Annotated in this window: 50 protein-coding genes and 2 riboswitches (1 of these 52 running past the window's edge); of the genes, 46 read left to right on the forward strand and 4 right to left on the reverse strand. The window is 39.1% G+C overall.

Translation table 11 applies throughout. From position 1 onward, the window contains the following. Positions 1–99 precede the first annotated feature (99 nt). The 28 genes from J2S74_RS19475 to J2S74_RS19610 all read left to right on the forward strand — a co-directional run bounded on the left by J2S74_RS19475 (position 100) and on the right by J2S74_RS19610 (position 29,993). Complete coding sequence (locus J2S74_RS19475) at positions 100–1,224, forward strand: glycosyltransferase (RefSeq protein ID WP_307328914.1); 1,125 nt, start codon at positions 100–102, stop codon at positions 1,222–1,224. Between the two features lie 3 nt (positions 1,225–1,227). Next, positions 1,228–1,374 (forward strand): YwzD family small protein, encoded by a 147-nt coding sequence (locus tag J2S74_RS19480; protein WP_307328916.1) that lies wholly within the window; start codon positions 1,228–1,230, stop codon positions 1,372–1,374. Between the two features lie 43 nt (positions 1,375–1,417). After that, entirely contained in the window at positions 1,418–2,032 is a 615-nt protein-coding gene (locus J2S74_RS19485) for a sugar transferase (RefSeq protein ID WP_307328919.1), read from the forward strand. After that, positions 2,029–2,682, forward strand: a complete 654-nt coding sequence (locus tag J2S74_RS19490; RefSeq protein WP_307328921.1) for an acetyltransferase — start codon at positions 2,029–2,031, stop codon at positions 2,680–2,682. Before J2S74_RS19485 ends, J2S74_RS19490 begins: the two co-directional genes overlap by 4 nt. Then, complete coding sequence (locus tag J2S74_RS19495) at positions 2,666–3,829, forward strand: DegT/DnrJ/EryC1/StrS family aminotransferase (RefSeq protein ID WP_307328926.1); 1,164 nt, start codon at positions 2,666–2,668, stop codon at positions 3,827–3,829. The genes J2S74_RS19490 and J2S74_RS19495 overlap by 17 nt, the downstream gene beginning before the upstream one ends. A gap of 16 nt (positions 3,830–3,845) precedes the next feature. Further along, entirely contained in the window at positions 3,846–4,589 is a 744-nt protein-coding gene (locus J2S74_RS19500) for a glycosyltransferase family 32 protein (RefSeq protein ID WP_307328930.1), read from the forward strand. A 10-nt stretch (positions 4,590–4,599) separates the two neighbouring features. Then, entirely contained in the window at positions 4,600–5,838 is a 1,239-nt protein-coding gene (locus tag J2S74_RS19505; RefSeq protein WP_307328933.1) for a glycosyltransferase, read from the forward strand. Between the two features lie 2 nt (positions 5,839–5,840). Next, positions 5,841–6,896, forward strand: a complete 1,056-nt coding sequence (locus J2S74_RS19510; protein ID WP_307328936.1) for a glycosyltransferase — start codon at positions 5,841–5,843, stop codon at positions 6,894–6,896. Further along, a complete protein-coding gene (locus J2S74_RS19515; protein WP_307328939.1) occupies positions 6,893–8,065 on the forward strand; it encodes a polysaccharide pyruvyl transferase family protein in 1,173 nt (390 codons plus the stop codon). The genes J2S74_RS19510 and J2S74_RS19515 overlap by 4 nt, the downstream gene beginning before the upstream one ends. A 2-nt stretch (positions 8,066–8,067) precedes the next feature. Further along, positions 8,068–9,258, forward strand: a complete 1,191-nt coding sequence (locus J2S74_RS19520; protein WP_307328942.1) for a glycosyltransferase — start codon at positions 8,068–8,070, stop codon at positions 9,256–9,258. Between the two features lie 9 nt (positions 9,259–9,267). Continuing rightward, positions 9,268–10,455, forward strand: coding sequence for a glycosyltransferase (locus tag J2S74_RS19525; RefSeq protein ID WP_307328945.1), 1,188 nt, complete (start codon positions 9,268–9,270; stop codon positions 10,453–10,455). A gap of 14 nt (positions 10,456–10,469) precedes the next feature. Continuing rightward, positions 10,470–11,702 (forward strand): glycoside hydrolase family 88 protein, encoded by a 1,233-nt coding sequence (locus J2S74_RS19530; protein WP_307328948.1) that lies wholly within the window; start codon positions 10,470–10,472, stop codon positions 11,700–11,702. Between the two features lie 11 nt (positions 11,703–11,713). Further along, positions 11,714–13,495 carry an ABC transporter ATP-binding protein gene (locus J2S74_RS19535; RefSeq protein WP_307328950.1) on the forward strand — a complete coding sequence of 594 codons (1,782 nt, stop codon included), beginning with the start codon at positions 11,714–11,716 and terminating at the stop codon, positions 13,493–13,495. A 272-nt stretch (positions 13,496–13,767) separates the two neighbouring features. Beyond that, positions 13,768–14,409 (forward strand): ParB N-terminal domain-containing protein, encoded by a 642-nt coding sequence (locus tag J2S74_RS19540; protein WP_307328953.1) that lies wholly within the window; start codon positions 13,768–13,770, stop codon positions 14,407–14,409. A 45-nt stretch (positions 14,410–14,454) separates the two neighbouring features. Beyond that, positions 14,455–15,639 carry a glycosyltransferase family 4 protein gene (locus J2S74_RS19545; RefSeq protein WP_307328955.1) on the forward strand — a complete coding sequence of 395 codons (1,185 nt, stop codon included), beginning with the start codon at positions 14,455–14,457 and terminating at the stop codon, positions 15,637–15,639. Continuing rightward, positions 15,632–16,450, forward strand: a complete 819-nt coding sequence (locus tag J2S74_RS19550) for a glycosyltransferase (protein ID WP_307328958.1) — start codon at positions 15,632–15,634, stop codon at positions 16,448–16,450. Before J2S74_RS19545 ends, J2S74_RS19550 begins: the two co-directional genes overlap by 8 nt. A gap of 168 nt (positions 16,451–16,618) precedes the next feature. Next, entirely contained in the window at positions 16,619–18,559 is a 1,941-nt protein-coding gene (locus J2S74_RS19555) for an asparagine synthase-related protein (RefSeq protein WP_307328961.1), read from the forward strand. Between the two features lie 14 nt (positions 18,560–18,573). Then, a complete protein-coding gene (locus tag J2S74_RS19560) occupies positions 18,574–18,729 on the forward strand; it encodes a paeninodin family lasso peptide (RefSeq protein ID WP_307328964.1) in 156 nt (51 codons plus the stop codon). Between the two features lie 334 nt (positions 18,730–19,063). After that, complete coding sequence (locus J2S74_RS19565) at positions 19,064–21,010, forward strand: asparagine synthase-related protein (protein WP_307328966.1); 1,947 nt, start codon at positions 19,064–19,066, stop codon at positions 21,008–21,010. Positions 21,011–21,032: 22 nt separating this feature from the next. Beyond that, positions 21,033–21,185, forward strand: coding sequence for a paeninodin family lasso peptide (locus J2S74_RS19570; protein WP_307328969.1), 153 nt, complete (start codon positions 21,033–21,035; stop codon positions 21,183–21,185). 82 nt (positions 21,186–21,267) lie between these two features. Continuing rightward, positions 21,268–22,203 (forward strand): HPr kinase/phosphorylase, encoded by a 936-nt coding sequence (locus tag J2S74_RS19575; RefSeq protein ID WP_307328972.1) that lies wholly within the window; start codon positions 21,268–21,270, stop codon positions 22,201–22,203. After that, complete coding sequence (locus J2S74_RS19580) at positions 22,200–22,508, forward strand: lasso peptide biosynthesis PqqD family chaperone (RefSeq protein WP_307328974.1); 309 nt, start codon at positions 22,200–22,202, stop codon at positions 22,506–22,508. Before J2S74_RS19575 ends, J2S74_RS19580 begins: the two co-directional genes overlap by 4 nt. Before the next feature lie 18 nt (positions 22,509–22,526). Then, the gene (locus tag J2S74_RS19585; RefSeq protein ID WP_370876040.1) at positions 22,527–23,018 is read left to right on the forward strand and encodes a lasso peptide biosynthesis B2 protein; all 492 of its coding nucleotides are present in this window, start codon (positions 22,527–22,529) and stop codon (positions 23,016–23,018) included. Further along, positions 22,996–24,180 (forward strand): nucleotidyltransferase domain-containing protein, encoded by a 1,185-nt coding sequence (locus J2S74_RS19590; RefSeq protein WP_307329191.1) that lies wholly within the window; start codon positions 22,996–22,998, stop codon positions 24,178–24,180. The genes J2S74_RS19585 and J2S74_RS19590 overlap by 23 nt, the downstream gene beginning before the upstream one ends. 13 nt (positions 24,181–24,193) lie before the next feature. Beyond that, a complete protein-coding gene (locus J2S74_RS19595) occupies positions 24,194–25,987 on the forward strand; it encodes an ABC transporter ATP-binding protein (RefSeq protein ID WP_370876041.1) in 1,794 nt (597 codons plus the stop codon). Between the two features lie 61 nt (positions 25,988–26,048). Further along, positions 26,049–27,053, forward strand: a complete 1,005-nt coding sequence (locus J2S74_RS19600) for a metallophosphoesterase (RefSeq protein WP_307328980.1) — start codon at positions 26,049–26,051, stop codon at positions 27,051–27,053. Positions 27,054–27,471: 418 nt separating this feature from the next. Continuing rightward, complete coding sequence (locus J2S74_RS19605; protein ID WP_307328982.1) at positions 27,472–27,741, forward strand: YciI family protein; 270 nt, start codon at positions 27,472–27,474, stop codon at positions 27,739–27,741. Positions 27,742–28,226: 485 nt separating this feature from the next. Further along, positions 28,227–29,993, forward strand: a complete 1,767-nt coding sequence (locus J2S74_RS19610) for a putative bifunctional diguanylate cyclase/phosphodiesterase (protein WP_307328985.1) — start codon at positions 28,227–28,229, stop codon at positions 29,991–29,993. A gap of 266 nt (positions 29,994–30,259) precedes the next feature. Here J2S74_RS19610 and J2S74_RS19615 read toward each other — a convergent pair whose 3' ends face one another. Further along, positions 30,260–31,522, reverse strand: coding sequence for an MFS transporter (locus J2S74_RS19615; protein ID WP_307328988.1), 1,263 nt, complete (start codon positions 31,520–31,522; stop codon positions 30,260–30,262). A 397-nt stretch (positions 31,523–31,919) separates the two neighbouring features. Further along, positions 31,920–32,177: a DUF1292 domain-containing protein gene (locus J2S74_RS19620; protein WP_307328991.1), complete on the reverse strand. Its 258-nt coding sequence runs from the start codon at positions 32,175–32,177 to the stop codon at positions 31,920–31,922. Between the two features lie 271 nt (positions 32,178–32,448). Between J2S74_RS19620 and J2S74_RS19625 the strand changes: the two genes are divergently transcribed. The 18 genes from J2S74_RS19625 to metH all read left to right on the forward strand — a co-directional run bounded on the left by J2S74_RS19625 (position 32,449) and on the right by metH (position 54,653). Next, positions 32,449–33,423, forward strand: a complete 975-nt coding sequence (locus J2S74_RS19625) for an AEC family transporter (protein ID WP_307328993.1) — start codon at positions 32,449–32,451, stop codon at positions 33,421–33,423. Between the two features lie 388 nt (positions 33,424–33,811). After that, the gene (locus J2S74_RS19630) at positions 33,812–34,006 is read left to right on the forward strand and encodes a hypothetical protein (protein WP_307328995.1); all 195 of its coding nucleotides are present in this window, start codon (positions 33,812–33,814) and stop codon (positions 34,004–34,006) included. Between the two features lie 131 nt (positions 34,007–34,137). Beyond that, positions 34,138–34,734 (forward strand): hypothetical protein, encoded by a 597-nt coding sequence (locus J2S74_RS19635; RefSeq protein ID WP_307328998.1) that lies wholly within the window; start codon positions 34,138–34,140, stop codon positions 34,732–34,734. 700 nt (positions 34,735–35,434) lie between these two features. Continuing rightward, positions 35,435–35,540: riboswitch (SAM riboswitch) on the forward strand. A gap of 148 nt (positions 35,541–35,688) precedes the next feature. Next, positions 35,689–36,771, forward strand: coding sequence for a sulfate permease (gene cysP / locus J2S74_RS19640; protein WP_307329001.1), 1,083 nt, complete (start codon positions 35,689–35,691; stop codon positions 36,769–36,771). 3 nt (positions 36,772–36,774) lie between these two features. Further along, a complete protein-coding gene (locus J2S74_RS19645) occupies positions 36,775–37,500 on the forward strand; it encodes a phosphoadenylyl-sulfate reductase (RefSeq protein ID WP_307329004.1) in 726 nt (241 codons plus the stop codon). A 153-nt stretch (positions 37,501–37,653) separates the two neighbouring features. After that, positions 37,654–38,793 carry a sulfate adenylyltransferase gene (sat, locus tag J2S74_RS19650; protein ID WP_307329007.1) on the forward strand — a complete coding sequence of 380 codons (1,140 nt, stop codon included), beginning with the start codon at positions 37,654–37,656 and terminating at the stop codon, positions 38,791–38,793. Beyond that, positions 38,790–39,395 carry an adenylyl-sulfate kinase gene (gene cysC, locus J2S74_RS19655; protein ID WP_307329010.1) on the forward strand — a complete coding sequence of 202 codons (606 nt, stop codon included), beginning with the start codon at positions 38,790–38,792 and terminating at the stop codon, positions 39,393–39,395. Before sat ends, cysC begins: the two co-directional genes overlap by 4 nt. Before the next feature lie 277 nt (positions 39,396–39,672). Then, positions 39,673–41,304 carry a nitrite/sulfite reductase gene (locus J2S74_RS19660; RefSeq protein WP_307329013.1) on the forward strand — a complete coding sequence of 544 codons (1,632 nt, stop codon included), beginning with the start codon at positions 39,673–39,675 and terminating at the stop codon, positions 41,302–41,304. A 28-nt stretch (positions 41,305–41,332) separates the two neighbouring features. After that, positions 41,333–41,551 carry a DUF3906 family protein gene (locus J2S74_RS19665; protein ID WP_307329015.1) on the forward strand — a complete coding sequence of 73 codons (219 nt, stop codon included), beginning with the start codon at positions 41,333–41,335 and terminating at the stop codon, positions 41,549–41,551. 1 nt (position 41,552) lies between these two features. After that, positions 41,553–42,608 carry an anthranilate phosphoribosyltransferase gene (locus tag J2S74_RS19670; RefSeq protein WP_307329018.1) on the forward strand — a complete coding sequence of 352 codons (1,056 nt, stop codon included), beginning with the start codon at positions 41,553–41,555 and terminating at the stop codon, positions 42,606–42,608. After that, complete coding sequence (cobA, locus tag J2S74_RS19675) at positions 42,605–43,408, forward strand: uroporphyrinogen-III C-methyltransferase (protein ID WP_307329019.1); 804 nt, start codon at positions 42,605–42,607, stop codon at positions 43,406–43,408. The genes J2S74_RS19670 and cobA overlap by 4 nt, the downstream gene beginning before the upstream one ends. A gap of 13 nt (positions 43,409–43,421) precedes the next feature. Then, positions 43,422–44,204, forward strand: a complete 783-nt coding sequence (locus J2S74_RS19680) for a sirohydrochlorin chelatase (RefSeq protein WP_307329022.1) — start codon at positions 43,422–43,424, stop codon at positions 44,202–44,204. Further along, on the forward strand, positions 44,201–44,860 hold the full coding sequence (locus J2S74_RS19685) for a precorrin-2 dehydrogenase/sirohydrochlorin ferrochelatase family protein (protein WP_307329026.1): 660 nt from the start codon (positions 44,201–44,203) through the stop codon (positions 44,858–44,860). The genes J2S74_RS19680 and J2S74_RS19685 overlap by 4 nt, the downstream gene beginning before the upstream one ends. Before the next feature lie 265 nt (positions 44,861–45,125). Beyond that, positions 45,126–46,091 (forward strand): cysteine synthase A, encoded by a 966-nt coding sequence (gene cysK / locus J2S74_RS19690; RefSeq protein ID WP_307329029.1) that lies wholly within the window; start codon positions 45,126–45,128, stop codon positions 46,089–46,091. A 459-nt stretch (positions 46,092–46,550) separates the two neighbouring features. Then, positions 46,551–46,677: riboswitch (SAM riboswitch) on the forward strand. A gap of 269 nt (positions 46,678–46,946) precedes the next feature. Beyond that, entirely contained in the window at positions 46,947–48,053 is a 1,107-nt protein-coding gene (locus J2S74_RS19695) for a methionine biosynthesis PLP-dependent protein (protein ID WP_370876042.1), read from the forward strand. Further along, the gene (metC, locus tag J2S74_RS19700) at positions 48,046–49,245 is read left to right on the forward strand and encodes a cystathionine beta-lyase (protein ID WP_307329035.1); all 1,200 of its coding nucleotides are present in this window, start codon (positions 48,046–48,048) and stop codon (positions 49,243–49,245) included. The genes J2S74_RS19695 and metC overlap by 8 nt, the downstream gene beginning before the upstream one ends. A 1-nt stretch (position 49,246) precedes the next feature. After that, positions 49,247–51,169 (forward strand): bifunctional homocysteine S-methyltransferase/methylenetetrahydrofolate reductase, encoded by a 1,923-nt coding sequence (locus J2S74_RS19705; RefSeq protein WP_307329038.1) that lies wholly within the window; start codon positions 49,247–49,249, stop codon positions 51,167–51,169. Then, on the forward strand, positions 51,150–54,653 hold the full coding sequence (metH, locus tag J2S74_RS19710; RefSeq protein WP_307329040.1) for a methionine synthase: 3,504 nt from the start codon (positions 51,150–51,152) through the stop codon (positions 54,651–54,653). The genes J2S74_RS19705 and metH overlap by 20 nt, the downstream gene beginning before the upstream one ends. 740 nt (positions 54,654–55,393) lie before the next feature. Here the strand turns inward: metH and J2S74_RS19715 are convergent. Continuing rightward, positions 55,394–56,194, reverse strand: coding sequence for an arginase family protein (locus tag J2S74_RS19715; RefSeq protein ID WP_307329043.1), 801 nt, complete (start codon positions 56,192–56,194; stop codon positions 55,394–55,396). 642 nt (positions 56,195–56,836) lie between these two features. After that, positions 56,837–57,671, reverse strand: the 3' portion of a protein-coding gene (locus J2S74_RS19720) for a hypothetical protein (protein WP_307329047.1). The gene runs 50 nt beyond the window's last position; only the last 835 of its 885 coding nucleotides appear in the window; the start codon falls outside the window, past its right edge; it ends in the stop codon at positions 56,837–56,839.

Below are 57,671 nucleotides of genomic sequence, written 5' to 3' on the forward strand. Positions count from 1 at the left end.
CCATTATCAGAGGTGCGTCTACTATATAGGTGTTTATGAAATTTTGAGAATACGTGAGTATTCAGGAGATATTTTAACTTTATAGAGGGAGGTGGATATATGTCAAAAAAAATAAGGGTATTACATGTATTAGGTGGTCTTTGGTGTGGGGGGACTGAGACTTTTGTAATGAATATGTTCCGTTCTATAGATAGAGAAAAAGTGGAATTTGATTTTCTAGTACATGAAAAATCAAGAACTTTTTATGACGATGAAGTTGAATCACTTGGAGGTAGAATTTTTCGTGTACCTGATAGAATTGAAGTTGGTACACTTAAATACATTATCAACCTTCTTCGCATCCTAAAACATCAAAAGCCGGATGTGATTCATGCACATGCAATGTTTAATTCTGGTGTGATTATGTTGGTAGCTTATATTTCACGGATAAAAAAAAGAATCTGTCATGCCCATAGTACTAATGATCAATTTGGCAATAGTATTTCGAGAATGTTATTTCGATTAGTAATGAGATTGAGCCTTCGTTTATTTGCTACTAACTATGCAGCATGTAGTAACTTTGCAGCAGAATATTTATTTGGATCGAGGTTAACGAAAAAAAATAGAATTGATATTATTAATAATGGTGTAGACTTACATAAATATTTTAGTATTACACAGCAAGAAACTAATGATGTTCGTAAAGAGTTAATGATTTCAGAAGACAATTATGTAATAGGTATTGTTTCTAGATTAGTTGAAGTAAAAAATCCATTGTTTATTATAAAACTATTTAAAAAAATACATCAAAATGATAATAAAACTATAGTAGTTATAGTAGGTGACGGTCCACTCAAAGTAAATATTGAAAAGGAACTGGAGCATAACGGACTTAAAAAGTTTGTAAGAATAACAGGAAATAGAAAAGATATACCACAGTTGTTAAGTTTATTTGATGTATTTGTTATGCCTTCTCAATTTGAGGGTGTACCCATAGCTGCAATTGAAGCGCAAGCAAAAGGACTTCCTTGTATATTGTCTAAAGGAGTTCCAAATACAGCTGACATGGGGCTTGGGTTAACTCGGCATATAGCTTTAAATGATGAAAAGGGATGGGTGGATGCTATTAATTCAAAACCACCCAAAATAAGAGACATAAAAAATATTAAAAAAGCTTTTAAAACAAAGGGATTTGATAATGGAAGTGCATCATACCGATTATTACAAATCTATGGAGGAAGTTAATGTATGAATGATTTTGAAAAAATAACTCAAGAAAAATTACAAGAAATTCTATTAAGCACTTATAACAAAGTAGAGGAAACAAAGAATATAAATATTATAGAAGTAGTAGAAAGTATAAAGGAAGAAATACTATCAATCATAGATAAATAAAAGGTTAACAAAATAGATTCCCCCAACTAGTGAGGTGGTGAAGTTGAAACGTAGTTTTGACTTAATAGTTTCTTTATCTTTACTAATTTTATTATTACCAATTATTGTTGTGATTGCTACAATTGTTTGGGTAAAACTAGGGTCTCCAATATTATTTAAACAACAACGACCTGGGTTATATGGTTCCCCTTTTTACTTCTATAAATTTAGAACTATGACTAATGAATTTTCAAAAAATGGATCACTATTATCTGATAATGAACGGCTAACTCCATTTGGAGTATTTTTAAGAAAATACAGTTTAGATGAATTGCCCCAACTATTTAATGTGATCAAGGGGGATATCAGTTTAGTTGGTCCAAGACCACTATTAATGGAGTATCTTCCATTGTATTCAGAGGAACAAATGACACGGCACAATGTCAGCCCTGGAATAACAGGTTGGGCACAAGTGAATGGTCGTAATGCTATTTCGTGGGAAGAAAAGTTTGAGTTAGACGTTTGGTATGTTAGAAATCATTCTTTCCTGTTAGATATGAAAATCTTGTTTTTAACCGTTTATAAAGTTATAAAATCCGATGGAATTAACCAGCCAGGAAATGTGACCATGGAGAGATTCAAAGGCCTAAAGTCAAATATAAGTGGTGATCAAAAATGAAGATTGTCATAATTGGTAAAGGTGGTCATAGTAAAGTTATCTCAGATATTGTCCAGTCCGATCCTCAGATAGAAATTATTGGATATTTGGATGACAAATATAATGATTTCTTTAGTAAAGGGGATTTATACTACGGGCCAATTAACTCGGCAAAAAGGCTAATCCATATTATGCCAGATGTCAAGTTTATTATAGCCATCGGAAATAATCTAGTTAGAGAACAGATTGCCAAAATACTCAATCTTAATAATTGTGGTTATGCTTCTCTCGTTCATAAAAATGCTATGATAAGTTCTAGTGCCCAGATAGGTCAAGGAACAGTTGTCATGGCAAACGCTGTAATTAATGCCGATAGTAAAATTGGTAATCATTCTATAATTAACACATCAGCTGTGGTGGAACATGATAACGTAATCGGAGATTTCGTTCACATATCTCCTAATGTAACGTTAACTGGAGGTGTTCACATCAAAGACGGGGCTCATGTGGGGGCAGGCGCCACTATTATACCTGGAATTGAAGTAGGAGAAAGGTCTATTATAGGAGCAGGTGCTACTGTTATTCACCATATTCCACCTCATTGCACAGCAGTTGGTATACCGGCATTAGTTAAAAAGAAAGTAGGTGAGCTTATTGCTAACAACGACTAATAAAAGTAGAATTTTTCTTTCACCACCACATATGAGTGGAAAGGAATTAAAGTATATTAAAGGTGCTTTTGAATCGAATTGGATTGCCCCTTTGGGACCAAATGTGGATGCCTTTGAAAAAGAAATAGCAGATTACTTAGGAGTCAATGATGCTGTAGCAGTAAGTTCAGGAACTGCAGCAATTCATCTGGCTCTTTCTTTATTAGGTGTAGAAAAAGGGGATACGGTCTTCTGTTCTAGTTTAACCTTTGTTGCTAGTGCAAATCCTATTTTATACCAAGGTGCAGAGCCAGTTTTCATTGATTCTGAACCAGATACGTGGAACATGTCACCAGAAGCTTTAGAGAAAGCACTAATGGAATCGGAACTTGACAGGCGCCTTCCGAAAGCAGTAATTGTAGTGAATTTGTATGGTCAAAGTGCCAAAATGGATGAAATAACTTCTCTATGTGATGATTATGGTATTCCATTAATTGAGGATGCTGCAGAATCTCTAGGTTCAACCTATAAAGGTAAAGCTAGCGGGAGTTTTGGGGAAATGGGGATTTTTTCTTTCAATGGTAACAAGATCATTACAACTTCTGGTGGAGGAATGTTAGTTTCGGATAATAGTGAATGGATGAAAAAAGCACGATTCTTAGCAACACAAGCAAGGGATCCGGCTCTCCATTATCAACATAGTAAACTTGGATATAATTATCGGTTAAGTAATATTTTAGCTGGGGTTGGTAGAGGGCAATTAGAAGTACTAGACGAACGAGTTGAAGCACGAAGGCAAATTTTTAATCGTTATTATGAAGAATTAGCACATCTCCCTGGTATTTCCTTTATGCCCGAATTAATGAATACGAAGTCTAATCGATGGTTAACGGCCTTTACGGTGGATGACTCTATATCAGGAGTATCGGCAAAATCTATACTAAAAAACTTAACGGAAGAAAACATTGAAGCTCGCCCAGTATGGAAACCACTTCATATGCAACCTTTGTTTGAAGGGTGTGATAATTATCCTCATAGAGAGAATGAAAATATTTCCGAATCTCTCTTTCATCAAGGGATATGTTTGCCTTCCGGTTCAAGTATGAGTGAAACAGAACTATTAAGGGTTATTAATAGTGTGAAAAATACATTGAAAATAAAGGTCTAGAAGGTGAGTGTCAACAATGAAACTAGTAAGAAACAAAATACCAAAGATCATTCATTATTGTTGGTTTGGGGGAAAAGAGAAGCCAGAAATAGTAAAAAAATGTATGGAGACATGGAAGGAAAATCTACCTGATTATGAAATTAAAGAATGGAACGAAAAGAACTTTAATATTAACTGTAATCAATATGTAAAAGAAGCTTATGAATCCAAGAAATTTGCTTTTGTTAGTGATTATGTTCGAGTTCATTCTTTATACCACGAAGGTGGAATTTATTTAGATACGGACGTGGAAGTTTTTAAACCTTTTGATGATTTATTACATCATGATTCTTTCTGGGGATTTGAACAAGAAAATTTTATAGCTACAAGTACAATTGGAGTAGCAAAAGGTAACAAATTGATAAAACGATTCTTAAATTCTTACGAAGAAAAACGTTTCATTCAAGAAAATGGTGAGTTGGATCAATTAACTAATGTAGCAATATTCACGAAGATCCTACAAAGTATTGGTCTTCAAAAGAATGGGAAATATCAAGAAATTGACGATGTTGGTGCTTTTTTCCCGCAAACGTACTTTTCTCCTTATGATTATATTAACTGTAGAAAGTTTATTACGGACAATACGTATACTATGCATCACTTTTATAAAAGCTGGCTCCCTCCAAAGGCGAGATTTAAAAGTAATATTAAGTTGTTATCTTCAAAGCTTATTGGGGGAGAAAATATTGCACGGATAAGAAAAATAGTTTCAAGAGCATAGGAGGTCCCCTATGAAGGATATTTTAATATCCTCCTTTGATATGGAAGTAGGAGGAGTAGAACGAAGTCTTATAAGTATGCTGGAACACTTTGATTATGAAACATATAAAGTGGACTTAATGCTCTACAGGCACCAGGGAGAGTTCATGAAATTAATTCCTAAGGAAGTAAATTTACTAAAGGAAAGCCTTCCGTACACTTCATTTAGAAAATCGATTTCGGAATTAATTAGGGAGAAAAATTATCCTCTTGCTGTCACAAGGGTATTGGCAAAATTAAATACAAACATATTAGGTCGAATGAAAAAAATGGAGGAACCGGGCTATTTGCAAATGCAGCTTATGTGGAGGTATGCCTTACCATTTCTTCCTAATGTAGAAAAAGAGTACGATGTGGCAATAAGTTATTTATGGCCACATTATTTTATTGCAGAAAAAGTCAAAGCTAAAAAGAAAATAGCCTGGATTCATACCGACTATTCAAAAATAGAAACTGATTCCAGAATGGATATAGAGATGTGGAATAAGTTTGATCACATCGTGGCAGTTTCTGATGCTTGTAAGGAATCTTTTATAAAAAAATATAAAGAATTAACAAATAAAGTTATTGTTATGGAAAACATCACATCTCCATTATTTATTAAAAAGATGGCTATTGAACAAACAGCTCATGAAATGTTACCAGATAAACGTTTCAAATTAATGACGGTTGCAAGACTTTCCCATGCGAAGGGAATTGATAATGGAGTTAAAGCTTTAAAATTATTGAAGGAAAAAGGCTACAATATTGCTTGGTATGTTGTAGGTTATGGTGGAGATGAAGATAAGGTAAAACAGTTGGTCCGGAAAAATAATCTAGAGAATGATTTTATCCTACTAGGTAAAAAGACGAATCCATATCCATATATCTATGCTTCTGATATATACGTTCAGCCATCTAGATACGAAGGAAAAGCAGTTACTGTAACTGAGGCAAAGATATTAGGCAAACCAATTATTATTACCAATTATTCCACATCCAGTAGTCAGTTGACAGATGGGATTGACGGTATTGTTTGTGACTTGAGTGTTGAAGGTATTGCTAATGGATTGGAGATTCTTTTATTAAATGAAAACTTACGGAATCAATTAGCAAATAATTGCATGAATAATGATTATAGTAATTCAGACGAATTACAACACTTATATTATCTAATAGATAAAGAATGTCAGAGAAATCATCTTAAAAGTAGTGTGAAAGGAGTGATCTAAGAATGACTATTAAGGTTAGTGTGATTATACCAGTGTATAATGCAGAACAATATATTGCAGAATGTATTGAATCACTCCTTTCACAAACTCTTAAAGAATGTGAATTTATTTTTATTAATGATGGTTCAACGGATAAAAGTAGGGAAATTATCAAAGCATTTAAACTTCATGACGAAAGAATTAAGTTGATTAATCAAGAGAATCAAGGCGTTAGTATTGCAAGGAATAAAGGGTTAGAACAGGCATTGGGAGAGTATATCGGCTTTGTAGATGCTGATGATTATATTGAGAGTGATATGTATGAAACACTCTACTATTCAGCAAAGGATAATAATTGTGATGTTGTTTTTTCTAATTTTGAAGGTCAGTTGGATGGTCATAAATATATTATTCAATATCCATTTCCTACGAACAAGGTATTACCCAAATGTTATGTACATACAGAAATTGCAAAATACCTTATTAAAGAAGATAATCTCAACTCAGTTTGGAATAAATTGTATAAACTTAATGTGGTTATTGATAATAATATTTCTTTCCCAAATAAAGTAGTTATTGGTGAGGATTCATTGTTTAACATACAAATATTCAGCACTGTTAGTAATGCTATGTATTTAGATTATAAGGGATATCATTATAGAGACGTTGATGGAAGTGCCACTAGAGATATTTCAGCAAAGGATTATTATAAACGGGCATTAGAAGTATATAGTTTAAAAATTCCTGAGAATTTTTCCTTATACATTGATAATAAACAGATAAAAGAATTAAAGTCTATCAAACTTATAAAAAGTGTCATGTCCTTTATTCATCTTTATTTTACACCATCAAATAAAATGGGATTAACTATGAGGTATAAGTATGTTAAGGATATGATAAATGATAAATATGTGAATAATGCATTAGCTTATTATTTTGAAAAAGAATATAACAATTCGGGAAGATTTGAAAAAGTGTTTTGCAAACTAATAAAATATAAATTTATTTTTGGGTTATATATTTTAACTACTTATAGTAGATACAGAAATAAATTAAGTAGACATGGAGGAGTACTATGAAAATTGTAATGTTTGCTCATGGTGGTAGTCTTAATAGGGGGTGTGAAGCTATTGTACGTTCATCAACGAATATAATAAAAGATAAAATTCAAAATGTTAAAGTATATTTAGCTTCTGAGAATCCTGAATCAGATCAACAGTTAGATTCATTAAATGGCATATTCGATGCTTCTAAACAAAGTATCACTAGATATTCCTATGATTGGTTGATATCATCACTGAGAGTAAAATTATTTAATGATGAAACATATGCACTGGGTATTATTGAAAACAATATTATTAAACACATTAATGAAATGGATGTTTTTCTATCAATAGGTGGAGATAATTATTGTTATGGGGAGCAACCAGGTTGGTATGAAGTTAATAGAAGAGTTAAAGTTCAGGGGAAGAAGTTAGTGTTATGGGGGTGTTCAATAGGAGAAGAAGATATGTCGGATAGAAAACTAGAAGATTTAAAACTATTTGATTTAATACTAGCAAGAGAGTCATTAACTTATAATATGTTATTGAATAAAGGTTTAACCAATGTAAAACTATGTGCAGATCCAGCTTTTACAATGGAAAGAGAAGAGTTAGAATTACCCGAAGGTTGGCAAGAAGGAAATACAGTTGGGCTTAATTTCAGCCCCCTTGTTATGAAAAGGAATAAGGATTCTAAAACTGCTGTAACAGAATTAATAACTCATATTCTGAACAATACTAATTTATCTATTGCCCTTACTCCTCATGTTATCCAAGAAGGAAATAGTGACTATGAAATATTAAGACATTATTATGAAATATTTAAAAATACTAAGAGAGTGATTTTATTACCTGGTAACTTAAATGCCATTCAATATAAAGGATATATTAGTAGGATGCGCTTCTTTATTGGGGCAAGAACACATGCAACAATAGCAGCTTACTCTTCCTTTGTTCCTACAATGGTATTAGGCTATAGTGTTAAATCCAGAGGAATCGCAAAAGATATATTTGGAGAGGAAAAATTGGTATTAAGAATTGATGAGGTTTCAGATTTTAGTCTTTTAAAACAAAATTTTGAACAAATGATAAATGAAGAAGTTGCTATTAAACAGCAGTTAAAAACGAATATGCCATATATAAAAGGAATGTCTTATAAAGCAGTAGAACACTTACAAGATCTTGTTGAAACAATTGAGGTGTAACGATGAAAAAGGATATATTATTTGTTATGCCAAGTTTAGCTGCGGGTGGTGGAGAAAAAAGCCTTGTTAATCTACTTTCAAAAATAGATTATGATCTTTATAATGTAGACTTACTTTTATTTGAAAAGTCTGGAGAATTTATGAATTTAATACCATCGAAAGTTAATCTACTTCAATTACCAACTAAATATATAACCTTTTCAACAAATATAATTAATTCTATAAAGGAATTTTTAGTACAAGGTAATATAAAGTTAGTATATTCTAGATTTATGTTTTCTATTAAAGGTAGAACTATAAAAAATCCAAATATTTCAGAACAAAAGACTTGGAAATATATTGGGGACTCCTTTGGTACATTAGAGAAATCATATGATGTAGCAATTGGTTTTATGGAAAAATCATCTATATATTTCGTGGTTGAGAAAGTGAAATCCAAAAAAAAGATAGGGTGGATTCATACTAATTATTCAAATTCAGGTATGAATAACTACTTTGATAAATCATACTTTAAGCAATTGAACCATATAGTTACTGTTTCAGAAGAATGCGCAAAATCTTTAGAACAAAATTTTATAGAAGAAAAAAGTAAAATTAAAGTAATCCATAATATTGTATCCCCATCAATAATAAATAATTTATCTAATAATGAACTGCCAAATAACTTCAACTACGAAAGTAGTTTCATTAATATCATTACAATTGCTAGGTTAAGTTATGAAAAAGGAATAGATATTGCAGTGGAAGCTTGTAACTTGTTAATAAACAAGGGGTATAAAATAAAATGGTATGTTATAGGTGATGGAAAAGAGAGAGGAAAATTAGAAGAACTAATAGGTAGCTTTAATTTAAATGATAACTTTATACTTTTAGGCACCAAAGCTAATCCCTATCCTTTTTTAAAGAATTCAGATATATATGTACAACCGTCTAGGTATGAAGGAAAGTCGATTGCATTAGATGAAGCTAAAATATTACAAAAGCCGATAATAGTTACTAATTATGATACTTCCAAGGACCAAATTAAAGATGGTAAAAATGGAATGATAGTAAGCATGAATGCAGAGGGATTATATTCGGGGATAAAAACATTAATTGAAGATGATATCAAAGTATCTTCTTTTATAAAAAACTTAGCTAAAGAAACGCAAGGAACTGAAGAAGAAGTAAAGAAATTTTATGAACTTATCTAGGGTGATTATATGAAAAAAAACGTAATATTTATAATAAATAATTTAAACTGTGGAGGTGCAGAAAAGGGACTTATTTCTTTATTAGAGACACTAGATTACTCAAGGTATGATGTGGATTTATTTTTATTTAAACATGAAGGATTATTTTATAAAAAAGTCCCATCTCAAGTTAATATACTTGATGAACCTCTTGAGTTTAGATACTATGATATGCCGATTAAACAAGCAATTTTTAAAGCTCTAAAAGAAAAAAGATTTGATATCACGCTATCTAGAATTCAAGCTGGGATAATTTTTAAAACTGAAAGGAATTTGGCACGTTGTGAACAAAGAGTTTGGAAATACTTATCTAAAGTAGTAAATGCTCCAAGTAAAAATTATGATGTTTCGATCGGGTTTCTTGAAAAAAATCCAATATACTTTTCCGTAGATAATGTCAAGGCAAAGAAGAAAATTGGATTTATCCATACAGATTATGAAAAATTACAAATGGACCCTAAAATAGACGCTAAGTATTTCGAAAAACTTTCACACATTGTTACGGTTTCTAATGAAAGTTCAAATGTTCTTAAAAATATATTCCCAGAAAATAGTGATAAAATAACCGTGATCAAAAATATAGTGTCAGCAAATACAATAAGAAAAATGTCACTAGATAATATATATTGCGAAAAAAAAGACATAACCATTGTATCAGTTGGGCGTTTACATTCAGCTAAAGGTTTCGATTTAGCTATTGAAGCATGTGACTTATTACTAAAGAAGGGATATAAAGTTTTGTGGTATGTAGTTGGAGAAGGCCCTGAAAGAAATAAGCTAGAGTCGATCATTAATGAAAAAAAAATAAATAACAATTTTAAACTTGTTGGTATGCAAGAAAATCCGTATCCCTATATAAAGATGTGTGATATCTATGTTCAAACCTCTTTATTTGAAGGAAGTTGTATCTCTATAACGGAAGCAAAGATACTAAGAAAACCAATAGTATCAACAAATTTTAGGTCTATCTCTGATCAAATTATAGACGGTGTCAATGGTTTAATAGTAGATATGAAAGCAGAAGAAATTATGAAGGGAATCGTAAGTTTAATTGAGGACCAACGAATGAGAAATAAAATAGTATCTAATTTATCAGATGAAAGTTTAGGTAACGAAGAAGAAGTTAACAAGCTTTACGATATCATCGATGTTACATAGAAAGGAATTAGATAATGTTCATTCAGTTAATAAGTGTAATACTACTGGCTTGTATTGTTTTAGTTCTTTTATTAGATATTATTCCTATTTTAAAAGATTGGATAAGTAGAATCCATATTGGAAGATTTATTGATAAAAGTGAATGGAATAGAAAAATTACTGAAATAGGAGTTAAGTGGTTAAATAATACACCTAAAATAAAAGTGACAGATAATACTAGGTTAGTTGTACTCGATATGATTAAAGGGAATTATACTAAAAATACGATACAACATTGGCAAGAGGCTGCATTGTTACTTGGTTTGGCTGAATATCTAAAAGATAATGAGGAGGATTTAAAAGTTAAGAAAGAAATAACAAATTATCTAAATAAAAATTTTGATAAAAGCGGTCAATGGTTAAAAAAAACAGAACATATCGATGTGGCTATTCTAGCCTATTCTATAATGAAAATAGATTTTATAGACACAGATAATTATAAAGAAGCTTTAGATTATACGTGGGAATTAATTAAAGAACATATTGGTGAAGATGGAACGGTAGGATATAGAAAATCTATGCAAAACTACAGGTATGTAGATACGATAGGTTTTATATGTCCTTTTTTAGTTGCCTACGGTAACCGTTATAACAAAAGTGAATGTATTGACTTAGCAGTTAAACAAATAAAAGAGTATGTCCAATATGGTATGTTAGAAGAACATTTTATACCGTGCCATGCTTATAAAGTAGATAGTAAAGCTCCTTTAGGATTATACGGCTGGGGGAGAGGACTAGGTTGGTTTGCAATTGGGTTAATCGATACATGGCTGGAGCTAGAAGATAAGAGTCACTATAAATCGGACTTACAAATAATTATGAAGAATTTTACTAAAACCGTAATAAATCTCCAGCAACATAACGGCAGTTGGAATTGGACAGTGACACGTAATGAATCAAGAGCAGATTCATCAACAACTGCTACTTTGGGATGGTTTTTATATAATGCATCTAAAATAGATGGAATTGCTAAAGAAAGTTTAGATAGTTCACAAAGAGCTATCAGTTATTTAATGAAAGTAACAAGAAGAAGCGGTGCAATTGACTTTTCACAGGGGGATACGAAAGATATCGGGGTTTATTCAAACCTGTTTAATATTTTACCGTTTACACAAGGGTTTGTGATTAGGGTAACTAACTCTAACGAGCTTATTGATAGCAATATTGTTAAAACTTTAAAAAGTAACAATGCTATAACTTTTATCTAGGTATATTAGGAGTGAGGGTTTTGAAAGAACCAATAATAAAAATTTTAAAGCTGTTCAACAAAACGGAAAAGAATAAATTACTAATTTTATTTGTTATGATGGTTTTTGCTGCTATATTTGAGACCATTGGGATCGGTTTAATAGTTCCCTTTATTGGAATAATTACTAATCCGAATATCATTCAGGAACAACCAATACTATTATTTATATACGAGTTGTTCAATTTCCAATCAACTACATTGTTTATAATTTTTTCAGTTATTATATTTTTGGGAGTATTTCTTCTTAAAAATATTTATTTACTTATCTTTCACTATGCACAATACACCGTTATTTTTAATCAACAAGTACAGCTTTCACGGAGGTTATTTAACGAATACTTAACAAAACCATATACATTTCATTTACAGAAAAATTCTGCAGATTTAATTAGAAATGTAAATGGTGAAGTACCAAAGGTATTTCAGGGTATAATTCTATCTACTTTTCATTTATTAACAGAGTTACTTGTTATAATCTGTATTCTTACATTATTAGTAATAACAGCTCCCGTAGCAACTATTGTAGCTTCTACTTTATTAGCAGGTAGTGTTTTTTTATTTTTTAAAGTTTTTCGTAATAAAATTAGTTACCTAGGACAGGAACAACAAAGAGTAGGCGGAGCAATGATTAAATGGGTGAAGCAAGGATTGGGAGCAAGTAAGGAAGTAAAGGTTTCTGGTAAAGAGAGTTTTTTTGTAAATTCATATACAGGACAAAGCCAAATTCAAGCAAATAATAATAAGTACATGAAGATGTTAGAGCAAGTACCTAGAATTTTTATTGAATCATTACTTGTTTCTATAGTTCTAATTACCATGCTTATCATTATTCTTCAAGGAACTAACACCGCACAAATTGTATCTACTATGGCATTGTTTGCCATGGCTGCTTTTAGATTAATGCCATCAATTAATCGTGTGGTGGGAATGATTTCTTCTATTCGATATAGCTATCCAGCTCTATCTGTAATTTACGAAGATTTATTTGAAAATAAGGAAGAGGCCTCATTTGGAGATTCAAATAAAATAACATCCGTAGATAAATATACACGTACATACAATGAATCAATAATTTTAGATGATGTTTCCTTTCGTTATCCAAATCAAAGAGAGTATTCAGTGAGAGAGGTTTCTTTAACTATTCCAATTGGCTCGTCAGTTGCATTTATTGGTGAATCTGGAGCTGGTAAAACTACTATTGTAGATTTGATTCTCGGACTATATCGTCCGGAAAAGGGAAAAGTAACAATTGATGGGAAAGCCTTAGACGATCAAAGAGAAGTTTGGCAGAAAAATATTGGTTATATACCTCAATTTATCTTTCTGTCCGATGATTCTATTAGGGCAAATGTAGCTTTTGGAGTAGATAATGAAAAAATAGATGACAAACAAGTTTGGAGAGCTTTAGAACAAGCACAATTAAAGGAATTTGTTCAGGATTTACCACGACAACTAGAAACAAATGTCGGGGAAGCAGGAGTTAGACTTTCAGGGGGACAGCGTCAACGAATTGGTATTGCCCGTGCATTATACCATAATCCTGAAATATTATTTATGGATGAAGCTACTTCAGCATTAGACAACGAGACGGAGAAAGAAATAATGAGAGCAATTGATGGATTAAAAGGGGATAAAACATTAATAATTATTGCACATAGACTTAGTACAATAGAGAACTGTGATATTATTTTTAAAATGAATAAAGGCAGATTAATTGCTACGATAAATAAATCGAACAGGTCAATTGTATAAAATAATTAAAATAAATGATTACTAATTTAAGGTTATAAGTGTCAAAGGAAAGGGGTTTTAACTTGCAACTAATAAATAAGGCGATTGTAAAGATATTATCAAGAAAGGGTTATCTCCTAACCCCCAAAACAGAAAAGTAAAGACTGGAAGTAAATGATTATTCTCAAACGGTTTATAGTAGGGGCAATTTCTTTTTTTATATAAAAAGCAAGATTGCATGTAACTTTAATCAATTTTTTTTCGACCAAACTAACTGGCATTATCATACTAAAATGGTCGAAGATATAATAAATAATGGGAATGTTAAATATAAAGGAAGTATACTTGAAAAGTACTATTCGACTTATAAACCATATACATTTAAGGAGTTATATTTTATTAACCAAAAACCAATTATTAGTGACAAACAAGATAGTAGAATATTAAATGAAAATCTTAATTACTATAAATATGATCTTTGGAGTGATGAGCGACAAAAAGTTCAAATGGATAGAGTTCATGAATATGGATTATTGAGGTCACATGGTACACAACATTTTGGTCCAGTATCCATTCAAAAAGGTGAATTAGAACTACAGCGACTAAAGGATACCTACCACTCAATCCTCAAATATGGGCATCTACCTAATAAATTTGGATTTATTAGTGGTTACTTTTTAAGGTATAAAAATAGATATCGGTTTATTATATTAGATGGTAATCATAGAGCTGCTGTCTTATGTGCTATGGGTTATTCAAAGATACCGGTAACATTTCAAGCAGGTTCTCCAAGGATAATAGATTATAATGATATTAAAAATTTTCCACATGTAAAACGTGGGTTATTTAGTTTACCTTTAGCTAAACAAATCTTTAAAACTTATTTTGAAGATGATGGTACTAAAAAAGCAAGAAATTTAGGCCTAATTAATTAAATGAAAGCTAGGAATTTTAAAACACGAATTAACTGGAGATGTAAAATGTATAGGAAGAAAATATGCTTTGTAACAACTACTTCTCTTACCATAAAGACCTTTTTATTAGGGCAATTAATTTTTTTATCTAAAAATGGGTATGAAGTTACGGTTATCTGTAATCATGATATAAAGTTAAAGCAGTTGCTTCCTAAAGATATAAATTATAAACCGATAACAATGAAGCGTGGCATTAAACCTCTAAACACAATAAAAAGTATTTATCAAATATATAAGATTCTTAGAGTGGGAAAGTACGACATTGTTCAATACTCTACTCCAAATGCTGCGCTGTACTCAGCCATTGCCTCTTGGGTAGCTAAGATACCAATCCGGTTATATTGCCAATGGGGTATTCGATATGTGGGCTTTACTGGTTGGAAGAGGGGACTATTTAAGGTTATTGAAAAGCTAGTCTGCTCCTTGTCGACAAATATTGAACCAGATAGTAACGGTAACCTAGAATTTAGTCATAGGGAAGGGCTTTATAATAAGGATAAAAGCAAGGTAATATGGAATGGAAGTGCCAATGGAGTAGAGCTGGAGAAGTTTGTTTTTTCTAAAAAGGAAATATGGAGAAGTAGGATCCGTGATAAGTATGATATAGACTTCAGGGATATTGTACTTGGATTTATTGGCAGATTAGATAAAGATAAGGGAGTAAATGAACTGCTTGGAGCTTTTAAGATAATCTTAAGTAAATACCCAATGACTAAGCTACTTATGATTGGTTCAGATGATAAAAATGAAGGTTTAGATCAGGAATTGTTACAGTGGTCTAGATCAACTGACGCAATTAAATATACGGGGTTTACTAACGAAGTGGAAAAGTATATTGCTGCATTAGATATTTTTATCTTACCAAGTTATCGGGAAGGATTTGGTTCGGTAGTAATAGAAGCGGAAGCAATGGGAGTCCCAGTTATTGTAACAGATATCCCAGGTCCGATAGATGCTATGAAGCCAGGGGAAACAGGTTTAACTGTGCCAAAGGCTACCGTTCAGCCGTTAGTAGAAGCAATAGAACAAATGATAGTAAACCCAAAGATGAGAGAGAAAATGGGAGAGAATGCTAAAAGTTTTGCTAGAACAAATTTTGATCAATCGAAGCTTTGGGATTTTATAATGGAGGATAGGGAACGCCTATATAATACATTTGTTTCTTCCAAAAAGGAGAAGATGAATGCATAATATCCAACCGAAAGTATCTATAATAATGGGAATCTATAACTGTGCAAATACACTAAAGGAAAGTATCGATTCATTGATTAACCAAACATACACTAACTGGGAATTAATTATGTGTGATGATGGTTCAACGGACGACACTTTTTTTATTGCCAAAAAATATGCAGATCAATTTGAAAATATTAATGTAATACAAAACGAAAAAAATTATGGTCTTGCCTATTCATTGAATGAGTGTATTAAGCATGCCTCTGGAGAGTACATTGCTAGACAAGATGCAGATGATCTATCCCGTCCGAACAGGCTCTATAAAGAGGTCAGTATCTTAGATAGATTTCCTCAATATGATATTGTAAGTACTGCTATGGCTTTTTTTGATGAAACGGGGTATTGGGGAGAGATAAAATCCGTTGAGAAACCGCAGCCAAATGACTTTATAGTACAAAGCCCATTTTGTCACGCCCCAAGTATGATACGTCGTCAGGCACTATTAGATGTAAAGGGATATAGGACAAATAGGAAAACCTATCGTGTGGAGGATTATGACCTTTGGTTTCGAATGTATGCTAATGGGTCGAGAGGTTACAACATACAAGAGGTCCTATACGATGTTAGAGATGATCGAAGTGCAATTAATAGAAGAAAGTATATTCATAGAGTAAAGGAAGCCTATGTACGTTTTAGTGGTTACAAATTACTTGAATTACCACTGGCATCTTATATATATGCCCTTAGAGCATTAGTAGTGGGACTAATACCGAGTGTTCTTTATAAGGAATTTAGAAGAAGGAAATATAATATTAAAAGAGTGTAATTAAATAGGTTAGAGTTTATTTTTTTGTTATTTAGCTGAATTTATTACATTAATCGTCAAAAAACTTCGTTGACTTTAGGGAAGTATAATGATAACTTATATCTTAGTTGTTCGTTATAAAGAATTTAAGGTGATTAGTAAGCAAGGAATAAGATTCTGGAGGTACCCATGAGTGCAATTGCTTGTATTTACAATATTAATAAAGAACCTGCTTCAACTGAATATAGTAATACAATAATGAACGCCCTGCAGCAATTTCCTGCTAATGACATTCAAACATGGCATAAGAACAATATATTTCTTGGATGTCACGCACAATGGATCACACCTGAATCTGTTGGTGAAGTCCTTCCTTACTATAATGAAGAAAGAAAATTGGCCATAACGGCAGATGCCATAATAGACAATCGTGAAGATTTGTTTAATCACTTACAAGTAAATCCATCTAAACAAAGTGAAATGCCAGATAGCCAGTTAATCTTACTTGCATATGAAAAGTGGGGAGAAGATACTCCAAAGTTTTTAGTGGGTGATTTTGCTTTTATTATTTGGGATGAGCGTAAACAAAAGCTTTTTGCAGCTAGGGATTTTTCAGGAAGTAGAACACTATATTTTTTCCAAGATGAAAACCGTTTAGCATTTTGCACAACGATGAAACCACTCCTTCAATTACCCTATGTTCATAAAAATATCAATGAATATTGGATGGCAGAATATTTAGCCATTGCTGGAATGATTGATGTAGTAGATCCATCCCATACAGTATTTAAAGGGATAAATCAACTGGCCCCTTCTCATAGTATTACTGTAGAAGAAAATAAAGTACATATTAATAGGTATTGTCAATTAACTTCTGGTGAGAAGCTCAAATTGAAATCCGATGAAGAATATGTAGAAGCGTTTCAAGATGTTTTTCAGAAGGCTGTTAATTCCAGGTTACGAACCCATCGTAACATTGGGGCTCAATTAAGTGGTGGATTAGATTCAGGCTCCATTGTAAGCTTTGCAAATAAGGAATTAAAGAAAGAAAATAAAGATTTATATACTTTTAGTTATGTTCCAGCCAAAGATTTTCAGGATTTCACCCCAAAAAACATCGTACCAAATGAGAGACCTTTAATAGAATCCACAGTAAGGCATGTGGGAGGGATAAAGGGTCATTATTTAGATTTTGAAGGGAGAAATTCATATTTAGAAATAGATGATTTCCTCGATACAATGGAAATGCCTTATAAGTTTTTTGAAAATTCATACTGGTTGACTGGGATGTATGAGGAAGCGAATAAGAATGACTTAGGTATTCTATTAAATGGTGGGAGAGGAAATTTAAGTGTTTCATGGGGATCAGCATTAGATTACTACGGAATACTTCTCAAAAAATTGAAGTTGATACGCCTATATCAGGAGTTAAATCAATATAGCAACAAGGTTGGAGGAGCAAGGTTACGAAGACTGCCAACCATTGCAAAAGTTGCCTTTCCTTTTATTAATGAATTTTTCTCTAAAAAAGAAGTCTATAGTAACCCAATGTTAATTAACACGAATTTAGCTGAGCGTACTAATGTATTTAATAAATTGAAATTTTATGGGATGGATGAAACGGGTTGGTTTTCATCAGCAAATATATACGAGCAAAGGAAACGTCATTTTGAAGATGTATGCCATTGGAATGCAAGTAATACATTGGCTGCTAAACTTTCATTGAAATATTCATTATGGAAACGTGATCCTACAAATGATATAAGGGTTATTCGTTTTTGCCTTACATTACCTGAAGACCAATATGTAAAAAATGGATTAGACCGAGCACTAATTAGAAGGGCAACAAAAGATTATCTCCCAGATAACATTCGTCTGAATCAGCAGCTTCGAGGAGTTCAAGGGGCTGACTGGGTGCATCGTATGATACCGTATTGGAACAAATTTATTGGTGAAGTTAAAGAAATGATTGCTGATAACGAAGCAGTGCAGTATTTAAATATACCAATAATAAAGGAAGCACTGAAAAAGGCTGAAAATGGGGTTACTCCAGAGTATGTATTAGATACAGACAGTAAAGTACTTATGCGTAGTTTAATAGTTTTTAAATTCATAAAAAAATTTACTTGAAAGGAGGTGACAATATGAAAAAGCAATGGCAAAAACCAGAACTACAAGCACTGGATGTAACGCACACAATGGCTTCGACTGTATGGGGACCATATACTGATGAAGCGTATGTACCTGGGGAAAATGTAGACCCAAATGATCCAGGAACATGGGATCGTTTTACTAGTTAAGTAAAAGAATTTTAATATGTACATCTTTTAATAAGAAATACTAAGGAATATGAAAACAAGTACTTAAGGAGAATGTTTATTAGCCCTTATACTACAGAAAAATATCGTATAAGGGCCTTAACATTTTCTAATGTAAGATCTAGATATGGAAGAAGATAATTAAAAATACAATTGACATATTTATATAAAGATGATAATTTAAATCTACAGTAATTCTTTATAACGAACAAACAGAATCTTTATGTAGTGGCGACTCTATCTGTTTTAGGAAGTGTATTTTTTTATTTAATTAATTCGTTATAAAGAATTGAACGGATTATTATTGGAGGTACTCATGAGTGCGATCGCTGGTCTTCTTCACTTAAATCAAGAACCCATACCACCTGAACAAATTCATAATTTGATGAAATGCTTTCTTCAATTTCCTGCTGATGATATTCGTACATGGGAAAATGAGAGCATTTTTCTTGGTTGCCATACCCAGTGGATTACACCTGAGTCGGTGGGGGAAGTGCTACCCTTTTATGATTATGAAAGACAATTGGCTATAACAGCTGATGCTATTATAGATAATCGTGATGAATTGTTTCAAAAGCTTCAAGTGGAACGAAAACTTAGGAAGGCAATCTCCGATAGTAAATTAATATTACTCGCTTATGCTAAATGGGGAGAAGAGTCACCTAAACATTTGATTGGAGATTTCGCCTTTATGATTTGGGACGAAAAAGAACGAAAGCTTTTTGGTGCTCGCGATTTTTCTGGGGCCCGTACCCTTTATTATCATAGTAATAATGAAAAATTTGCATTTTCAACGACACTTCAGCCATTTTTCCAACTTCCATATGTCCCAAAAGTATTAAATGAAAATTGGATAGCAGAATTTCTTGCTATACCAGCTATGTTTGAGGCTGTTGATATGACTTCTACAGTTTATCAAACTATAAATCAAGTTCCACCGGCACATTCTATTAAAGTTGTCCATGGGAAAGTAACCCTTTCACAATATTGTCAAGTCACCGCATCTAGTAAGATAAGGCTAAAAACAAATGCAGAGTACGAAGAAGCATTTCAAGAAGTTTTTGAACGGGCAGTAGAAGACCGAATTCGAACCTACGGTAAAGTTGGGTCACATCTAAGCGGAGGACTAGACTCAGGCACAGTAGTGAGCTTTACTGCTAAGGCTTTGCGTGAGAAAAATAAATGTTTGCATACATACAGCTATATTCCAGTAAAAGATTTCGTTGATTGGACCCCTGATCAATTTATTACAGATGAATCACCTTATATCAAAGAAACAGTCAATCATGTAGGGAATATAAAGGATCAATATTTAAGTTTTGAAGGAAAGTCCCCTTTAGATGAGGTTGATCATTTTCTAGATATGATGGAGATGCCTTATAAATTTTTTGAGAATTCCTTCTGGATTAATGGTATTTACGAGAAAGCCCATAATGACGGATTAAAAATCATATTAAACGGAGCAAGGGGGAACCATTCCATTTCACATGGGTCTTGGACATTAACATACAACTATTACGCAGAGCTGTTGAAAAAGTTGAAATGGATCCGTCTTTATAATGAACTAGACATCTATTGTAAAAGTTATCGCACAGGAAAAAAGGTAATGCTTCCTTTTGTTAGTAAAAGGGTGTTGGCCAGTTTACGCTGGAATACTAATGTTAAGGGTGATTATCATTTTACTTCTTTTATTAACCCAGACTTGGCCCGTCGTACAAATGTTATCGATAAGCTAAAAGCCTATGGAGTTGATGTTACTGGTCGAGGGGGAGAGGATCCAAGTGATTTTCGCAGGAAACATTTTAAGCAGCTTTATTCGTGGAATAAAAGTGGGACTGCTGGAACAAAGTTATCTTTGCGCTACTCCTTATGGGAGCGGGACCCTACCAACGATTTAAGAGTCATTCGCTTTTGCTTATCTATACCGGAAGAACAGTTTGCTTGTAGTGGTTTAGAAAGATCTCTCATTCGAAGGGCGACGAAAAATCTTCTTCCTGACAAAGTGAGATTAAATCAAAGGAGTCGTGGAATACAAGGTGCTGATGTGATCCACCGAATGTCATCTAACTGGAGCAGTTTTATAAGTGATCTAGAACAGCTTCCATCTAATGTGATTCTTGCAGACCTATTAAATATGGAAGTTATCAAGAATGCTATTTCAAATTTCAAAAATGGTCCAAGACAGGAATTACTATTTGATGATGATTTTAAAATTTTATCAAGAAGTTTAATACTAAGCAGGTTTTTAAAGAAGTTCAGTTAGAAAGAGAGGGGGTGATAACTTTATGAAGCAGTGGAAAATGCCTGTGTTAGAAGTTTTAGATGTTAATAAGACGTTCGGTGGTCCTGGAAATGCAACTGTGGATATTTATTGTACTAATAATCAAGATTTCGAGACGCATGATGGAAAGTCTAATAAAAGTAACATATGTTCCTAGTTTAGTTAGTTTTATGTACTTAATTAAGTATTAGAGCCCTTATACGAAAGTATAAGGGCTTTACAGAAATAAGGGGGATAACATGCTAAATAAACCTATAAATAAACAAATGTATACTGCTTTTGGTTTAAATGTTTTATCTGAAATCCCTCTCCCAGAATTGTCCATAAACAGCTTAGGAGGACAACACGTTGATGTTGTGATTCATTATGCTGATTTAAAAAAGGAATGGAATAGTATGGCTGATGGAAATATTTATTTTATAGTAAAACCGGATCTAGTCATGTTTCAAATTCCTAATCTAGCTATTTTTAAAGTGGAACATGGCAAAAATATTTCTTTTTCACCCACAAGTAAAGTGGATGAAGACCATATCCGTCTATACTTACTTGGGACCTGTATGGGTGCCATATTAATGCAACGAAAAATTCTACCATTACATGGGAGTGCCATTGCTATTGATGGAAAAGCCTATGCTATAGTTGGTGATTCTGGAGCTGGGAAATCCACCACAGCATCTGCATTGCTTGCCCGGGGGTATCAGCTCATAAGTGATGATGTTATTCCTGTTTCGTTAAATGAAGGAAAGGTACCAATGGTCACACCCGCATATCCGCAGCAGAAACTGTGGCAAGAAAGTATAGATGAGTTCGGAATGGAGTCTAGAAACTATCGTCCAATTATTGATAGGGAAACGAAATTTGCCATTCCAGTACTTGCTCAATTCTCAAAGGAAACGCTTCCTTTGGCTGGTGTATTTGAATTAGTTAAAACAGAGGATGAAAAAGTATCCATAAAGCCTATCGAGAAGCTTGAGCGGTTCCATACGTTGTTTTATCACACGTACCGTAACTTTTTCCTTAAACCAGCCGGGTTAATGGAATGGCATTTTCAAACATGTGCGGCAATGGTTAATCATTTAGAGATTTTTCAGTTACAAAGACCGAAATCCAGGTTTACAGCTAACGATTTAACAGGGCTTATTCTTTCAACTATTAAAAGGGAGGTTAATGTATGATTGAAAGTCAAACTATTTCGATAAATTTAATTGTTACTCAAAGAGAAGGCAATATTGTAAGTGATATGGATGGAGAAAAAGTAATGTTAAGTATTAGTAATGGAAAGTATTACAATTTAGGAGATATTGGTGGAGCAATCTGGGATTTCATAGTAGAGCCTATTTCTATTTATCAATTAGTATCTCAATTAGTTTCTGAATACGATGTGGAGTTTAAAGAATGTGAGCAGCAAGTAATAGATTTTCTTACTCATTTAAAAAATGAGGGGTTAATAGAGCTAAAGTCAGAAGATGGAATGAAATAAATCGAAGGGAATAGGGGTATGTTTAGAAAAATAAGGGCTTTTTTTCAAATGGATTGGAATATGAAATGGTTACTCCTAGAAGCATATTTCTATTTAGGATGGGCTCGTATTCTCAAAAAAATGCCCTTTTCCAAAATAGCGCCGTCATTAGGGGATCACATGGGAGAAACAACGTACGAAGCTAATTCAAAGGATAAACCTGTTCTATATAGTGTATCCCAAGCGATTCACATAATGAGTAGATATACTCTTTGGGAAAGTCAGTGTTTAGTAAAAGCAATAGCTGCAATGAAAATGCTAGAAAAACGCAAGGTCGAAACCACCCTTTATTTAGGTACAGGTAAAGACGATCAAGGAGCTTTCGTAGCACATGCTTGGTTACGCAGTGGCCCCTATTATGTTACAGGATTTGAAGGTATGGAAAAGTTTACCGTTGTCAGTAAGTTTGCAAAAAAGACCAAACAGTATAAGGTCGAAGGAGATAATTATTGTGAACAATCTCAGTCTTAACTTAGAATCTGTGCCAAAGGAATTATTATTCATTTTAGACCTAGTAAAAGATACAGAAAACGGTTCTATGAGTATCCAAAAGGAAAGGATAGACGAAATTAATTGGGATTTATTTATTGAATTATCGATGCACCACCGTCTTTATCCTATCCTTCATTCAAAACTTAAACAATTAGGTGAAATGGTTCCTTCCTATGTTAGGAAACCTTTATATAACTTGTATCAGCGCAATACATTTCAAATGCTTCATTTAACTGCTGAAATGGAGAATGTGAATAAGCAATTCGATGGGAAGGAAATACCTATTCTTTTTTTAAAGGGTCCAATGTTAGCTCAGGAGCTTTATGGTGAACTTTCCATGAGAACATGTAGTGATATAGATTTCCTTATCCCTATTCAAGACCTCGAAAAAGCAGAATGTCTTTTGGAAGAACTGGGCTATGAGAAGGATGATTATATCAAAACGATATTAAATGATTGGCGTTGGAGACACCATCATGTAACGTACTTTCATCCACAGAAGGGGCTAAAATTAGAGATTCATTGGAGACTACACCCAGGTCCTGGAAAAGAGCCTGTTTTTGAAGAGTTATGGGAGAGAAAAGCTGTTAGTAATCTAACAAAAACACCGATTTTTTTTCTAGGAAAAGAGGACTTATTTATATTTCTTACCGCTCATGGGGCCCGTCATGGTTGGTCCAGGCTTCGTTGGTTAGTAGATATTCATCAACTATTACAGCAACCTATTGATTGGAGAAAAGTACTTTTTTTATCAAGAAAGTATCATTGTCGGGAAGCTTTAATCCAGTCCATTGTACTATCGAAAGAGCTATTGAATAGCAAGCTAAGTGATCAACTACAGACGATTTTATTGGGGACACAGCCTAAAAAATTGGCACAACGAGCCATTTACTATTTGGAGAATATGGTGAATTTACACACAGACCCAGTTCCTCAAGAGGTTTCAAGGTATCACGAGCGTTATTTATTTTCCTTAATGCCAATAAAACAAAAAATTATTTTTATGCTGAGCTTTTTGTTTCCTTACCCAGAAGACGCTGAAACACTACCATTACCAAAAAAGCTTCATTTCCTGTACTTTCCTTTGCGCCCGTTCTTATGGGGATGGAGGAAGACTCGGAGGAAGCATGCATTACCCTAGGAGGATATGACCAATGTTGAAACCTGTCTTTTATTTTGTCAAACAAATCCATGGTTATGCTGGAAAGACGCTTTATATTAATCTCCTAGCCATGACTTTCATCAGTTTACTAGATGGAATAGCTATTTTAATGTTAATCCCTATGATAAGTATGACGGGGATCGTCAACATTGATGTTGGAGGTACTCCAGTAGAAGGTATTTTTGTATTTCTACAAGAAATTCCTCCTTCTATAGGTTTACCGGTGATTTTAGCTATCTTTGTTTTAATAAGTATCACCCAGAATTTACTGCAGCGACATATTACGATTCGTGAAACGAAGATACAGCATGGTTTTTTACGGTACTTACGTATGAATACGTATAATTCCCTATTGCATGCCAATTGGAGGTTCTTTATAAAAAATCGTAAGACTGATTTAGTCAATATACTAACAGCAGAAATTGCACGTGCTGGTGCAGGAACGCATTCCTTTTTACAATTTATTGCCTCCCTTGTGTTTACTGTAATTCAAATTGGGATTGCCTTTTGGCTTTCACCTACCATTACTATTTTTGTTCTATTAAGTGGATTAATTCTTATTTTCTTTAATAGGAAGTTTTTGAAAAGGTCGTTGGCCCTTGGTCAACAAAATTATGAGTTAGGTAGACAGTACCTTGGGGGAATTACGGACCAAATTAATGGAATGAAAGATATAAAAAGTAATACATTAGAAAATTCCCGGATGAATTGGTATCAGGGTATTACAAAAAGGATTGAAAAGGAACAAATTAATTACACAAAGCTAAAAACAACATCCCAGTTGTATTATAAAGTGGCTTCCGCTATTTTGATTGCGGCATTTATTTATATTGGAATTAATCTATTCCATGCACAAGGTGCTCAATTAATGCTGATTATTCTTATTTTTTCACGGTTATGGCCAAGGGTGGCGGGGATTCAGGGCTCCTTAGAGCAAATTGCTTCCATGCTACCAGCTTTTAAAGCAGTGATTGCTATTCAAGAAGAGTGTAAGGCAGCTAAAGAGTTTGATGTTACAGAGGACGAAAAAGTAAAAGCACTTACTGTTCAAAAAAGCATAGAATGTGAAAATGTCTATTTCCGGTATAATGAATCCTCTTATGCATTAAAGGATATCAATATCAGCATTTCGGCAAACCAAATGACTGCAGTCGTTGGTCGATCTGGTGCAGGAAAAAGTACACTTATTGATATGCTTATGGGTTTAAACAAGCCTGAAAAAGGTAATGTTTTAATTGACGGTATCCAATTAACAAAGGGTAACTTAATCTCCTTACGTCGTGCCATCAGTTATGTACCGCAGGATCCTTTTGTTTTTAATGAAAGTATTAAAGACAATTTGCGACTAGTTGTTCCAAATGCTACGGAAGAGGAAATGTGGGAAGCCTTGGAGTTCTCCTCTGCAGCAGAGTTTGTAAGTAAGCTACCTGAAGGACTTGATTCTGTAATAGGTGACAGAGGTATAAAGCTTTCCGGTGGAGAACGACAACGACTTGTCCTTGCACGAGCCATTTTGAGGAAACCATCTATTCTAATTTTGGATGAAGCAACTAGTTCTTTAGATACGGAGAATGAGGCGAAGATCCAAGAGGCAATCGAACGATTGAAAGGAAAGATGACAATAATCGTTATTGCCCATCGTTTATCTACCATACGTAACGCAGATCAAGTAATAGTTTTAAATGAAGGGAAAGTTATCCAAAAAGGTGGATTTAAACAGCTCGCTGCAGAGAAAAGAAGTGTGTTCAGCCATTTACTACAAAATCAGATGGAGGCAACTCCTTGAGAACACTCACACTTCTGTGAGTGTTTTTCCAAAGTTTTAGTAAGTGATTGGAGGATACCGATTGAAAAAAATAGGGGGTAAGGGGTTGATCCTTACAGGAGTAGTATTCATAATTATTTGTCTAGTTCTATATACCATCTGGGATAATAACCGAATAGTTGTCGTAAAGCAGGATATTATGATCAACAACCTCCCTGAAGAGTTAGAAGGCTTTAAAATCCTCCAAGTAACAGACCTCCATGAAAGGGAGTTTGGAACAAACCAATCTCGCCTTGTGAACCTCATCAATTCTATTTCCTACGATGCTATCGTTTTTACAGGGGATATGCTAGACAGTACGGAAAGCACAAATTATAAAAGTTTTTACAAGCTCATAGAAGGGCTGGAGAACAAAGATCATGCGTTATATGTCCCGGGAAACGCTGACCCAAGGAGCTATATTTTAGACCGAAATATTCCTTATGAAAAACATGAGTTTGATATTGGTATGGAAGCCCGTGGTGTAAAGGTACTAGAGTCCATTCATTCCATCACTAGGGGCGCATCTAGTCTTCATTTTGTTAACTTTGACATGTCTACCCTTCATATAGAGGAGAACAAGAAGGCAATCGAGAGAATGGGAGAGGTATCCAATGGGAACTATCGGAATTATCTTGAGCATCAATATAGTCTATTAGAGGAATTGCAACCCCTTGATACACTGGGGGAGAAGGATATCCTCATTGCCTTAAATCACTATCCCATTGTAGATGGTCGTATCGATATACTGCGAAATGATCCGAGCCCAAAAACGACCTTCCGTGATTATGATTTAATGATGGCCGGTCATTACCACGGGGGACAAATTCGGTTTCCATTTGTTGGAGCCCTCTTTGTTCCAGAGCCTTATTATAAGTGGAATGGGATTTTCCCCCCTCAAGATAGAGTAAAGGGTCTATGGGAATATGACGGAATTCAGCAATATGTAAGTGCAGGTTTAGGAAGTAGCGATGCCATCTCCTTTTTGCAATTCCGCTTCCTTAACCCACCAGAAATAAATGTATTGACCCTCACCCGCAGGGAGTAAAGCCCCCCATGTCGAATATATCCTTATGAGAAGGCTCTATTAAAGGACAGTGTTGATTTTTCAACAAAACAGTTTAGCAGAGACAGCCATGGAAAATGTAGATACCCACCATGGAGAATGAAAATTTATCTGCTGGAGTGGCCCGTAGCGAATGACATCGGATTCATATTATTCACGGTAGAACTCCATGCAAGTAGAAATTTGCAACATGGAGAATGAAAATATAAGTTTTTATTTCAGTTGGTGTGAGCGGAAGCCCACGAGACTCCTGCGGGAACAGCGAGCCAGGCAAGACCCCACAGGGCGTTAGCCCGAGGAGGCTTGCGGTTCGCCCGCGGAAAGGGAGTGGGCTGCAGCGAATACCAACACAGTATTTGTATTTTTAGAATAGGCTATGAAAAATGAAGGGGGAATTTAAATGAAATACTACGCAGCATTTTTACCAATGCTTGATGAAGAAAAAAGTCAACAACACCGTCAAGAACATTTAGATTACTTGGACAAGATGAGTAGTGAAGGAAGAATTTTTGCCAATGGAAGGTTTCCAGACGGAGCAGGTGGCCTGGTCATTTATAAGGGAGAGAGCCTAGAGCAAGTAGAGGGTTATGTAAAAGAGGACCCATATGTAATCCACGGTGCAAGAAGCTACAAGATACATGAATGGGATATGATTGTTCGGCAGCTTTAATTGAAACAAACGTAAAAGCTTTTTCTGCAAAAATCGATAGAGTTTGGTGAAATTATTGTCAATTTTTCATTTGTTTAGTAGGAAAAATAAGATGAATAGTGACTTTGGCAAGCCCTTTTCTCCTGTATAATAATGGTGAGGTAACTAGGTTAGGGAGGGGATTTCACTGCCATACTATTTTTTAAAATCAATTTGGACACCGTTAGAGCTATTTGGCATTAAACTATTTAAGGACGAACAGGGAAGGTACTACTTTAAGCAAGGGTACCATCCTATTAAAAAGCTAAATAAGAAAAGTGTGTAAAAGACTTTAGGATAATCAACCCTAAAGTCTTTTTAATTCCATTATTTTATCCTTCAATAATCATATAAATTTAAACTTACTTCTGCCTTTTTTAACGAAAATGTATTAAAATGTAGAAACAAGAGGGATTTTGTTGTAGGTAATAGGTAACATATCCACATTTTCCAGGGGGGGGTTGTTGATGGGAGAGCAAAAGGATATAGAATGGAAACATTTGCAGGACCGGATACGACAACTGGAGGACCGGGAAAAGGAGCTAAGTAACAAGTTACGTGCAAAAGAAGCATTATATGAAAAAATATTAGATTCTTTACCAATCAATATTTTTTTAGAGGATAGGGCTGGGCGAACCGTATTTGTCAATCAACAAACCTGCCTTATGAATAATCAAACGAAGGAAGAACTTATAGGGAAGACCGTATTTGATTTTTTCCCCGATTATATTGCGAAATATACGAGGAAACGTGATCTAGAGGTATGGGATAGACAGGAACTTATTACCAAGGAGGAGCCTGCCGGTTTTCAGGGGAAGAAAACCTATATGTATTGTGGGAAAACGATCATTAAATCGGATGATGACATAGAAGAGGACTACCTCCTGGGTTTCTCCTTAGATATAACCGAAAGGAAGCAAGCGGAGGAAAGGGTTAAACATATGGCGTATCACGATGCCTTAACGGGACTGCCGAACCGTTGGTATATTAATTCTTTTCTGGAAGAGTCAATTTCTAACATTGACATGGGAGAGAGTTTCGGAGTTTTCCTGTTAGATTTAGATCATTTTAAGGTGATCAATGACAGCTTAGGTCATCAAGCAGGGGATGACTTGCTAAAACAAGTTGCTGAACGTTTGCAACGTGTCTGCGATCCGGACAGGATTCTTGTCCGGTTAGGTGGGGATGAGTTTGTAATTCTTGTACCTAATGTAAGCATTGTGGAAGAGCTGTCTGCCATTAGCGAGTACATTTTGCGGGTAATGGAGGAGCCTTTCCTTCTTGAGGGGCAGCAGTTTAATATTACCACCAGTATTGGGGTCAGTTTATACCCAGACCATGGAAAGAACATTCATACATTAATTAAAAACGCAGATATTGCCATGTACCATTCCAAGGACGATGGAAGAAATGGCTACGAAATCTTTAAATTTGAGATGAAAAAATCCGCCGAAAAGCGTTTAGGAATGGAGCTGCTTCTGAGGAAGGCTGTTTTTAATGATGAATTAGTTCTCCATTATCAACCGAAAGTTGGTGGGGACACTGGAAGACCTGTTGGCATGGAAGCACTCATTCGATGGAAACGAAAGGACCTAGGTTTAATTAGTCCTGCTGAGTTTATTCAAGTAGCGGAAGAAACAGGGATCATTGTGGAAATTGGAGAATGGGTGTTGAGGGAAGCTTGCACCCAATGTAAGAAGTGGCACGATGAGGGAATGCCCCTCATCAGCATCTCCGTTAACATCTCTGCCGTTCAATTTTACAAACAGAAGTTGGAAAAGACGATTGAGGAAATACTAAGGGAAACAGGACTAGAAGCCCAATTTTTGGAGTTAGAGCTAACTGAGAGTATTTTAATGAAACAACCGGAAGAGGCAGCGGAAACCCTCCGGAACTTAAAGGCACTCGGTGTAAAAATTTCTATTGATGATTTTGGAAAGGGGTTCTCCTCCTTAAGCTATTTAAAGCATTTCCCAATCGATACCATAAAAATAGATAAATCCTTCATCTTTGATTGTGATATAGATAAGGCCAATCAAGCTATCATCCTGGCTGTTATTACATTAGCACATAATCTTGAATTGAACGTGGTGGCAGAAGGAGTGGAAGAAGCGCCCCAATTAATGTACCTCCAATCTCTACAGTGCGACATCGTCCAAGGATACTACTTTAGTCGTCCTTTGGAAAAAAAGAAGGCCGGCGAATATCTCCAGCAGTATTTCTTGCAGAAATAGGGAGAAGTGAAAATAGTCCTCACCATTTGGTGAGGACTATTTTTAATTGGAGGGGATAATCTATCGATTGGAGGTGATAATCTATCGATTGAAGGGGATAATCTATCGAATTGCGGTAATAATCTATCGAACTAGAATAATTATTATCTGCAAACACCGATACTACCTTCAATTTCCTTTTATAGCATGTCGAATACGGAAAAACTCCTTAAGATATTACGTCTTAAGGAGTTTTTTCGTATACATCTATGGATAGGCTACCATTATTATGATTCATTTATTTCCTTCAACCGTTGATCTGATGGGAGGAACATGGTTAGAATTCCGATTAACGGTAGGGCTACGGCAAACAAGATAGTGCTTGTGAGACCGAATAGGTCAATGAACCAGCCAAGGGCAATGGATCCCACTGCACCCATTCCGAATGCTAACCCAATAATTAATCCGGAGACGGTACCGATTTTTCCAGGTACGAGCTCTTGAGCATACACAACAGTAACGGAAAAGCTAGATAGAATAATAAATCCGATAATTCCTAATAAAACATACGAGAGTGCTGGACCTGCGTGGGGCAGAATTAACGCCAATGGCGCTGAACCGACCATGGAAAGCATGATCATGTTCCGTTTTCCAAAGCGGTCCGCCAATGGTCCGCCTGCAAAGGTTCCGATGGCTCCTGTACCTAAGAAGATAAAAATATACACTTGTGCTTGTGCGATAGATAAGTTAAATTGATCGATTAAGTAAAAAGCATAATAGTTGGTAATTCCAGCATGGAACCATGATCGGGCAAAAACTAAGAAAATCAATAAGCTAATGGCGAATAAAACAATTTTGCGTTTCCCGCCAGATTGCTCCTTTGCGCTCGTTTCCACAGTCGCGGGCTTTTTCACTTTTTTCACAGGTAATGGCCTATTTTTTACCTGGTCGGAATACCATCTTGCTATGTACATCAATAATGCAACAGCAAGGGCGGCGACAATGGCAAACCAGATGGCACCGAATTGTCCCAATGGTACAAGGATGAGGGCTGTGATAAGTGGAGCTAAGGCTTGACCGGTATTTCCCCCAACCTGAAAGATGGACTGGGCTAATCCACGTCTGCTTCCTGCAGCCATATAGGCAACCCGTGACCCCTCTGGGTGGAAGGTGGCAGAGCCTAATCCTACAAAGATTACCGATAGAATAAGAAACCAAAAAGATGGGGCAAAGGCAAGACCGATGACTCCCACAAAGGTAAAGCAGAGCCCAATAGGCAGGGCGTATGGAGAGGGTTTCTTATCGGTGTATAAACCGACGACCGGCTGTATAATTGATGCCGTTAAATTTAACGCAAATGCAATTAATCCAAGCTGGGTAAAGGTAAGTCCCATGGATTGTTGCAGCACTGGGAACATGGCCGGAATAACCGCTTGGATAGAATCGTTTAATAGATGTACAAATCCGATGATAACAAGAATTTTATACATCGTTTTTTGTTCAGGCGAACTGGCAGATACTGAGGTTACTTGTTTTTGAGCTCCTTGCATAAGTCTTCATTCTCCCTTTCTTTTACCAGTTTAATCGTACCTCAAAACCGGCAAAGGGAAAAGAATTTAGTTCTGGAAAAAGAAAGGATAATCTTAATTTCGGAAACTTTTTAAAAGGCTTGGAAAAGCGGAAGACGGCGACTCCAGCGACGAGCATCGCTTCTTGAATTTGCTACAAGTTGACTCGACGGGTGGACCTACGAAGCAAGGCTTGTAATGGAAGAGACAGGTATAACGGCTGACGACCCTGAGGCTGGGTTTCCCGAAGAGGCTGAAGTGCTGCCCGCGGAAAGCGACCATCTGTAGCTTTTCCAAGCCATATATATTTCTTTAAAACAACAAGCTTTTAGAAAACGGCATTTTATTAACATTATAGAAGGAAAGTTATTATTAGAACTTAATGTTTTATTCTATCATCATCCATGTCTTCATCAATGGCGATATTGTAAGCATCCATTAAGTTTTCTACTTCCTCTTCCGTAGCGGAAACGAGCACTTGCTCTCCGTCCTCTTCCTCAATGCGCATGACTAATGTGTCATCGCCGGAGGAAATCATAGCATAGGAATGATTCCCCATATCAAACATAGCTTCTACCTCAAAAATCTTTTCGTTCCCATCCTCATCGTGAATGGTTATATATTCTTTATCAGACACATACAACACTCTCCTTTTGCAAAGATTACCTCTATAAATTACCCGGATAGGAACCATTTCATCCATGGTAAAGTAGCCTTTAACTTTTTTGATATCCAGTTGTTAGAGTGATTTACTACTAATGTGCACATTGGTGCCACCCGATTTCTTTTTTTAGCAGCTCGCTCACTTATTCATTCCTCCCTAGCATTAACAGATCCTCGTCAAAGGTGTATACTATACACTATCTCAAAAAAATTAGATCCCATAGATTTGAGGAGTCCGTATTATGATGGGTAATTTTATATTTGCATTAACGATAATTGTGATTGGTCTTTTATTTGGTAGAGGCTTACGGGTTCTACTGGATAAAGGAACCATTCCTTCGCCTAAGAAAATGCATCAAATTTTAAAAGGCTGTACAATGGCCGCATTACTTGGTGTTAACCCTTTAATCATTTTAGGGGCATTTTGGTACGTACAATTGGATGATATAAGGCTCACCCTCATTCCTATATTAGGGGGATTGACCCTAATTTTAGGGGGAGCATTTGCACTATGGGCCGCCAAGCTTTATAAGCTGAATCGCGGTCAAACTGGTTCCATGTTTGCCTCCGGAACCTTCACAAACTTAGGAAGCTTCGGGGCCCTCTTTTGTTTTGTATTTTTAGGAGAGGAAAGCTTAGTCTTTGTGGCCATGTTCCGCCTTTTTGAAGACTTGCTATATTATACAGTGGCCTTTCCAATCGCACAGTCCTACGGGGAAAAAAAGGAGCCAGTAAAGCCACAATCTCGTTTTAAAAAAATCATTACGAACCCTTTCATTATGATCACCTTCTCATGCATTTTGATCGGCGGACTATTAAATTTGTCCGCATGGGAAAGACCTGCCGTTTATGGAGATTTAAACAGCCTGTTAGTCCCGCTATTTACCATTTTGTTAGTAGTGCCAACTGGTTTCAACATGCGAATTACCGCAGTTAAAGGCTTTTTGAAGGAAAGCTTCACCATATCCGCTATAAAGTTTGTTGTTGTCCCAGTTATTATTGTTTTGCTTGCTGTCCTTTTCAACTTACACGAGATTCACGACGGAATGGTGTTGAAGGTACTCATTTTGTTAGCTGCAATGCCACCTGGATTCACATCCCTAGTTCCACCGCAACTATTCAAGCTAGACATGGACCTAGCCAACTCCAGCTGGCTCATCAACACAGTCATGCTAATTTTCGTTCTGCCGATCCTATATTTTATCGTTGTCTATTTATAAATAAAGAACGTTGCATTAAAATGCTTATCTCTCCCGGATTATTTGGCGGGAAAGGAAGGCAATCGCGACAAGTTGAAGAGGAAGTTGAGTTGAAGTGTCGCGAAAGGATTGGTATCGCGACAAGTTGGAAGGAAGAAAAGGCCGAAGTGTTGGAAAAACGCTTCTATCGCGACATGAGAAGTTAGAAACTAAAATGATTTGTTACATAGTGACCAAAAGTTTCCATTCATTTTTAAAGCTAAATAGTCAGTTAATTCCGTACTTAATGTTAGTATAGTAATTATCAAAAAATAAAAAATATTAAAGTTTAGAGTTTCAGGATAAAGGGAAAAAATATCTAAAATTAAAGGAGGCAGGGTCACGAAATTAATATTGTGGCAATTACTTTATGACTTCATCAACCACTGTACTTATTTTTATAAAATACATCCTTAGTTTTTTTGTTGGTTTCTCTGTTTTCTATTATGTAGAGTCCATTATTCTAGCAATTCTTCTAGCAGGAATTGTCTTTACGTTTTTTAAAGGTGTTCGCGCATCGTTGCACCATAAGGAAATTATGAAAGATCACAAATTAGAAAGATAACAACCATCATCCTCTGCTAGATTTTAGAAAAATAATTCTTTTTTGCTAGAAAAATTCTAGAATTCATGTATAAAACAGGCTCTATCAGACTATAATTCTAACAAACGTAATTTGAGAGGAGCTATTTTTACATGGCAAAAGAGAGAAAAGATACGTGGACAGAAGAACAGGATGACCTATTAGCGAAAATAGTATTGGAGCACTTAACAAGTGGAAGCACCCAAACGAAAGCGTTTGAGGAGGCTGCGGAAAAGTTAAATAGGACCACGGCAGCGTGTGGTTTCCGTTGGAACGCTTCATTGCGTCAGGAGTATAAAGAGGAAATTAAGCAAGCGAAGGCAGAAAAGGTTAGCAAAAGTAAATTTGCTAATAAGAAGACTTCAGAGCCAGTGTTAAAGGAAGTTAAGTCAGCTGCTCCTTCTAAGACAGAGTCTAAAAAGGACACTTCTAAACAGCAGGCTAAATCAGTAACTGCTTCTGGACCTTCAGCCTTACCGTCTGTATCAGAGGTTGAGGAAATTAAAGTAAAACACTTATTGGCAGTGCTAGAATCCTTTGATAAGGAGCTTTCCATCGCTGATATTGAAAAAATGAAAAGGGAAAAGGACGCGCTCTTAAAGGAGAATCAAGAGTTGAAGGAAGAAATTCGTTCTGTTTACCTCATATTAGACCGCCTGAGAAGGTCAGCGAATATTGAGGTAAATATGGAACAAAGGGAAGCTAACTAAGTTTACCAAACATTTAGGTTATCAGGGCAGCTAAGCAAAGCTGCTCTTTTTTATATTTATTAACAAATCTACTAATATAAAAAAACTTTCATTTCCGTGTATATTATTTAAGGACCTTGGCGAGAATGCTAGTATACTCCCCCATTGAAATAAATAAATTTGCGGTTAAGCAAGGAACGAAAGCTTGCTAATGCCGCGGAATGTCTCCAAGTTTTCTTGGAGGCTTTTTCTTTTTGTTGAAAAAATAAGGCTGTGATCGCTGGAATAAGTTTATCAGTGAGGGAGTATGAGTTTAAGGAATAGTAGTTTGATAGGATAATAAGAAATGTAATCTGATGGGTTGATGGTTTGTATTAATACACCTATTTTTTTACTGCAATTTCTCTTTCATTCGTTGGATTTCCATATCGTGTTTGCTTGATATATTTCTCAAATAATCAATATCAAAGTTTAAAGGATATACCTTTTTATTAATAGTGTTTAAAAGAGCTAGCACATCATTTTCATTATATGACAAACTTATATCCCTATCAATACGAACTGGTGATATATTAGAACGAATGTTCCTTGATAGGGCAGGGGTTCATAATTTTTTCACATAAAATTATCAAAAAAATTCAAAAAGTTAGTTGACTTTTACATTTTAAGGCTGTAAAGTGTAAATTAACATTTACAAAAATGGAAAATTTAATCATATGAACTCTTATCAAGAGAGGCTGAGGGATCTGGCCCTATGACGTCTCGGCAACCGTTGATTTTTATCAATAGGTGCCAATTCCAGCAGAATGCATTCTGAGAGATAAGGGGTTCGGCATACGATCAATCATTAATCAAACTTGTCGGCCTCTTAGTGAGAGGTTAATAGGTTTGATTTTTTATTTTGTATAATTCTTAGTAAGTTGATAGGAATTAGTAGTTTTATAAGAATAGTACATAAAAAGGTGGATGAGGGAAATGGTGTTAACGATATTTGCAATTGCGATTGCCTTGTTTTTTGCCATGAATATTGGAGCGAGCGGTGCTGCTGCCACGATGGGTGCCGCATACGGAGCAGGAGCCGTAGTAAGACAGAGGGTGGCCCTTCTCATTGTGGGGGTGGGGGCATTTCTTGGGGCCGTCATTGGAAGTGGGAACGTAGTAAAAACCGTTGGGCAAGGGATCATTCCGCAAAATGTTTTGTCCGTGGAAACGGTGCTGATCATTTTGATAGCGGCAACGTCCACCTTATTTATTGCCAACATTATTGGCATTCCCCTTTCCACCAGTGAGGTAACCATTGGTTCCATTGTTGGGGTGGGGATCGCCTTTCAAGCGTTGTATATCAACCAGGTTCTGTATATTGTTTCCTTTTGGATACTCGTTCCTGCTGTTGCCTTCATCATGGCATTTTTTCTCCAAAAGCTCATAAAGGTCCTGGAGAAGAGATGGCCTGAGTTGAAGGGAGAGGGGAAGTGGAAAAAGCCATTAGCCCTTATCTTAATCTTTGTAGGATTTGTGGAAGCCTTCTCTGCGGGAATGAACAATGTAGCCAATGCCGTCGGTCCCCTCATTGGAGCCGGGATTCTTGAAGAAAGCCTAGGAATTTGGCTCGGGGCCTTATTCGTGGCCCTAGGTGCCCTTTTGCTAGGAGGACGGGTGCTAGAAACGAATGGGAAAAAAATTACGAAACTATCCCTAACACAAGGAATTGCTGTATCTGGGACTGGGGGATCCCTCGTGATCGTCGCTTCCATTCTTGGAATTCCTGTCCCCCTAACCCAGGCAACCACTTCGGCTATTGTGGGAATAGGTACAGCGGAGAACGGCTTCCGACTATGGCAAAAAACAGTAATTAAGAAGATCATTAAGGTTTGGATTGTTTCACCGGTCATTTCACTGGTCATGTCTTTTAGTCTTATTCATGTGCTATTGTTGCCAAACCCATACATTATGGTTGTTGTAATCAGCATGTTTGTTGCCACATTCGGCTCCATCAGCCTGTATGGATCTATAAAAGAAGAGAAAGCTTCTATTCACGATCAAGGAGGAGGAATTTAGACCATGACATTTGCTTCAAAAAAGCCCTATTATGATCAGTTAACGGAGGAGGATTACGCCCAACTCAATGAGAAATTGGGAAAAACCGATACCCTCGGAGTTATTAAATGGGCCTATGAAACCTATGGGGACGAACTAGTCTACGCCTGCAGCTTCGGTGCTGAAGGGATCGTTCTCATTGATTTAATCAGTAAGGTGAAAAGGGACGCGAACATTGTTTTTCTCGATACCCATCTTCACTTTCAAGAAACGTACGACCTCATTGAAAAAGTAAAGGCAAAATACCCAGATCTGCAAATTCACCTTGCCGAACCGGAAATTTCCTTAGAGGCACAAAGGGAGGAGTACGGGGAGAAATTGTGGGAGCGGGACCCTGACTTGTGCTGTAAGCTCCGAAAGAATCAACCATTAAAAAAGGCTTTGTTTGGAAAAAAAGCATGGGTTTCCGGCTTAAGAAGGGAACAGTCCCCAACAAGGGCCAACACGCAGTTTGTAAATAAGGATCATAAGTTTCAAGCGATTAAAATTTGTCCATTGATTCATTGGACGTGGGACGAAGTATGGCAGTACATTAAACTGTTCCAGCTTCCTTACAATGTGTTGCACGACCAATCCTACCCAAGTATCGGCTGCAGCAAGTGTACCTTCCCAGTTGCCGAAGGAGAGGATTTACGATCAGGCAGATGGACCGGCCTGCAAAAAACAGAATGCGGCCTCCACACAAAGTAACCAAACATCATAGGTTATGAGAGTCGTCATAGAGCCCAAATAGGTAAAGAGTTGAAGCAAAAGGTAACGATGAAGCTGTCATGGCGACCGAAATAGAAAGAATTCGAATAGAAAGGTAACTTTCAAAAACTATCAAAAAAAGGAGTAGATAAAATGAGTCTTAGTCAACCTCACGGAGGAAAATTACAGCAGCTAGTAAACGTAAATTATAATTATTCCGCAGTTTTTCAAACGGTGGAGCTAGACAAAATGGGGCTTTCCGATCTCGAATTAATAGGAAATGGTGCTTACAGTCCCTTAACAGGTTTTTTAGGAAAAGAGGATTATGAATCGGTTGTGCAGAATATGCGATTAGCCGATGGAACCGTTTGGAGCATTCCCATTACATTACCAGTATCCCCTGACATTGCCGAGGTACTAAAAATCGGGGAGAAAATTAAGCTTACATACGATGGTATCGTTTACGGGATTTTAGAACTCACAGAAAAGTTCTCCCCAGATAAAACCGTCGAAGCGGAAAAGGTTTACGGGACGACGGACCTGGAGCACCCAGGGGTGAACAAATTATTTTCTCGGGGAATTACGTATTTAGGTGGACCTATTACTCTAGTGAAAATCCCACCAAAGGATAAGTTTCAATCCTATTACTTGACGCCGGCAGAAACCCGGGAAGAGTTTCAAAAGCGTGGCTGGAAGACGGTTGTAGGTTTCCAAACGAGAAACCCTGTTCACCGGGCCCACGAATACATTCAGAAATCGGCATTAGAAATTGTCGACGGTCTTTTCTTAAATCCATTAGTGGGTGAAACGAAATCCGATGATATTCCGGCGGATGTGAGAATGGAAAGCTATGAAGTGCTACTGGAAAACTACTATCCACTAGACCGAGTATTCCTAGCGGTTTTTCCAGCGGCCATGCGCTATGCAGGACCGAGGGAAGCCATCTTCCATGCACTAGTGAGAAAAAATTATGGCTGCACGCACTTCATTGTGGGAAGGGACCATGCTGGTGTAGGCAACTATTATGGAACGTACGATGCCCAACTTATTTTCCGTCATTTTACGGAGCTGGAATTGGGAATTACCCCGTTGTTTTTCGAGCATAGCTTTTTTTGCAGTAAGTGCGGGAACATGACCTCCACGAAAACATGTCCACATGACAAGGAGGATCACATCATTTTATCGGGGACGAAGGTAAGGGAAATGTTGAGAAGCGGTCAAGTACCGCCGCCGGAATTCAGTCGTTATGAAGTGGTGCAAGTACTCATTAAAGGAATGAAGGTGACCGTATGAGCGGAGTAGGAGCAAAGAATATTTTTTGGCATGATACGGCAGTGACAAAGGCCGATCGTCAGCAGTTAAATAATCATAAAAGCTGTACTGTTTGGTTCACAGGCCTCTCTGGATCGGGAAAATCCACCCTCGCCAATGCGGTGGCGAAGAGGCTTCATGAACTGGAAGTGAGGACATATGTACTGGACGGGGATAATATCCGCCATGGCTTGAATAAGGATTTGGGATTTAGTCCAGAGGCCAGAACGGAAAATATCCGCCGAATTGGTGAGGTAGCCAAACTCTTTGTAGATAGCGGCGTCATCGTACTAACAGCCTTTATCTCCCCTTATCGGGAGGATCGACAATTAGTGAGAAATCTTCTGGAGGAGCAGGAATTTATAGAAGTGTACACGAAATGTACTCTAGATGAATGTGAAAAACGGGATCCGAAGGGACTGTACAAAAAAGCCCGCTCAGGAGTTATCAAAGAATTCACAGGAATCAGCGCCCCATACGAGGAGCCAGATCACCCTGAGATAATAGTACAAACAGACACACAAACCATTGAACAATCCGTAGAAAAAATAATACAACAACTAAAAGAACAAGGAATTATTTAAAAGGTAAATTATAAGACTGTTTTCGCAAACATTGTTGCTTTTTTGGAGAACACCATGGAAATGACAATTCTCAACATGCAATGAAAATTTGAGTCTGCTTAGAATGAGCGAAGGCCTGCGAGACTCCTGTGGGAGAATGGCCTAGACGAGACACCGCAGCGACGAAGTCGCGAGGAGGCTTGGCAGGTCACCCACGGAAAGGGAGCGGGCCGTAGCGAATGAACAACAAGATTTGGATTTTCAGGGTAACATTATAAAAAACAGGAGGTATTATTCCGTGACATATACAAAAGTTTGGGCTGATAACGAAAAGCTCAGCAAAGAAGAACAAAGGAAACTAGAAAAAGACGGCCTCGATATATTAAACGACATCCCGAAGTACGCAAAGGAAGGCTTCGAATCCATTCCAAAGGAGGATTGGAGTCACTTTAAATGGGCAGGGCTTTATTTACAAAAGCCGAAGGAAGACGGCTACTTCATGATGCGGGTGAATGTCCCATCTGGCATTCTTTCCTACGAGCAGGTGAAGGTCCTTTCTGGAATTGCAAAGGATTTCGGCCGGGATGTGGTGGATATCACCACCCGCCAAGCCATCCAATTTCATTGGTTAACCATTGAAAACATTCCATCCATTTATGAGCGGTTGGAGAGTGTCGGCCTCTCCTCCGTGGGGGCGTGCGGCGACATCATGCGAACGATTGTGGGGAACCCTCTGGCGGGGATTGACCCGAATGAACTCCTGGACACTAGTGAAATTGTTCAGGATGTGTATTGGCATTTTCAAAGAAACCTAGAGTTCTCTAACTTGCCGAGAAAATACAAGATTTCCATTTCATCCAACGTAAACAATGCACAAAATGCGGAAATCAACTGCTTATCTTTTGTTCCGGCAGTAAAAGAGATAGATGGAGAAGAGATAGTTGGGTTCCATTTACTAGCCGGTGGAGGTTTGTCTGCAAAACCATATTTAGCTCAAGAATTAGATGTTTTTGTAACTCCAGAGCAGGTGAAGGAAGTTACCATTGCCATGACGACCATTTATCGAGATTATGGTTATCGGGAAAAACGCCATCGAGCACGTTTGAAGTTTTTAGTGGCGGATTGGGGGCCTGAAAAGGTAACGGAGAAGCTCCTGGAATATGTGGACCTCCCTTCTAAAGGGAAGACGGTCTTAAAGGATTGGAATGCTGGGTATTTTTACGGGATCCATCCTCAAAAGCAGGAGGGGCTATCCTATGTTGGACTAAACATTCCCGTTGGGCGCCTCCATTCGGAGCAATTTCTCGCCCTTGCGGAAGCGTCAAAAAAGTATGGTAACGGGGAGGTTAGAACGTCCAACTCCCAAAATATTATTATCCCGAATCTTCCTCAGGAATCTATTGAAGCTTTCTTAGGGGAAGAGATTTTACAACAATTTTCCTTCGAGCCGAAAAACTTTATCGGTTACTCCGTATCATGTACTGGGATTGAATATTGCAATCTAGCATTGGTAGAGACGAAGGAAAGGATGCGGAAGATTGCCCATCTTCTGGATGAAGAGGTGGAACTGGATGTACCAGTACGTATTCATATGGTAGGCTGCCCGAACTCTTGCGGACAACGGCAAATTGCCGATATCGGCCTCCAAGGAATCAAGATGAAGACGAAGGATAAACAGCTGGTAGAAGCCTTCGAAATTTATGTTGGGGGAACCTTGACAGAAGATGCTAGATTTAACGAAAAGTTAAAGGGGAAAATTCCAGCAAACCAACTGGGGCAAGTCCTTGTGGGGCTTCTCCAAAGGGTAAAGGAAGAAAAAATAGCTGGAGAGAGCTTCCAACAGTTTTTCCAAAGGGCAGGGATAGAAGAACTGCAGCAATATTTAGACGCTGCCATTCAGGAAGTAGAGGAAGAAATCGTAAGCACATAACAACTTAGAGAAGAGGATAAGAGCTCACATGCAAATCTATCGTTTTGAAGGAATTATTAATGAAACAAAGAAAGTGACTGTGATTGTTGCTGCGAAGGACGACGATGCGGCCTTTGATCGGGCGGAGATAGAGATAGAGTCCAATTATTTGAAAAAACCAGTTATTGAAGAATTAACGCTCCTGGAGAAAAAGAAGCTTACCTCAGGAGGCGGATTTGTTATAGAAGGTACGGAAGGAAGGGATTAGAGTGAAGGAATGGATTAAGATAGTGGCCCGGGGCAAGAAAAATTCGAGGGATTTAACCTATGAACAGGCGCTGGAGGCAGCAAAGACAATAGCAGCAGGGGAAGCAACAGAGGCACAGGTGGCGGCATTTTTAGTTGCCCAACGGTTAAAAACCGAGTCCGTAAACGAAGTTCTCGCTTTTACGAAAAGCTTTCGGGATGCATCTGAAACCATTCCCTTAAAGGAAGGAATAAGGGAGCGCTGTATCGATTTTGCAGGAGCTTACACGGGGCGGAATACCTTTGCCGCAACGATACCCGTTTCCATTTTGTTAGCAGCAAATGGACTCCCTGTTTATTTTCACAGCAGTGATTCCCTTCCTCCGAGAAACGGTGTTTCCTTAAAGGACATCGTGACTCAATTGGGCATAGAGACGGACCTAAGCTCTGAGCAGGTGGGGCGAAGTATTGAACAAGTAAACATTGGCTTTGGCTGGACGGAAAAATTCGTTCCTCCATTAGCAGCTATTCGCTCTGTAAGGGAAGAGATTGGAGTAAGGAGCTTTATCAATACGGTGGAGAAGCTGTTGAATTTAACAGGATCCACTAGAGGAATGACAGGTATTTTTCATAAAACGGTGGTAGATTTAAATGCCAGTTTAATAGAACAGCAAGGTTTTCAAGAAGGCTATATTGTGCAAGGGGTGGAAGGGACGGAGGATCTCCCTGTCTATCGAAAAAGTATTTTTTACGAAGTGAAAGATGAGAAAACTCGTTCCTTCCAGGTGGATCCGAAGGAATACGGTTTTTGCCATAAACGGGAGGAAGAAAAGGAAAATCTTACGGCAGCAGAGCAGGCTCGGCTCATTCGTTCCATTTTAGAGGGGGACAATACGGAGGCGATTCAGTATTACCGGGATCAGGTGTTACTAAATGCGGGGATTCGCTATTACCTATTTGGGGTGACCGAAACGATTGATGAAGGAATCGAAGGGGCCAACACTCAATTGGAGCAGCAAAAGGGAGCGGACCATTTGGAAAAATGGCGCCACTGTGTCGAAAAGGAGCTGGTATTGTGAAGGGGCGTGCAGGGAAAGTTTATTTCGTTGGGGCAGGACCGGGGGACCCTAAACTAATCACCGTTAAGGGCGCCGAATTATTGGCGCAGGCCGATGTGATTATTTACGACCGGCTCGTCAATTTAGAACTATTAAACTATGGTAAAAAAGAGGCACATCGGATTTATTGCGGTAAAACTCCCAACTATCCTTCTATCTCTCAAGAGGAGATCAATGAAATTATTGTGGAGCATGCATTGGAAGGCAAGGCAGTGGTGAGATTAAAGGGGGGAGATCCAACCGTTTTCGGGCGAGTTGGAGAGGAAGCGTCCTTCTGTTTGGAGCACGGAATATCCTATGAAATTGTTCCTGGAATAACGTCGGGTATCGCTGCTCCCACCTATGCCGGTATTCCCCTCACACATCGAGAATTCAGTTCATCCTTTGCTGTTGTGACTGGGCAAAAACGAAAGGATCATGATCCAAAAGGAGATGAAATCCGTTGGGAAGGGCTCGCTAAGGCCGTTGACACTTTAGTTTTTTACATGGGGGTAAAGAATCTTCCTTATATTCGGGAAAACCTGCTGCTTCATGGAAGGGACCAGAACACGCCGGTCGCCTTGGTTCGCTGGGGTACGTATGATCATCAAGAAACGCTAGTGGGGAAACTTCACAATATTGTTGAACTTGTGGAGGCCCGTAACTTTCAATCTCCCGCTATAATTGTGGTTGGGGAGGTTGTTTCCTTAAGGGAAAAGCTAGCTTGGTTTGAAGAAGAGGGTAACCAGGAAATTTTATTAAAGGAAGCAATGACTAGTTAAGGGAGTTTTTCGTATGAAAGTAGAAGCTTCAGTTGGTGTTCTTGTGATCGCCCACGGATCGCGGGATACTAGATGGGTAAAGGAAATTGAGGAAGCGGTGGAACAATTGGCCTTAGAGGTGCCGATCTCCATCGGTTATTTGGAGCTAGTGGAAGGGAAAAGCATCCCCGAGGCGGTTCGTTCTTTGGAAAGGCAAGGGGCGACTGTAATCATCGCCGTCCCCCTGTTCATTTGTTCCGGAAGTACGCATTTAGAAGAAATTAAATACTCCCTCGGGGTGACCTCCCATTGCCGGATAGAAACTTCTTTGGAAAAAATCCATCCGGCAGCGGAGATTATTTGGTGCGATGCCATGGATGATCATCCGTTGATGATCGAGATATTGTTGGAACGGGTCAAGGAGTTATCAGAGGAGCCAGCGAAAGAGGTGGTCATGCTCGTGGCCCACGGGAGCGAAAAGCCTGGTTTTCATCATTTGTGGGAGTTCACCTTAAAACAAATGACCCATGCCGTAAAAAGTAGATTTCCTTTTCACGATGTCATTTACGGAACCCTTCATCCTGACACAGTTGCTGAACAGGCTCAGCTTATTGTCTCTGCCCATAAAAAACTGCTGGTAGTCCCTGTTTTTTTAAGCGAAGGCTATTTTACAAAAAAGGTTATTCCGCAGAAATTAGCAGGAATAGATTTTCAGTGGTCGGGGCGGACCTTTCTACCCCATCCGTTCGTTACGAAGTGGGTTGAAGAAAGGGTTCGCAGCGCTTTATTGAGATTAGAGGGAGTGGATCACCGTTGAAAACACCATTAGCTGTTCATTTACAGGGGCGCCCCTGTGTCGTCGTTGGCGGTGGTGCCGTTGCAGAAAGAAGAACAGGGATTTTGCTTCATGGCGGTGCCGCAGTAACGGTGTTAAGTCCAGAACTCACTCCCGGCTTACGTTTGCGTCTGGAGAAGGGTGAATTCGACTATGTAGAAGGGAGCTACGAGGAAGAGAAGTTTGCGGAATGGTTTCTTCAGAAGCCCCCGTTTCTCGTTGTAGCCGCCACCAACTCGAGGTCCGTCAATGAACGGGTTTTTCAGCAATGCAAAGAAGTGGTTCCCTTGATCAATATTGTGGACAATCAAGCTGCTAGCACCTTCCACTTTCCAGCTGTCATGGAGCAGGGACCCTTACAAATAGCCGTCACCACTTCTGGATTAAGCCCCCTCTTGGGGAAAAAAATAGTGGAGGAGCTATCGGAAGCGTATGGAGAAGAATATGGTGTTTTTCTGCAGCGCCTAGGGGTTTTACGGGAAAAGGTTTTAAAGGAAGTAGAGGATTCGGAAGTTAGGAGAGAGATTCTGAAGGCAGTAGTAAATCATAAAGGGATTGTCGAAAAGTTTAGGCAGGAAAAGATTGAAGCCGGAGATAATCTTATAACTGAGATTGTTGATAAATTTACACGGAATTAAAAGGATTATTATGAAGTTGTGTGGAAGCTGTTACATAAGCTTTTTTCTAAAGCTCTGTTAAACTTTGATGTTGATTTTCGCTTCAGGCGCTCGCTTTCCACGGGCAACGCTTCAGCCTCCTCGTTCCTGCGGGGTCTTCAGCTGTTGCTTCTCCCGCAGGAGTCTCGCGCCTTCCGCTTCAATCAATGCTGTTTATAAATCAACACTGTTCTTTAACAGAGCCTTGTTTAAAAATCTATAATTAATATTTAGGAGGAATTATGACATGAGCAATCCATTAGAGAGACCAAAAATTGCAAAAAACTTAACAGAGTTAATTGGGAGAACACCCCTTTTACGTTTGAATGGGATTAGTGACGCAACAGGTGCTGAAGTTTTAGGAAAATTAGAGTACTTCAACCCGCTTGGAAGTGTTAAAGACCGTATTGGGAACGCGATGATCACCGCTGCAGAAGAAGCAGGATTGTTGAATGAAGACTCTGTAATCATTGAGCCCACAAGTGGAAACACTGGGATTGCGTTGGCATTCGTTGCTGCTGCGAAGGGCTATGACTTAACGTTAGTTATGCCAGAAACAATGAGTATTGAGCGCCGTAATTTGCTTAAGGCACTTGGGGCGAAGATTGTATTAACAGAAGGTCCGAAGGGGATGAAAGGGGCAATTGCCAAGGCGAACGAACTAGTGAAGGAAACGCCAAACGCCTTCATGCCGCAGCAGTTCTCTAACCCTGCCAACCCGGAAGTACACCGCTTAACGACTGCGGAGGAAATTTGGGAAGATACATCAGGAAATGTGGATATTTTGATCAGCGGAATTGGAACTGGTGGTACGATAACCGGTGTAACAGAGGTACTACGTGAGCGCAACCCTGAGTTCAAAGCTATTGCCATCGAGCCGACGGATTCCCCTGTTTTAAGCGGTGGAACTCCAGGACCACACAAAATCCAAGGTATCGGACCAGGATTCGTACCAGATATATTGAACACAGAAGTGTTCGATGAGGTAGTAACAGTTGCTAACGAAGACTCTTTTAAAGCATCTCGAGTTGTGGCGAAGGAGGAAGGACTGTTAGTGGGGATTTCCTCTGGAGCTGCTTTACACGCGGCAAAACTTATTGCGGAAAGGCCTGAAAATAAAGGGAAAACAATTGTTGTTATCCTTCCAGACACAGGGGAAAGATACCTATCCACTGCATTGTTCCAAGAGGAAGAAGCGCAGAAGACGGTTTAATATGGCTTAGGGAGTTGCTGTTGTAGCTGGATTTCTGTTTATGATTAGTCGTTCGCGTTTCATGAAAAACCCATGAAACGCGAATTTCTTTTTAGAGACGGGGGATATGAAGCCCGAAATCAAGGGGAAGCCGGGGAAAAGGTAACTATGAAGTGTTCTTAGAAATGCTTAAGGAACGAAATTGAAGCAGAAGAAGAGCCAAACACGTTCATAGAAAGGTTAAAGAAACGCGAAAGCGAGGAAACGGAAAGAACTCGCGTTTCAAAAGGGGTTTATGAAACGCGAAAGCGAGGTAACTAAAAGAACTCGCGTTTTTAAATCCAAGAAAAAAATCAGCTGCAAACATGAGTCTCCGAAAGAGGAAAAACAAATTTAAATAAAAATTAGAATAATTTAGAAAAAACAATTGACTCCTATCCAATTAATCCATATAATGGAACTTAATTAAATATTGAAGGACTCTTATTCAGAGAGGTTGAGGGATCTGGCCCTATGACACCTCGGCAACCATTGGATGTATAAAGCATACATTCAACAGGTGCCAATTCCAGCAGAACGGAACTAAACACGTTCTGAAAGATAAGAGGTCCGACGGGAAATCTAGCTTAAGACATTTCTGTTAGTTTATCGTCGACCTCTTTGTGGAGGTCGACGTTTTATTTTGCCAAATAACTAAGGTAAGACCTCCGACAATTGAGTTTTTCCAAATGAAACAAAAGAGGCTTTATGCCAGGGAGGTTTAAGAAAATGAAAGAATCCAAAGAAGATGTACCGGCACGATGTACGAATGAAAACCAACATGCAACTACAGCACCGCATCACTCCACCAACAGTATCGAAACGCAATTAGTTCAAATGGGAAATCGAAGTGAGAAAACAACTGGGACGGTAAGTGCTCCAATATACTTATCATCAGCCTATCGCCATCAAGGAATCGGGCAGTCCACCGGTTATGATTATACGAGAACGGGGAATCCTACGCGCCAAATTGTAGAGGAGGCTATCACACAATTAGAGCTTGGGGACCAAGGTTTTGCCACGAGCTCAGGAATGGCGGCGATACAAACGATCTTTGGGCTGTTTAAACAGGGGGATGAAATTATTGTTTCCCATGACCTGTATGGTGGGTCCTATCGACTTTTCCAGCAAATCCTTCAACATTACGGACTCGTCTTTCACTATGCGGACATCCGCCGGCCGGACCAATTTGAACAACTCATTAACGAAAATACAAAGGCATTATTTATTGAAACACCGACAAATCCATTAATGCAGGAGGCAGACCTTACTACATACGGGCAAATTGTCAGGGAAAACGACCTAATCCTGATCGTTGATAACACTTTCTATACACCGATTCTCCAGCAGCCTATTCGCCATGGGGCTCATATCGTCATTCACAGCGCCACCAAATATTTAGGTGGACATAATGATGTGCTGGCGGGACTCATTGTTGCGAAGGGGGAGGCTTTATGTGAAAAATTAGCAATGCTGCATAACGGAATTGGAGCTGTGTTGTCTCCATTTGACTCCTGGCTCCTGATCCGTGGGATGAAAACCCTCTCCCTCAGGATGAAAAAACATGAGGAAAATGCAAAAGCGATCCAGCAACATTTAGAACAAAGTCCTTATGTGGAAGACGTTCTTTATCCGGGGCGCGGGGGAATGATTTCCTTCCGAGTAAAACGAGAATCCGTCATCAACCCATTCCTCCAAAACCTTAAGCTCATCACTTTTGCCGAGAGTTTAGGGGGAGTGGAAAGCTTTATTACCTTTCCGGCAACACAGACCCATGCAGACATTCCAGAGGAAATTCGAATCGCTAATGGTGTTTGCAACCGACTCCTCCGTTTTTCCGTCGGGGTGGAGGATCACAACGATATCATAAGGGATTTGGAGCAAGCCCTAAAGGCGGCGTCATCTATTCAATCTGAGGAAGGAGTTGGACTTTCCAATGGTTAGGGAGAATTTTAGCTTTGAAACGAAACTCATTCATAATCAACATTCGGTGGACCCGTGGACAGGAGCGGTAAGTGTTCCGATACAACATTCCTCCACCTTTCACCAAGGGGATTTCGAGAGCTTTGGGAAATATGATTATTCCCGTTCGGGGAACCCGACGCGGGAGGCCCTTGAAGAAACCATTGCTCATTTGGAAGGGGGAGTAAAGGGGTTTGCCTTTTCCTCAGGGATGGCTGCCATTTCTACCGCTTTTTTACTCCTTTCCAAAGGTGACCACGTTCTCATTTCAGAGGATGTGTACGGTGGAACGTACCGGATGATTACGGAAGTTCTCTCCCGTTTTGGGGTGGAGTACAGCTTTGTGGATACGACGGACTTGGGAAAAATCGAGTCGAATCTCCAACCAAACACGAGGGTCATTTATGTGGAAACACCGTCCAATCCACTTCTTAAAATTTCAGATATAAAAGGAATTTGTCAATTAGCTAAACAGCACAACTGTTTAACCTTTGTGGATAATACATTCTTAACTCCAGCCTTGCACCGCCCGTTAGAATTGGGAGCGGACGTGGTCCTGCACAGTGCAACGAAGTTTCTCTCAGGCCATAGTGATGTGGTTGCGGGCTTGGCTGTTGTGAAGGACCCTGAACTAGCGGATAAGATTGGCTTTTTGCAAAATACATTCGGAGCGGTTCTAGGTGTTCAGGATTGTTGGTTAGTTCTTCGTGGCCTCAAGACTCTCCACGTTCGTCTGCGGCAATCCCAGGAGTCGGCGCGGCAAATCGCAGCCTACTTAACCACCGTACCAGAGGTGACCGATGTATTTTTTCCAGGGCTCAAAAGTCATCCGGGAAGACGTCTTCATGAGGAGCAGGCGGAGGGGCCGGGGGCTGTGCTCTCCTTTTCCTTAAAGGATGCTCGGGCGGTAAAAACGTTTGTGGAGGAGTTGCGAATTCCGGTGTTTGCTGTGAGTTTGGGGGCGGTGGAGTCCATTTTGTCTTATCCTTCGAAAATGTCCCATGGGGCCATGCCGGTGGAGGAGCGGGAGAAGCGGGGAATTCACGATGGGCTCCTGAGGTTGTCTGTCGGCTTAGAGAGGGCGGAGGATTTGATCGAGGATTTTGAGGGGGCGTTTGCTGCTTTAAAAAGGGAGTCGCAGGAGCTTGGCGCTTGGAATAGGGGAGCGATCTGATATGGGATTTTTAGAGGACATTCAAAAGGGGACGATTATTGCGGACGGTGCTATGGGGACGCTCCTTTATTCCAATGGGATTGGAAATTGCTTTGAGGAGTTGAACCTTTCTGATCCGGAGCAGGTGAAGGGGATTCACGTGGAATATTTAGAGGCGGGGGCCCAGGTTATTCAAACGAATACGTATGGTGCCAATTACGAAAAGCTTCTCCGCTATGGATTAGAAGATCAGGTGAAGGCGATCAATTCGGCAGCTGTACGCCTTGCCCGTGAAGCGGTAAGGGAATACGGCGAGAAGGCTGGTCCCGTTGGGGAAAACAAGTATGTGTTTGGTACGATCGGTGGAAATAGGAGCATACCGGGGAGAGACATTCCTATCTCCGAGATCAAGCGGAATTTCCGTGAACAGCTATATTGCCTTTTGCTTGAAGAGGTTGATGGTATTTTACTAGAAACCTTTTACGATTTGGAAGAGTTGAGCACGGTTTTGGCTATTGCTCGGAAGGAATCCACGCTGCCGATAGTTTCCCAGCTTTCGTTGCAGGAGGTGGGCATGGTCCAGGGGGGCCTTTCCGTTACGGAGGCCTTTAAGAGATTAGAAGATATGGGGACAGATGTGGTAGGGCTCAATTGCCGGATGGGACCGCATCATATGATCCGGTCACTAGAAGGAGTTCCCCTTCCGGCCCGAGCCTATCTTTCGGCGTACCCAAACGCCAGCTTACCGAGCTACAATGACGGGCGGTTTCATTACTCATCCAATTCGGAGTATTTTCGAAAATCTGCGTCGGATCTGTGGGAGCAGGGGGTTCGCCTGTTTGGAGGGTGCTGCGGTACAACTCCGGAGCATATTAAAGCCATTGCCAGTGCGGTAAAAGGCAAGGATCCGTTAAAGGAGAAACAAATCAGTCCTATTGTGACGAAGATCGAAGTGGAAGTGGATGGGGAGGGGAAGCCATCAAAGGGAAACGTGCCTCTTCACGAGCTTCCATTTCAGCGAGAGTCCATTATCGTAGAGTTGGACCCGCCGAAGAATTTAATTACTGGAAAATTTTTAGAAGGGGCCAAGGCGTTGAAGGACGCGGGTGTGGATGCCATGACGATGGCAGACAATTCCCTGGCGTCACCGCGGGTATGTAATTTAAGCATGTCCATGCTCGTGAAGGAAAAGGTAGATGTTCCGTCCGTTGTTCATCTCACTTGCCGGGATCGAAATTTAATTGGTCTCCAATCCCATCTCATGGGGCTGTCGGCACTAGGATTAGAGAATATATTGGCGATCACAGGGGATCCGGCGAAGGTGGGGGATTTTCCGGGGGCCTCCTCCGTTTATGACCTGTCCTCCTTCGAACTAATTCAATTGATAAAACAGTGTAATGAAGGGCAGTCCTTCACGGGGAAATCCCTAGGGAGAAAAACAAATTTCACCGTGGGGGCAGCTTTTAATCCCAATGTGAAATATTTAGATAAAGCGGTGGAACGGCTGGAGAAAAAGATTGCCTGCGGGGCCGACTACTTTTTAACACAGCCAGTGTTTTCTGTAAAACAGATGGAAGAGATTTTTGACCAAACAAAGGACTTGAAGGCGCCCATTTATTTAGGCGTCATGCCACTCACTAGCCACCGCAATGCAGAGTTTTTGCACCATGAAGTCCCAGGCATTACCCTCACAGACGACATCCGTCAGGTGATGGAGCGTCATCAAGGGGATAAGGCCCAATCCAAAAGGGAAGGGATTGCCATTGCCAAAAATTTAATTGACGGAGCACTGAACTATTTTAAGGGGATTTATCTTGTTACACCATTTATGAATTATGAAATGACTGTGGAGTTAACGGAGTATATTCGGGAGAAAACGGGGACAAATGCTAACCAACAACTAGGAGAAAAAAGGAAGGTATCAGATGGCTATAACATTATTTGAGGAACAGCTGAAAAAGAAAATATTGATTTTCGACGGAGCCACAGGGACGATGTTTCAACAGGCAGGGCTCACTGCAGAGGATTTTGGCGGCGAGGAATACGAGGGCTGTAATGAATTTCTAAATATTACGGCCCCCCATATCGTGGAGGATATTCACCTGCAATATTTGGATGCAGGGGCCGATATGATTGAAACGAATACGTTCGGTGCTACGAGCATTGTTTTAGATGATTACGACCTTGGGCACCGTGCCGAGGAGATTAACTTTGTTTCTGCGCAAATCGCTCGGAAGGCAGCGGATAAGGTAGCTACTCCTGAATGGCCTCGCTTTGTGGCTGGATCCATGGGGCCAACGACGAAATCTTTGTCTGTTACTGGAGGTATTACCTTTGAAGGCTTAATAGAAACATATGTGGGCCAGGTCCGGGGCTTGCTCCTTGGAGGAGTGGACGTTCTTTTAGTGGAAACGTGCCAGGATATGCGGAATGTGAAGGCGGCCTTCATTGCCATCAAGCGGGTCTTTGAAGAGCAAGAGAAGGAATTGCCGATCATTGTATCTGGGACGATCGAGCCCATGGGAACCACATTGGCAGGGCAAAACATCGAGTCCTTCTATATTTCTTTAGAGCACATGAAGCCAGTTATGGTCGGTTTGAATTGTGCCACCGGTCCGGAGTTTATGCGTGATCATTTAAGGTCTTTGTCGGAGCTCGCCACAACGGCAGTAAGCTGTTACCCCAATGCTGGCCTTCCCGATGAAGAGGGGAATTACCATGAATCCCCCGATTCCTTGGCAAAAAAAGTAGCAGGATTCGCGGAAAAGGGCTGGCTTAACATGGTAGGGGGCTGCTGCGGCACAACGCCAGAGCATATCCGTTCTATTGCAAAAGCAGTGGCAGGTTTTGCCCCAAGGGAAATTCCTGCCGGCCATCCTCATGTAGTATCTGGGATTGAACCGTTAGTCTATGACGAAGGAATGCGCCCGTTGTTAGTAGGGGAGCGGACGAATGTTATTGGTTCCCGGAAGTTTAAAGGAATGATCGCGGAAGGGAAATACGAAGAGGCATCGGAAATTGCCCGGGCACAAGTGAAGGGTGGAGCCCATGTAATTGATATTTGTTTAGCGGATCCCGACCGTGATGAGTTAGAGGACATGGAGGCTTTCCTGAAGCAGGTGATTAATAAGGTGAAGGTTCCCCTGATGATTGACTCCACTGATGAAAAGGTGCTGGAACAGGCCCTTACGTATTGCCAAGGGAAGGCCATCATCAACTCTATTAATCTAGAGGACGGGGAAGAGCGCTTTGAAAAAGTTGTTCCCTTGGTGCATCGCTTCGGTGCTGCGGTAGTAGTTGGAACCATTGATGAGGAAGGAATGGCCACGACAGCGGAGCGGAAGTTGGCGGTGGCGAAGCGGTCGTATGATTTATTAGTAAATAAATACGGCTTGGAGCCTTCCGACATTATTTTTGACCCGTTAGTCTTTCCAGTAGGAACAGGGGATGAGCAGTATATTGGGGCCGCCAAGGAAACGGTGGAAAGTCTCCGCTTGATTAAGGAAGAGCTGCCAGAGTGCTTAACTATCCTTGGGGTGAGTAATGTCTCCTTCGGGTTGCCACCCGTGGGCCGGGAAATCGTCAATGCGGTGTATTTATACCACTGCACGAAAGCGGGCCTCGACTACGCCATCGTTAATACGGAAAAACTGGAGCGATTTGCTTCCATCCCGGAGGCAGAACGGGAGATGGCGGAGCGGTTATTATTTGAAACAACGGATGAGTCACTGGCTGAGCTTGTTCAGTTTTATCGGGGGAAAAAGTCCACGGATAAGGTGAAGCCTGTTTCGTCCATGAATCTTGAGGACCGCCTTGCCCACTATGTGGTGGAAGGGACGAAGGAAGGTTTGTTGCCGGACTTGGAGGAGGCACTGGGATCGTATCCAGATCCACTGGAAATCATTAACGGTCCTTTAATGAAGGGAATGGCAAAAGTAGGGGAGCTTTTTGACCAAAATCAACTGATTGTGGCAGAAGTGCTGCAGAGCGCCGAAGTGATGAAAACGGCCGTTGCCTTCCTGGAGCCTCACATGGAAACGAAGGATGAGAGTGGAAAAGGGAAGGTGTTGTTAGCAACCGTCAAAGGGGACGTCCACGATATTGGAAAAAATTTAGTGGAGATCATTTTAAGCAATAATGGCTTTAAGGTGGTAGATCTAGGAATTAAGGTAACGCCACAGCTTTTAATTGAAGCCATTCAGAAGGAGAAACCGGATATTATTGGACTGTCGGGACTGTTAGTAAAATCCGCCCAGCAAATGATGCTCACAGCCCAGGATTTACGGCAGTCGAACATTTCCATTCCTATTCTCGTAGGAGGCGCCGCCTTATCAAGGAAATTTACAGACACAAAAATTTCCCCAGAGTACACCGGTCCTGTTATTTACGCAAAGGATGCCATGGACGGGTTGAATATTGCCAATCGGTTGCGAAGCTCTAGCTTGGAGGAACGGGAGCAATTCGTTGTTCAATTGAGGGATAAGCAGGCTAAAAGGGCGGAAGCAGTTGGTGGGGCTTCTTCGGATGGAGGTTCTGGTACTGGTACAGGTTCGGGTTCGGGGGCTGCAGCCACTGAAACTGCAACTGCTACGGCGGTTCGGACACGATCGACGGCTGTTGCATCGGATGTGCCTGTTCATAAGCCAGCAGATTTGTCCCGTCACATCCTTCGGGATATCTCCCTGCCCCATGTTGCTTCCTATATAAACTGGCAAATGCTATTGGGGAAGCACCTCGGTCTTCAGGGGAAGGTGGAACAACGTTTACAGGATGGAGACGAGAAAGCTGTGCAGCTGAAGGAAGTAGTCGATGATCTTCTGCAGTTAGGGGTGAAGGAGAAGCTCCTCTCATTGAACGGCATCTATCAGTTTTTCCCAGCCCAGTCGGAGGGGAATGATATTATCATTTATGATCCTAAGGATGAGGGAAGGGTGTTGGAACGGTTTACCTTCCCGCGGCAAGGAAAAGCCCCTTATTTATGTTTAGCTGATTTTCTGAAATCAGTGGACAGTGGTGAAATGGATTATGTGGGCTTCTTGTCTGTCACTGCCGGCAAGGGTGTTCGGGATCTTGGGCAGCGGTGGAAAGAAGAAGGAGAGTATTTGAAGAGTCATGCCGTTCAGGCGCTAGCTTTGGAGTTGGCGGAAGCCAGTGCAGAATACGTCCACCATTTGATGCGAGACCAATGGGGGATTGCGGACCCTATCGATTTTTCCATGAAGGACCGATTCGCCGCTAAATATCAAGGGATCCGCGTATCGTACGGCTATCCCGCCTGTCCGGATTTAGAGGACCAAGGGAAGTTGTTTGGCTTGCTTCGGCCGGAGGACATTGGGGTGCAGCTGACAGAAGGTTTTATGATGGAACCGGAGGCGTCGGTCACCGCCATGGTATTCGCCCACCCGCAAGGAAGGTATTTTAGCGTTTAAGATGATTAAATGTGTACGGTGCATTTGAAAGCACCCTTCTTGGAACGTGATTTTACTACAATATGTCACGTTCCTCGGTGGAAGAACACGATTGTTCCCGAAAAGGGAGAGCCAGCAGGGTTTAGGTAACATTAAGGGTTGGAATGATCCCGAAAAGGAAGAGCCAGCTGGGTTTAGGTAACCTTAAGGGTAGAAATGATCCCGAAAAGGAAGAGCTAGCTGGGTTTAGGTAACATTAAGGGTAGAAATGATCCCGAAAAGAGAGAGCCAGCAAGAATTGGGTAACATTAAGGGTTGAAATGATCCCGAAAAGGGAGAGCCAGCAGGATTTAGGTAACATTAAGGGTAGAAATGATCCCGAAAAGAGAGAGCCAGCAAGAATTGGGTAACATTAAGGGTTGAAATGATCCCGAAAAGGGAGAGTCAGCAGGGTTTAGGTAACATTAAGGGTTGGAATGATCCCGAAAAGGGAGAGCCAGCAGGGTTTAGGTAACATTAAGGGTTGAAATGATCCCGAAAAGGGAGAGCAGCAAGGCATTGGGTAACATTAAGGGTAGAAATGATCCCGAAAAGGGAGAGTCGGCAGGATTTAGGTAACATTAAGGGTAAAAATGATCCCGAAAAGGGAGAGCAGCAAGGAATTGGGTAACAATTAAGGTTAGAACGGTATTGGGTCTATGAACGGTGTCTTATTCTTTAACCATTTCGATTTATAATTGGGGACTGCAAACTGCAGTCCCCTAATTTACTCTCGCATGTGCGATGCGGGAACAGCTTTTTACCGTTTGCAGTAGGGTACGATTTGCTTGCTCGTTTAAGTGTGTGGCCAGTAACCCTTCTTTATCAAAAAAATCAATGGCAGGATATTCGCCACAAATATCGACTCCGATGATGGACTTATGCTCTGAAAGACTTTGGAGTATTGATCGGAGGGTGGCGAGCTGCATTTTCCCGTGATCCCAATTGGTTTTTGCTGCCGTTTCATCAAGGACATCCTTGTCAATGCTTATGTAAATGTTGGCCGTTGGTATGAGTGATTGAATGTGGGAGAGAAGTTTAGTTTCCTTTTGAAAAAGAATGTGGTTGTGTGGAATAATGGAAATTTTGCTGCGAAGGTGTGCTGGGATTTGTTCTGTTGTGAAATCTGGTCGGATGCCTACAATAACGACCTTTTCCAGGTTGGGTAAGCTCTCGAGTGCGTGAAGTACCCACGAACCGCATGAGAGCAGCGGCATAAAGGATGGCTCCTGTAGGTCTGTATGGTTGTCTAAAAGGACTAATGTAAATGGCGAGTCAATTTCCTGAAGGAGCAGCAAACTGACATAATGGTAATTGCCGTTACCAATGAAGGTAATGCCTTTGTTGCGGCGGTGCTGCAGCCTCTCATAGATTTCTGCACGAGCTTCATTGGAACAATACCTGCTGGTGGACGGAATGTCCTCCATGGGAATCCATTCAAAGGTTGAGTCATGTAGAAATTTTTGCGATACATACGTGTGATCAAAGTCTAAAACAGTAACCTCATTATGTGTGATGCTCATGACAAGATTCACCCCTCCATTCAATTTTTGCTCGATGATTCTTTGAAAATAGGAATCTAATCTCCTGAAAAATCATTTGGGCGTGACAAGTTATGAAGTTGATCATGCTGCAAATTGAAAAGGCTTGTTATAAAAAAATATAGCGTTGAAGTAAATACATATGACCATGAGAAGTAAAATATGAAGTAAATAGAAGGTGTTCTATGAACCTATTATTATAATTTTAAACAATAGATTGGAGAGTTCAAGATTATTTGTAAATGGTAACAAAACTTTCGAAAATTAGTATGTGAGTCCGGTCTATTCTGGAGGTTTATTACAGTTAAAGGAGGAAGGAAGGCTGAAGTGTCAAAGGTAGGCAGAAGCGTTGACAGTTGAGCGAGCATGAAAGGTTAAAGTGTCAAAGGATGGCAGAAGTATTGACAGTTGAGCGAGCATGAAAGGTTGAAGTGTCAAAGGTAGACAGAAGTATTGACAGTTAAGCGAGCATGAAAGGCTGAAGTGTCAAAGCTTAGAAGAAGAATTGACACTTCAGCAAGCATAAAAGTCGAAGTGTCAAAGCTTACCAAAAGCATTAACAGTTGAATGAGAACCAAGGACTGTAGTGGCAACATTTTTTCAAACTAAATTATTTTTCCTATCCTATTGATCTCCAGCACGATGCAACTCTAATCCTAATGCATTTATTTTAGCCACCAGTAATTTGTTTGGTTCGGGGTCCACAATTTCTATCCTCGTGCCGGGATGTAAATTCTCCAAGTATTGATCGATTTCTTGGCGGTCCGCTTCATTGTAGGAATGCCCCACAATGATAAAGGTATCAAATTCACCTGCCGCCTCCTTGAAGGTAGCTATTCCTTCCTTCACCCACCGCAGTGAACGTTGATAATTTTCTTTGTGGGGAGGAATGATGTCTGCTTCAAAACGAGGCTCCAGCCATTCTTGCTTCGGAACCGTTTCTACTTTTCCTTCATCAAGCAACGCGGTCGTATACTCCCAACGCTCACTACTGCGATGGTCAGAGTCAATATCGAAGTCGATGGAGCCGTGGGGCTTCACGATGGGGACGCCAACCGGCTCCTCATCAGATCCAGTTCGGTAATACCGAACTCCAGCTACCTTTAATGATTTTTCCAACAGTAAGTCGTAATTAAAGGAAACGAACATTCCTAACTCATCTCGGTGCTCCCGAAACCACTTCGTCCAATGCCATTGGGAGATGTTGTGATGCTCCAATTGCAGCTGCAAAGTAGCGTAGGATAAGGAAAGAAACCGTCGCAATTGACAGTCTTTATCCCAATTATAAGAGGGACTGCCCATAAATTTTTCAATGGCCAGGTAATCGTTCTTCTCCCCCTTGGCCAAGGGAAACAGCTCTTCCCTAATGGCAGGTAATTTGGGAAGGAAATGACTGTAGGAGATTCCTTCATTTTCAAATTTAGACAATGGTTGAGATGGGTTTAAACCAACTTTTTCG

The organism is Evansella vedderi (assembly GCF_030813435.1).
Taxonomy (GTDB): Bacteria; Bacillota; Bacilli; order Bacillales; family Salisediminibacteriaceae; genus Evansella; species Evansella vedderi.

Coding starts and splice junctions, on each gene's coding strand:
- J2S74_RS19475 (WP_307328914.1), top strand. CDS start 100: ATGTCAAAAAAAATAAGGGTATTACATGTATTAGGTGGTCTTTGGTGT.
- J2S74_RS19480 (WP_307328916.1), top strand. CDS start 1,228: ATGAATGATTTTGAAAAAATAACTCAAGAAAAATTACAAGAAATTCTA.
- J2S74_RS19490 (WP_307328921.1), top strand. CDS start 2,029: ATGAAGATTGTCATAATTGGTAAAGGTGGTCATAGTAAAGTTATCTCA.
- J2S74_RS19500 (WP_307328930.1), top strand. CDS start 3,846: ATGAAACTAGTAAGAAACAAAATACCAAAGATCATTCATTATTGTTGG.
- J2S74_RS19505 (WP_307328933.1), top strand. CDS start 4,600: ATGAAGGATATTTTAATATCCTCCTTTGATATGGAAGTAGGAGGAGTA.
- J2S74_RS19510 (WP_307328936.1), top strand. CDS start 5,841: ATGACTATTAAGGTTAGTGTGATTATACCAGTGTATAATGCAGAACAA.
- J2S74_RS19515 (WP_307328939.1), top strand. CDS start 6,893: ATGAAAATTGTAATGTTTGCTCATGGTGGTAGTCTTAATAGGGGGTGT.
- J2S74_RS19520 (WP_307328942.1), top strand. CDS start 8,068: ATGAAAAAGGATATATTATTTGTTATGCCAAGTTTAGCTGCGGGTGGT.
- J2S74_RS19525 (WP_307328945.1), top strand. CDS start 9,268: ATGAAAAAAAACGTAATATTTATAATAAATAATTTAAACTGTGGAGGT.
- J2S74_RS19530 (WP_307328948.1), top strand. CDS start 10,470: ATGTTCATTCAGTTAATAAGTGTAATACTACTGGCTTGTATTGTTTTA.
- J2S74_RS19540 (WP_307328953.1), top strand. CDS start 13,768: ATGGTCGAAGATATAATAAATAATGGGAATGTTAAATATAAAGGAAGT.
- J2S74_RS19545 (WP_307328955.1), top strand. CDS start 14,455: ATGTATAGGAAGAAAATATGCTTTGTAACAACTACTTCTCTTACCATA.
- J2S74_RS19550 (WP_307328958.1), top strand. CDS start 15,632: ATGCATAATATCCAACCGAAAGTATCTATAATAATGGGAATCTATAAC.
- J2S74_RS19555 (WP_307328961.1), top strand. CDS start 16,619: ATGAGTGCAATTGCTTGTATTTACAATATTAATAAAGAACCTGCTTCA.
- J2S74_RS19560 (WP_307328964.1), top strand. CDS start 18,574: ATGAAAAAGCAATGGCAAAAACCAGAACTACAAGCACTGGATGTAACG.
- J2S74_RS19565 (WP_307328966.1), top strand. CDS start 19,064: ATGAGTGCGATCGCTGGTCTTCTTCACTTAAATCAAGAACCCATACCA.
- J2S74_RS19570 (WP_307328969.1), top strand. CDS start 21,033: ATGAAGCAGTGGAAAATGCCTGTGTTAGAAGTTTTAGATGTTAATAAG.
- J2S74_RS19575 (WP_307328972.1), top strand. CDS start 21,268: ATGCTAAATAAACCTATAAATAAACAAATGTATACTGCTTTTGGTTTA.
- J2S74_RS19580 (WP_307328974.1), top strand. CDS start 22,200: ATGATTGAAAGTCAAACTATTTCGATAAATTTAATTGTTACTCAAAGA.
- J2S74_RS19585 (WP_370876040.1), top strand. CDS start 22,527: ATGTTTAGAAAAATAAGGGCTTTTTTTCAAATGGATTGGAATATGAAA.
- J2S74_RS19595 (WP_370876041.1), top strand. CDS start 24,194: ATGTTGAAACCTGTCTTTTATTTTGTCAAACAAATCCATGGTTATGCT.
- J2S74_RS19605 (WP_307328982.1), top strand. CDS start 27,472: ATGAAATACTACGCAGCATTTTTACCAATGCTTGATGAAGAAAAAAGT.
- J2S74_RS19610 (WP_307328985.1), top strand. CDS start 28,227: ATGGGAGAGCAAAAGGATATAGAATGGAAACATTTGCAGGACCGGATA.
- J2S74_RS19615 (WP_307328988.1), bottom strand. CDS start 31,522: ATGCAAGGAGCTCAAAAACAAGTAACCTCAGTATCTGCCAGTTCGCCT.
- J2S74_RS19625 (WP_307328993.1), top strand. CDS start 32,449: ATGGGTAATTTTATATTTGCATTAACGATAATTGTGATTGGTCTTTTA.
- J2S74_RS19630 (WP_307328995.1), top strand. CDS start 33,812: ATGACTTCATCAACCACTGTACTTATTTTTATAAAATACATCCTTAGT.
- J2S74_RS19635 (WP_307328998.1), top strand. CDS start 34,138: ATGGCAAAAGAGAGAAAAGATACGTGGACAGAAGAACAGGATGACCTA.
- cysP (WP_307329001.1), top strand. CDS start 35,689: ATGGTGTTAACGATATTTGCAATTGCGATTGCCTTGTTTTTTGCCATG.
- J2S74_RS19645 (WP_307329004.1), top strand. CDS start 36,775: ATGACATTTGCTTCAAAAAAGCCCTATTATGATCAGTTAACGGAGGAG.
- sat (WP_307329007.1), top strand. CDS start 37,654: ATGAGTCTTAGTCAACCTCACGGAGGAAAATTACAGCAGCTAGTAAAC.
- cysC (WP_307329010.1), top strand. CDS start 38,790: ATGAGCGGAGTAGGAGCAAAGAATATTTTTTGGCATGATACGGCAGTG.
- J2S74_RS19665 (WP_307329015.1), top strand. CDS start 41,333: ATGCAAATCTATCGTTTTGAAGGAATTATTAATGAAACAAAGAAAGTG.
- J2S74_RS19680 (WP_307329022.1), top strand. CDS start 43,422: ATGAAAGTAGAAGCTTCAGTTGGTGTTCTTGTGATCGCCCACGGATCG.
- cysK (WP_307329029.1), top strand. CDS start 45,126: ATGAGCAATCCATTAGAGAGACCAAAAATTGCAAAAAACTTAACAGAG.
- J2S74_RS19695 (WP_370876042.1), top strand. CDS start 46,947: ATGGGAAATCGAAGTGAGAAAACAACTGGGACGGTAAGTGCTCCAATA.
- metC (WP_307329035.1), top strand. CDS start 48,046: ATGGTTAGGGAGAATTTTAGCTTTGAAACGAAACTCATTCATAATCAA.
- J2S74_RS19705 (WP_307329038.1), top strand. CDS start 49,247: ATGGGATTTTTAGAGGACATTCAAAAGGGGACGATTATTGCGGACGGT.
- metH (WP_307329040.1), top strand. CDS start 51,150: ATGGCTATAACATTATTTGAGGAACAGCTGAAAAAGAAAATATTGATT.
- J2S74_RS19715 (WP_307329043.1), bottom strand. CDS start 56,194: ATGAGCATCACACATAATGAGGTTACTGTTTTAGACTTTGATCACACG.